55 protein-coding genes (2 of these 55 only partly in view) are annotated in these 57671 nt (G+C 70.0%); 32 read left to right on the top strand and 23 right to left on the bottom strand.

Annotated features, from left to right (window positions below; all coding sequences use genetic code 11):
- The 5 genes in view from BST10_RS01360 to BST10_RS01340 are tightly spaced (at most 11 nt apart) and all read left to right on the top strand, a layout consistent with a single transcriptional unit that may run on beyond the window.
- Positions 1 to 151, top strand: the 3' end of a protein-coding gene (locus BST10_RS01360; RefSeq protein ID WP_083035961.1) for an acyl-CoA dehydrogenase. 1019 nt of this gene lie to the left of the window's left edge; only the last 151 of its 1170 coding nucleotides appear in the window; its start codon lies beyond the left edge, outside the window; the stop codon is at positions 149 to 151.
- A gap of 9 nt (positions 152 to 160) precedes the next feature.
- Positions 161 to 742 carry a maleylpyruvate isomerase family mycothiol-dependent enzyme gene (locus BST10_RS01355; RefSeq protein WP_083035958.1) on the top strand — a complete coding sequence of 194 codons (582 nt, stop codon included), beginning with the start codon at positions 161 to 163 and terminating at the stop codon, positions 740 to 742.
- A gap of 9 nt (positions 743 to 751) precedes the next feature.
- Positions 752 to 1879 (top strand): aminotransferase class V-fold PLP-dependent enzyme, encoded by a 1128-nt coding sequence (locus tag BST10_RS01350; protein WP_083035956.1) that lies wholly within the window; start codon positions 752 to 754, stop codon positions 1877 to 1879.
- Positions 1880 to 1890: 11 nt separating this feature from the next.
- Entirely contained in the window at positions 1891 to 3993 is a 2103-nt protein-coding gene (pta, locus tag BST10_RS01345; RefSeq protein WP_083035954.1) for a phosphate acetyltransferase, read from the top strand.
- A 5-nt stretch (positions 3994 to 3998) separates the two neighbouring features.
- Complete coding sequence (locus BST10_RS01340; protein WP_165757166.1) at positions 3999 to 5135, top strand: acetate kinase; 1137 nt, start codon at positions 3999 to 4001, stop codon at positions 5133 to 5135.
- A 28-nt stretch (positions 5136 to 5163) separates the two neighbouring features.
- On the opposite strand, the gene BST10_RS01335 is transcribed toward BST10_RS01340, so the two are convergent.
- Positions 5164 to 6357 carry a CoA transferase gene (locus BST10_RS01335; RefSeq protein WP_083035949.1) on the bottom strand — a complete coding sequence of 398 codons (1194 nt, stop codon included), beginning with the start codon at positions 6355 to 6357 and terminating at the stop codon, positions 5164 to 5166.
- A 156-nt stretch (positions 6358 to 6513) separates the two neighbouring features.
- On the opposite strand from BST10_RS01335, the gene pstS reads away from it, so the two are divergent.
- From pstS to BST10_RS01320, 3 genes are all read left to right on the top strand, one after another.
- Positions 6514 to 7632 carry a phosphate ABC transporter substrate-binding protein PstS gene (pstS, locus tag BST10_RS01330; RefSeq protein ID WP_235673629.1) on the top strand — a complete coding sequence of 373 codons (1119 nt, stop codon included), beginning with the start codon at positions 6514 to 6516 and terminating at the stop codon, positions 7630 to 7632.
- Positions 7633 to 7727: 95 nt separating this feature from the next.
- On the top strand, positions 7728 to 9722 hold the full coding sequence (locus BST10_RS01325; protein WP_083036133.1) for a serine/threonine-protein kinase PknD: 1995 nt from the start codon (positions 7728 to 7730) through the stop codon (positions 9720 to 9722).
- Between the two features lie 182 nt (positions 9723 to 9904).
- Positions 9905 to 10516, top strand: a complete 612-nt coding sequence (locus BST10_RS01320; protein WP_109559364.1) for a cation efflux transmembrane domain-containing protein — start codon at positions 9905 to 9907, stop codon at positions 10514 to 10516.
- Between the two features lie 65 nt (positions 10517 to 10581).
- Here the strand turns inward: BST10_RS01320 and ctpC are convergent, their stop codons facing one another.
- From ctpC to BST10_RS01300, 4 genes are all read right to left on the bottom strand, one after another.
- Entirely contained in the window at positions 10582 to 12732 is a 2151-nt protein-coding gene (ctpC, locus tag BST10_RS01315; RefSeq protein ID WP_109559363.1) for a manganese-exporting P-type ATPase CtpC, read from the bottom strand.
- 64 nt (positions 12733 to 12796) lie between these two features.
- Positions 12797 to 13078 carry a DUF1490 family protein gene (locus BST10_RS01310; protein WP_083035940.1) on the bottom strand — a complete coding sequence of 94 codons (282 nt, stop codon included), beginning with the start codon at positions 13076 to 13078 and terminating at the stop codon, positions 12797 to 12799.
- A gap of 99 nt (positions 13079 to 13177) precedes the next feature.
- Positions 13178 to 13903, bottom strand: a complete 726-nt coding sequence (locus BST10_RS01305; RefSeq protein WP_264079619.1) for a TIGR03089 family protein — start codon at positions 13901 to 13903, stop codon at positions 13178 to 13180.
- A gap of 10 nt (positions 13904 to 13913) precedes the next feature.
- Entirely contained in the window at positions 13914 to 15383 is a 1470-nt protein-coding gene (locus tag BST10_RS01300; protein ID WP_205277413.1) for an LCP family protein, read from the bottom strand.
- Positions 15384 to 15451: 68 nt separating this feature from the next.
- Here BST10_RS01300 and rfbD point away from each other — a divergent pair, with 68 nt between their 5' ends.
- From rfbD to manB, 3 genes are read left to right on the top strand one after another with little or no spacing between them, the layout of a single operon-like run.
- Positions 15452 to 16321: a dTDP-4-dehydrorhamnose reductase gene (gene rfbD, locus BST10_RS01295; protein ID WP_083035937.1), complete on the top strand. Its 870-nt coding sequence runs from the start codon at positions 15452 to 15454 to the stop codon at positions 16319 to 16321.
- Between the two features lie 10 nt (positions 16322 to 16331).
- The gene (locus tag BST10_RS01290) at positions 16332 to 17216 is read left to right on the top strand and encodes a glycosyltransferase family 2 protein (RefSeq protein WP_083035934.1); all 885 of its coding nucleotides are present in this window, start codon (positions 16332 to 16334) and stop codon (positions 17214 to 17216) included.
- Positions 17213 to 18289 carry a mannose-1-phosphate guanylyltransferase gene (gene manB / locus BST10_RS01285; RefSeq protein WP_083035932.1) on the top strand — a complete coding sequence of 359 codons (1077 nt, stop codon included), beginning with the start codon at positions 17213 to 17215 and terminating at the stop codon, positions 18287 to 18289. Before BST10_RS01290 ends, manB begins: the two co-directional genes overlap by 4 nt.
- A 69-nt stretch (positions 18290 to 18358) precedes the next feature.
- Here the strand turns inward: manB and BST10_RS01280 are convergent, their stop codons facing one another.
- Genes BST10_RS01280 through cofD form a run of 3 tightly spaced genes read right to left on the bottom strand, consistent with a single transcriptional unit; the run spans position 18359 to position 21242 of the window.
- Positions 18359 to 18907: an NUDIX domain-containing protein gene (locus tag BST10_RS01280; protein WP_083035930.1), complete on the bottom strand. Its 549-nt coding sequence runs from the start codon at positions 18905 to 18907 to the stop codon at positions 18359 to 18361.
- Positions 18904 to 20253 (bottom strand): coenzyme F420-0:L-glutamate ligase, encoded by a 1350-nt coding sequence (locus BST10_RS01275; RefSeq protein ID WP_083035927.1) that lies wholly within the window; start codon positions 20251 to 20253, stop codon positions 18904 to 18906. Before BST10_RS01275 ends, BST10_RS01280 begins: the two co-directional genes overlap by 4 nt.
- Positions 20250 to 21242, bottom strand: a complete 993-nt coding sequence (gene cofD, locus BST10_RS01270; protein WP_083035924.1) for a 2-phospho-L-lactate transferase — start codon at positions 21240 to 21242, stop codon at positions 20250 to 20252. The genes BST10_RS01275 and cofD overlap by 4 nt, the downstream gene beginning before the upstream one ends.
- A gap of 372 nt (positions 21243 to 21614) precedes the next feature.
- Between cofD and BST10_RS01260 the strand changes: the two genes are divergently transcribed.
- A complete protein-coding gene (locus BST10_RS01260; protein ID WP_041318462.1) occupies positions 21615 to 21974 on the top strand; it encodes a WhiB family transcriptional regulator in 360 nt (119 codons plus the stop codon).
- A gap of 26 nt (positions 21975 to 22000) precedes the next feature.
- Here BST10_RS01260 and BST10_RS01255 read toward each other — a convergent pair whose 3' ends face one another.
- The gene (locus tag BST10_RS01255; protein ID WP_013829937.1) at positions 22001 to 22456 is read right to left on the bottom strand and encodes a metallopeptidase family protein; all 456 of its coding nucleotides are present in this window, start codon (positions 22454 to 22456) and stop codon (positions 22001 to 22003) included.
- A gap of 91 nt (positions 22457 to 22547) precedes the next feature.
- Between BST10_RS01255 and BST10_RS01250 the strand changes: the two genes are divergently transcribed.
- The 6 genes from BST10_RS01250 to BST10_RS01225 are packed head-to-tail and all read left to right on the top strand — an operon-like array spanning position 22548 to position 28902.
- On the top strand, positions 22548 to 22988 hold the full coding sequence (locus tag BST10_RS01250; protein WP_081465668.1) for a DUF3499 domain-containing protein: 441 nt from the start codon (positions 22548 to 22550) through the stop codon (positions 22986 to 22988).
- Positions 22989 to 23046: 58 nt separating this feature from the next.
- Positions 23047 to 24459, top strand: a complete 1413-nt coding sequence (locus BST10_RS01245; RefSeq protein WP_083035921.1) for a phosphomannomutase/phosphoglucomutase — start codon at positions 23047 to 23049, stop codon at positions 24457 to 24459.
- The gene (locus BST10_RS01240; protein WP_083035918.1) at positions 24456 to 25595 is read left to right on the top strand and encodes a TobH protein; all 1140 of its coding nucleotides are present in this window, start codon (positions 24456 to 24458) and stop codon (positions 25593 to 25595) included. The genes BST10_RS01245 and BST10_RS01240 overlap by 4 nt, the downstream gene beginning before the upstream one ends.
- Before the next feature lie 8 nt (positions 25596 to 25603).
- Positions 25604 to 26872, top strand: coding sequence for a mannose-6-phosphate isomerase, class I (gene manA / locus BST10_RS01235; protein WP_083035916.1), 1269 nt, complete (start codon positions 25604 to 25606; stop codon positions 26870 to 26872).
- Positions 26873 to 27814, top strand: coding sequence for a cation diffusion facilitator family transporter (locus tag BST10_RS01230; protein ID WP_083035913.1), 942 nt, complete (start codon positions 26873 to 26875; stop codon positions 27812 to 27814).
- A gap of 5 nt (positions 27815 to 27819) precedes the next feature.
- The gene (locus BST10_RS01225) at positions 27820 to 28902 is read left to right on the top strand and encodes a type I-U CRISPR-associated protein Cas7 (RefSeq protein WP_083035911.1); all 1083 of its coding nucleotides are present in this window, start codon (positions 27820 to 27822) and stop codon (positions 28900 to 28902) included.
- On the opposite strand, the gene BST10_RS01220 is transcribed toward BST10_RS01225, so the two are convergent.
- Entirely contained in the window at positions 28886 to 29467 is a 582-nt protein-coding gene (locus BST10_RS01220; protein WP_083035909.1) for a TetR/AcrR family transcriptional regulator, read from the bottom strand. The two genes, BST10_RS01225 and BST10_RS01220, sit on opposite strands and share 17 nt — an antisense overlap.
- A 52-nt stretch (positions 29468 to 29519) precedes the next feature.
- Between BST10_RS01220 and BST10_RS01215 the strand changes: the two genes are divergently transcribed.
- The gene (locus BST10_RS01215) at positions 29520 to 30173 is read left to right on the top strand and encodes a class I SAM-dependent methyltransferase (protein WP_083035907.1); all 654 of its coding nucleotides are present in this window, start codon (positions 29520 to 29522) and stop codon (positions 30171 to 30173) included.
- Here the strand turns inward: BST10_RS01215 and BST10_RS01210 are convergent.
- The 6 genes from BST10_RS01210 to BST10_RS01185 all read right to left on the bottom strand — a co-directional run bounded on the left by BST10_RS01210 (position 30170) and on the right by BST10_RS01185 (position 36194).
- The gene (locus BST10_RS01210; RefSeq protein WP_083035905.1) at positions 30170 to 31246 is read right to left on the bottom strand and encodes an MMP endo-(1,4)-3-O-methyl-alpha-D-mannosidase; all 1077 of its coding nucleotides are present in this window, start codon (positions 31244 to 31246) and stop codon (positions 30170 to 30172) included. The genes BST10_RS01215 and BST10_RS01210 overlap by 4 nt on opposite strands.
- Entirely contained in the window at positions 31233 to 31979 is a 747-nt protein-coding gene (locus tag BST10_RS01205) for a class I SAM-dependent methyltransferase (RefSeq protein WP_083035903.1), read from the bottom strand. The genes BST10_RS01210 and BST10_RS01205 overlap by 14 nt, the downstream gene beginning before the upstream one ends.
- Positions 31973 to 33214: an MMP alpha-(1->4)-mannosyltransferase gene (locus BST10_RS01200; protein ID WP_083036126.1), complete on the bottom strand. Its 1242-nt coding sequence runs from the start codon at positions 33212 to 33214 to the stop codon at positions 31973 to 31975. Before BST10_RS01200 ends, BST10_RS01205 begins: the two co-directional genes overlap by 7 nt.
- Before the next feature lie 90 nt (positions 33215 to 33304).
- A complete protein-coding gene (locus BST10_RS01195) occupies positions 33305 to 33700 on the bottom strand; it encodes a PaaI family thioesterase (RefSeq protein WP_013829923.1) in 396 nt (131 codons plus the stop codon).
- An 8-nt stretch (positions 33701 to 33708) separates the two neighbouring features.
- Positions 33709 to 34623: an alpha/beta fold hydrolase gene (locus BST10_RS01190; RefSeq protein ID WP_083035901.1), complete on the bottom strand. Its 915-nt coding sequence runs from the start codon at positions 34621 to 34623 to the stop codon at positions 33709 to 33711.
- 32 nt (positions 34624 to 34655) lie between these two features.
- Entirely contained in the window at positions 34656 to 36194 is a 1539-nt protein-coding gene (locus BST10_RS01185) for an adenylate/guanylate cyclase domain-containing protein (protein ID WP_083035899.1), read from the bottom strand.
- A 228-nt stretch (positions 36195 to 36422) separates the two neighbouring features.
- Between BST10_RS01185 and BST10_RS01180 the strand changes: the two genes are divergently transcribed.
- From BST10_RS01180 to lpqB, 8 genes are all read left to right on the top strand, one after another.
- Positions 36423 to 37601, top strand: coding sequence for an alkane 1-monooxygenase (locus BST10_RS01180; RefSeq protein WP_081465667.1), 1179 nt, complete (start codon positions 36423 to 36425; stop codon positions 37599 to 37601).
- Positions 37601 to 37768, top strand: coding sequence for a rubredoxin (locus BST10_RS01175; protein WP_041318448.1), 168 nt, complete (start codon positions 37601 to 37603; stop codon positions 37766 to 37768). The genes BST10_RS01180 and BST10_RS01175 overlap by 1 nt, the downstream gene beginning before the upstream one ends.
- A 20-nt stretch (positions 37769 to 37788) precedes the next feature.
- Positions 37789 to 38391 carry a TetR family transcriptional regulator AlkX gene (gene alkX, locus BST10_RS01170; protein ID WP_013829918.1) on the top strand — a complete coding sequence of 201 codons (603 nt, stop codon included), beginning with the start codon at positions 37789 to 37791 and terminating at the stop codon, positions 38389 to 38391.
- 87 nt (positions 38392 to 38478) lie between these two features.
- On the top strand, positions 38479 to 39939 hold the full coding sequence (gene ahcY, locus BST10_RS01165; RefSeq protein ID WP_085975723.1) for an adenosylhomocysteinase: 1461 nt from the start codon (positions 38479 to 38481) through the stop codon (positions 39937 to 39939).
- 84 nt (positions 39940 to 40023) lie between these two features.
- Positions 40024 to 40653 (top strand): dTMP kinase, encoded by a 630-nt coding sequence (locus tag BST10_RS01160; protein WP_083035897.1) that lies wholly within the window; start codon positions 40024 to 40026, stop codon positions 40651 to 40653.
- Positions 40654 to 40704: 51 nt separating this feature from the next.
- Entirely contained in the window at positions 40705 to 41391 is a 687-nt protein-coding gene (gene mtrA, locus BST10_RS01155) for a two-component system response regulator MtrA (RefSeq protein WP_013829915.1), read from the top strand.
- Positions 41392 to 41469: 78 nt separating this feature from the next.
- On the top strand, positions 41470 to 43119 hold the full coding sequence (mtrB, locus tag BST10_RS01150; protein WP_013829914.1) for an MtrAB system histidine kinase MtrB: 1650 nt from the start codon (positions 41470 to 41472) through the stop codon (positions 43117 to 43119).
- Complete coding sequence (gene lpqB, locus BST10_RS01145; RefSeq protein ID WP_083035895.1) at positions 43119 to 44939, top strand: MtrAB system accessory lipoprotein LpqB; 1821 nt, start codon at positions 43119 to 43121, stop codon at positions 44937 to 44939. The genes mtrB and lpqB overlap by 1 nt, the downstream gene beginning before the upstream one ends.
- Positions 44940 to 44966: 27 nt before the next feature.
- On the opposite strand, the gene BST10_RS01140 is transcribed toward lpqB, so the two are convergent.
- The gene (locus BST10_RS01140) at positions 44967 to 46409 is read right to left on the bottom strand and encodes a WS/DGAT/MGAT family O-acyltransferase (protein WP_083035893.1); all 1443 of its coding nucleotides are present in this window, start codon (positions 46407 to 46409) and stop codon (positions 44967 to 44969) included.
- Positions 46410 to 46507: 98 nt separating this feature from the next.
- Positions 46508 to 47167 carry a chemotaxis protein CheB gene (locus tag BST10_RS01135; RefSeq protein WP_083035891.1) on the bottom strand — a complete coding sequence of 220 codons (660 nt, stop codon included), beginning with the start codon at positions 47165 to 47167 and terminating at the stop codon, positions 46508 to 46510.
- Positions 47168 to 47265: 98 nt separating this feature from the next.
- Here BST10_RS01135 and BST10_RS01130 point away from each other — a divergent pair, with 98 nt between their 5' ends.
- Together BST10_RS01130 and BST10_RS01125 are read left to right on the top strand one after the other, a co-directional pair.
- Complete coding sequence (locus BST10_RS01130; RefSeq protein WP_083035889.1) at positions 47266 to 47985, top strand: Crp/Fnr family transcriptional regulator; 720 nt, start codon at positions 47266 to 47268, stop codon at positions 47983 to 47985.
- Between the two features lie 144 nt (positions 47986 to 48129).
- On the top strand, positions 48130 to 49218 hold the full coding sequence (locus BST10_RS01125; protein ID WP_083035887.1) for an Acg family FMN-binding oxidoreductase: 1089 nt from the start codon (positions 48130 to 48132) through the stop codon (positions 49216 to 49218).
- 15 nt (positions 49219 to 49233) lie between these two features.
- Here the strand turns inward: BST10_RS01125 and BST10_RS01120 are convergent, their stop codons facing one another.
- Positions 49234 to 50943 carry a GAF domain-containing sensor histidine kinase gene (locus BST10_RS01120; RefSeq protein WP_083035885.1) on the bottom strand — a complete coding sequence of 570 codons (1710 nt, stop codon included), beginning with the start codon at positions 50941 to 50943 and terminating at the stop codon, positions 49234 to 49236.
- The gene (gene dosR, locus BST10_RS01115; protein ID WP_013829907.1) at positions 50936 to 51577 is read right to left on the bottom strand and encodes a hypoxia response regulator transcription factor DosR/DevR; all 642 of its coding nucleotides are present in this window, start codon (positions 51575 to 51577) and stop codon (positions 50936 to 50938) included. The genes BST10_RS01120 and dosR overlap by 8 nt, the downstream gene beginning before the upstream one ends.
- 119 nt (positions 51578 to 51696) lie before the next feature.
- Here dosR and BST10_RS01110 point away from each other — a divergent pair, with 119 nt between their 5' ends.
- Complete coding sequence (locus tag BST10_RS01110; RefSeq protein WP_013829906.1) at positions 51697 to 52467, top strand: SDR family NAD(P)-dependent oxidoreductase; 771 nt, start codon at positions 51697 to 51699, stop codon at positions 52465 to 52467.
- Between the two features lie 15 nt (positions 52468 to 52482).
- Here the strand turns inward: BST10_RS01110 and BST10_RS01105 are convergent, their stop codons facing one another.
- Genes BST10_RS01105 through BST10_RS01095 form a run of 3 tightly spaced genes read right to left on the bottom strand, consistent with a single transcriptional unit; the run spans position 52483 to position 56260 of the window.
- Positions 52483 to 53280, bottom strand: a complete 798-nt coding sequence (locus BST10_RS01105; protein WP_013829905.1) for a slipin family protein — start codon at positions 53278 to 53280, stop codon at positions 52483 to 52485.
- Complete coding sequence (locus BST10_RS01100; RefSeq protein WP_013829904.1) at positions 53277 to 53933, bottom strand: hypothetical protein; 657 nt, start codon at positions 53931 to 53933, stop codon at positions 53277 to 53279. Before BST10_RS01100 ends, BST10_RS01105 begins: the two co-directional genes overlap by 4 nt.
- 5 nt (positions 53934 to 53938) lie before the next feature.
- Positions 53939 to 56260, bottom strand: coding sequence for a nitric-oxide reductase large subunit (locus tag BST10_RS01095; protein WP_013829903.1), 2322 nt, complete (start codon positions 56258 to 56260; stop codon positions 53939 to 53941).
- 201 nt (positions 56261 to 56461) lie between these two features.
- Here BST10_RS01095 and BST10_RS01090 point away from each other — a divergent pair, with 201 nt between their 5' ends.
- A complete protein-coding gene (locus BST10_RS01090; RefSeq protein ID WP_083036124.1) occupies positions 56462 to 57103 on the top strand; it encodes a ComF family protein in 642 nt (213 codons plus the stop codon).
- Positions 57104 to 57248: 145 nt separating this feature from the next.
- Positions 57249 to 57671, top strand: the 5' portion of a protein-coding gene (gene hpf, locus BST10_RS01085) for a ribosome hibernation-promoting factor, HPF/YfiA family (RefSeq protein ID WP_083035883.1). 279 nt of this gene lie beyond the right edge of the window; the window shows 423 of its 702 coding nt (coding positions 1–423); the start codon lies at positions 57249 to 57251; its stop codon lies beyond the right edge, outside the window.

Below are 57671 nucleotides of genomic sequence, written 5' to 3'. Positions count from 1 at the left end.
CACCACCGACGCCGTGCAGTTGTTCGGCGGGGCCGGCTACACCACCGACTTCCCCGTCGAGCGGATGATGCGTGACGCCAAGATCACCCAGATCTACGAGGGCACCAACCAGATCCAGCGTGTCGTGATGAGCCGGCACCTGCTGCGTTAAATTGGCTCGATGACATCCCGGTTCGAGACCGCCCGCGCGGCGCGCCAGGCGTTCGTCGACACGGTCGACGGACTCACCGACGCGGAGTTCGACCACGGCACCACCTTGTGCACCGGCTGGTCGCCGCGCGATGTGCTGGCGCACCTGATCGGCACTACCGAGATCGGCCGGTACCTGCGGGCACCGTGGCGGTTGCACAAGATCAACGCCGAGATCGTGGCGGCCGGGCGGCTTCGCGACCGCGACGAGATCATCGCCGCGGGCCGGCGCTGGGCGCAGGTGCCCGACCGGGCGATGGCCGGGCTGCTGCTGGGCGACGTGGCCATGCATCACCAGGACGTGCTGCGCGGGCTGGGGCGTTCTCGGGACATCCCGCCGGCCGAAGAGGCCGCGATCCTCGCCGAGGGCATGAGCCTGACGCTGCAGAAGCTGCAGCCGACGTTGCTGCGGTATCGGGTGGAGCCCACCAACGGGATCGGCCGGCCTCGCGGCCGTGGCATCGTGGTCCGTGGCACCGCCGAGGCGCTGGGGCTGTGGCTGGGCGGTAGAGACATATCCGATGTCGAGATCGGCTCCGTTCGCCCCGCCTAGGAGAGCTTCATGCCAGGACTTCTGCCCGACGTCGACCCGGACGGATTGCTGGAGTATTCGGTCGTCTACACCGACCGGGCGCTCAACCACATGTCGGTGCGTTTCCGTGACGTCATGACCGGCGTCTCGGCCATGCTGCGTGAGGTGTACCGCGCCGATGCGGCAATTCTGGTGCCCGGCAACGGAACCTGCGGCATGGAGGCGGTCGCGCGGCAGTTCGCCAACGGTGCCGACGTGCTCGTGGTGCGCAACGGGTTCTTCAGCTACCGGTGGAGTCAGATCCTGGAGACCACCGGCATCACCGACACCGTCACGGTGCTCACCGCGCGCCCGGCGGGTGACGGCGAACAGGCCCCCTGGGCACCCGCTCCCATCGACGAGGTCGAAGAGGCCATCGCGCGCACCCGGCCGGCGGTGGTGTTCGTCCCGCACGTCGAGACCGCCAGCGGAATCCTGCTGCCCGACGACTACCTGGCGCGCGTCGGAGCGGCGACGACGGCGGTGGGCGGCCTGTTGGTACTGGACTGCATCGCCTCCGGCGCGGTCTGGGTCGACATGACAGCGCTCGGCGTCGACGTGTTGGTCACCGCGCCGCAGAAGGGCTGGAGTGCCGAACCGGGCTGCGCCATGGTCGGCCTGTCCGGCCGGGCGCTGGCGGCCATGGAGCGCACCCGGAGCACCAGCTTCGCGCTGGACCTCAAGAAGTGGCGCGAGATCATGGCGGCCTACGAGAACGGTGGCCACGCGTATCACGCGACCATGCCGACCGGGGTCATCGGCCGGCTGCGCGACGCCATGGCCGAGACCCGCGACCGCGGTTTCGGCGAGGTCGCCGACCAGCAGTTCACCCTGGGGCGCAAGGTGCGTGCGCTGCTGGCCGAACGCGGCTTCCCCAGCGTGGCCGCGCCGGGCTTCGAAGCACCCGGGGTGGTGGTCAGCTACACCACCGATCCCGAGATCCGCTCCGGGAGAAAGTTTCTGGGGCAAGGGCTGCAGACGGCCGCCGGGGTGCCGCTGCAATGCGGCGAACCGGCGACGTTCAGCACCTTCCGGGTGGGGTTGTTCGGTCTGGACAAGCTGGCCGACATCGAGGGGACCGTCGCGCGACTGCGCTCCGCGATCGACCGGATCAGCTGAGCCCGCCCGCCATGACCGAAGCCGATCCGGCCCGCGCATCGAGCATCTACCTGGCCGCCGCCGAGGGCGGCACCGGCAAGGCCGTCATCGCGCTGGGGCTGCTGCACCTGTTGGCCGCCTCGTCGGCGCGGGTCGGGGTGTTCCGCCCGATCGTCCGCTCACTCGACGGGCCCGATGAGCAACTCGAGCTGCTGCTGGCGCACGCCACCGCCAGGATCGACGACCACGGCAGCTGTCGCGGCGTGACCTACCAGCAGGTCTACGCCGACCGGGAAGCCGCGCTGGGCGAGATCGTCACCCGGTTCCACGAGGTCGCGCACCAATGCGACACCGTGTTGGTGGTCGGCAGCGACTACAGCGACGTGGTCAACCCGAGCGAGTTGACGTTCAACGCCCGCGTCGCGGTGAACCTCGGCGCGCCGCTGGTGCTGGCCATCAACGGTCACCACCGCGAGGCGCAAGACATCGCTGAGATCACCGCGCGCTGCCTGGCCGAGGCGGCGGCCGTACATGCGCGCCCGGCCGCGGTGATCGCCAACCGCTGCGACCCCGACCGGTTGACGGAGATCACCGAGGCGATCTCGGGTCAGCCGGCCGCCGTCGACCTCCCGGCGTTCGCCGTTCCGGAGGTGGCGCTGCTGTCCGCGCCGACGATGGCCGAGCTCTGCGCGGCGCTGGATGGCACCGTCTACAGCGGTGACCCGGAGCTGCTGCGCCGGGAGGCGCTGAGCGTCATGGTCGGCGGCATGACCGCCGAGAACATCCTGGAGCGGCTCACCGAGGGCCAGGTGGTGATCGTGCCGGCCGATCGTTCCGACGTGTTGCTGGCACTGGTGAACGCCCATGACGCACAGGGCTTTCCGTCGCTGGCCGGGATCATTCTCAACGGCGGGCTGCTGCCGCACCCGGCCATCGACAAGCTGGTCAAGGGGCTGCGCCCCACGCTGCCGCTGATCGCCACCGGCCACCGCACCTATGACACCGCCGAGCAGGTGTCGCACACCGGGTCCCGGATCACCGTCGATTCGCTGCGCAAGATCGACACCGCGCTGCAGGTGATGGCCGACCACGTCGACGGCGCCGAACTGACCGAACGGATCCGGGTGCCGGCGTCGACGGTGGTGACCCCGCAGATGTTCAGCTACCGGCTGCTGGAGCGGGCCCGGGCCGACCGTCGCCACATCGTGCTGCCGGAGGCCACCGATGACCGGATCCTGTTGGCCGCCGGCCGGTTGCTGTCCCGCGGCATCGTGGACCTGACGCTGCTCGGGGTGGAAGATGTGGTGCGCCGGCGCGGCGCCGAGCTCGGCGTCGACCTGGATACGGCGCAGGTGGTCGACCCGGGCAGCAGCGGGCTGCTGGATTCGTTCGGTGCGGAATACGCCCGGCTGCGCGCCCACAAGGGCATGACCGAGGACCGCGCCCGCGAGATCATGCGCGACATCTCCTATTTCGGCACCATGATGGTGCAACTCGGTATCGCCGACGGCATGGTGTCCGGTGCCGCGCACACCACCGCCCACACCATCCGGCCGGCGTTCGAGATCATCCGGACCGCGCCGGGAGTGTCGACGGTGTCCAGTGTGTTCCTGATGTGCCTGTCGGACCGGGTGCTGGCCTACGGCGACTGTGCGGTGGTGCCCGACCCTACCGTCGAGCAACTCGCCGATATCGCCATCTCGTCGGCGGCCACCGCCGCGGCGTTCGGTATCGAACCCCGGGTGGCGCTGCTGTCGTATTCCACCGGTGAATCCGGGGCCGGTGCAGGTGTCGACAAGGTACGTGCCGCAACGCAACTGGTGCACGAGCGGCGCCCCGATCTGCTCGCCGACGGACCGATCCAGTACGACGCCGCGGTCGATGCGGGGGTGGCGGCCGCCAAACTGCCGGACTCGGCGGTGGCCGGACGGGCCACCGTGCTGGTCTTCCCCGACCTCAACACCGGCAACAACACCTACAAGGCGGTGCAGCGCAGCGCCGGCGCGGTGGCGATCGGGCCGGTGCTGCAAGGCCTGGCGAAACCGGTCAATGACCTGTCGCGTGGTGCGCTGGTCGACGACATCGTCTACACGGTGGCGATCACCGCGATCCAGGCGCAGAAGGTGGCCCGGTGAGCACGGTGTCGGCCGGGCTGGTGCTGGTGCTCAACTCCGGCTCGTCGTCGATCAAGTTCCGGCTGATCGACCCGGTGGCCGGCACCGCGGTGGTGTCGGGGCTGGTGGAGCAGATCGGCGAACCGGACTCGGCGGTCGCCGACCACGCCGCCGGACTGCGGCTGATCCATCAACGGTTGGCCGATTCCGGCGTGGACCTCGGTGAGGTTCGAGCGGTAGGCCACCGGGTGGTCCACGGCGGCACTAGGTTTCACGCACCGACTCTGATCACCGACGCGGTGGTGGCCGAGGTATCGCGGCTCGCCGAGCTGGCGCCGCTGCACAATCCGGCCAATGTGATCGGCATCGAGGTCGCCAGAGCCGACTTCCCGGATGTGCCGCACGTGGCGGTGTTCGACACCGGCTTCTTCCACTCCCTGCCGGCGGCCGCCGCCGCCTATGCGATAGACCGCGAGGTGGCAAGCCAGTACGGCATCCGCCGGTACGGGTTCCACGGCACCTCGCACGAGTACGTCTCCCGTGAGGCCGCGCTGTTGCTGGGCCGCGAGCCCGCGGAGGTGAACACCATCGTGTTGCACCTGGGCAACGGCGCGTCGGCGTCGGCGGTCCGCGGCGGGGTGGCCGTCGAGACCTCGATGGGTCTGACGCCGCTCGAGGGGCTGGTGATGGGAACCCGCTGCGGCGACATCGATCCCGGCGTGCTGTTTCATCTCAACCGCACCGCCGGCCTGGGCGTCGACAAGCTCGATGAGTTGCTCAACCGGCGCTCCGGGCTCAAGGGGCTATCCGGGGTCAACGATTTCCGCGAACTGCTACAACAGGTTTCACACGGGTCGCCGGCCGCGACCCTGGCCTACGACGTCTACATCCACCGGCTGCGCAAGTACGTCGGCGCCTACCTGGCGGTGCTGGGCCGCGTCGACGCGATCGCCTTCACCGCGGGAGTGGGGGAGAACGTTGCCGCGGTGCGCGAGGACGCGCTGGCCGGCCTGGACGGCCTGGGTATCGTCGTCGATCCGCAGCGCAATCGCGGCGGCAACGGCGCGCGGATCATCTCCGCCGAGCACTCGCGCAGCACCGTGCTGGTGGTGCCCACCAACGAGGAGCTGGCGATCGCCCGGGCGGCCTGGCAGTTCGTGTGACCGTCCCGGGCGCTTTCCTGCTGGTGGCTCAGCCTGACGGTTCCTGGCCCAAGAGATCCGCGTTGTGCTGGCCCGGTGCCGGCGGAGCGCCGGTGGCCACCGCCTCGAACGAGCCATAGCGGGCCGGGGTGCGCACCACGGTGACCGCGGCATCGCCGTCGCCGATTCGCAGCGCCAGCCGGTTCTCGGCGAACAGCGCGGTGTCGACGACCTGCTTCCAGGTGTTGGCCAGACACGCCATCAGGCCGTTGCGCTGCAACCGAGCCACCCATTCGGCCGATGTCGCCGAGGCCAGCGTGGTCTCCAGCTCGTCGGTGAGCTCGGCGTAGTTGATCGACCGGGAGCGCTGATCGGCGAACCGCGGATCCTCGACCAGGTCGGGCCGGCCGATGGTGCGGCACAGGATGTCCCAGTGCTTGGGGGTGTAGGCGCTGATGACGACGTGGCCGTCGGCGGTGCGGAAGGCGTCCGACGGCTGGGTGGCGAAGCCGACGCCCTTGCGGCGCTTGGCCGGCTGCCCGGCCGCAGGTCCGGCGGCAGCGGCCGCCGGCCGGTTCAGGTGCACGGTGAGCTGATTGGCCTGCAGGGCCACCGCCACGTCATACATCGCCACTTCCACGACATCGGCGACCCCGTGTCGCTCGCGGTTGAGCAACGCGGCCAGCACCGCCTGGGCCAGCACGTGCCCGCTGGCGTTGTCGACCAGCTGGAACGGGATGATCTGCGGTTTGCCGTCCGGGGTGCGCATTCCCGAGGTCATCCCGGCCTCGGCCGCCACCATCAGGTCGACCCCGGGCCGGTCGCCGTTGGGGCCGTTGCCGCCGTAGGCCGACAACCGCGCGTAGACCAGCTTCGGGTTTCGCGCACGCAATTCGTCGGGCCCCAGCCCCAGCCGTTCCATCACACCGGGCCGGAACGCCTCCAGCACGACGTCGGCGGTGTCGACCAAGGACAGGATCTGCTGTTTGGGACCGTCGGCCCGCAGATCGGCGGTCACCGACTTCTTGCCGCGGTTGTTGGGCAGAAAATAGACGGCCAGCGGCGGACGGCCCGGCAGCACCGAGGTGATCTGCCGGCTGGCCTCGCCGCCCGGCGCCTCCACCTTGATGACCTCGGCGCCCAGGTCGGCCAGTACCTGGCCGGCCAGCGGCCCGGCCACGTTCTGGGTGAAGTCCAGCACCCGGAATCCGTCCAGTGGTTTCGGGCCCGAATCGTCGGTCATCTGCTCAGCCCTCTCCGATGCCGGCCGGACGGCCCGGCGAGCCGCCGTCCGGCGATGATGAGCAACACCATGAACACGATAGGCACAGTGCCCCGGATCCCGGGCGGACGCCGATGCCCGATCCGCTCGATGGGAGTCGGGGTAAGGTTCGGTGCTGTGAAATCCGGCCGATGGTCTGTGTTGCCGACTTTGCTCGTTGTTGGCGCACTTGCCGTTTCGGCGTGCGGCGGCTCCCCTGAGGAGGCGGCCTCGCCGGCCGGGCCGGAGTCGACGGTGGATTGCGGCGGTAAGCAGGACCTGCACGCCGCCGGCTCGGCGGCCCAGCAGAACGCGATCGCACAGTTCGGCTACGCCTACGGCCGGGCCTGCCCGGGGCAGACGCTGAACTACACCGCCAACGGCTCGAGTGCCGGGGTCGACGACTTCCTTGCCGCCGAGACCGACTTCGCCGGCACCGACGTGGCGCTGGATCCGGCCAAAGGGCAGCCGGAACGGGCCGCGGAGCGGTGCGGCTCACCGGCATGGCACCTGCCGACGGTGTTCGGCCCGATCGCGGTCACCTTTCACATCAGCGGAGTCGGCGCGCTGAACCTCGACGGCCCGACCGTGGCGAAGATCTTCAACGGCACGATCGGCACCTGGGACAACCCCGCCATCAAGGCGCTCAATGCGGGCGTGGCGCTGCCGTCGACACCCATCCACGTGGTGTACCGCAGCGATAAGTCCGGGCTCACGGCCAACTTCCAGAGGTATCTCGAGAACGCCTCCGAGGGGGCCTGGTACGCCGCCGACGGCGAGATGTTCAACGGCGGCGTCGGCGAGGGTGCCGCCGGCAACAACGGCACGTCGGCGGCGCTGCAGAACACCGACGGCTCCATCAGCTACAGCGAGTGGTCGTTCGCGGCGGGCAAGCAGTTGCCCATGGCACAGATCATCGCCACGGCCGGCGACCGGCCGGTGTCCATCTCCGCCGAGTCGGTCGGCAAAACGATCGCCGGCGCGAGATTCGCGGCCGGCTCCGGGCACGGCAACGACCTCGTGCTGGACATGTCATCGCTGTACAAGCCGAGCACCCCGGGCGCCTACCCGATCGTGTCGGCGACCTATCAGATCGTCTGCTCGAAATACGCCGACGACGCCACCGCAACGGCGGTCAGGGCGTTCCTGCAGGCCGCGATCGGTCCCGGACAGGACGGCCTGGACCAGTACGGGTCGATCCCGCTGCCGGAAGCCTTCGCAGCCAAGGTGCTGGCCGCGGTGAACGCCGTCTCCTGACCGGTTGCCCAGTCGCCGCCGGTTAGGCTGGTAGCCGGTCTTTCGCCGCGGATTCGCGGCACGGTGGTGCGCAGCGGTCGAAAGGAGTGTCGTCGGTGAACAACACCGAGCCCGGTTCGCGGGCCGGGTCACGGTTCGGCCCCTACCAGCTCGGCGACCTGCTGGGCCACGGCGTCGTGGGTGAGGTCTACCGGGCCGAGGACACCCGCAACGACGAAATGGTGGCGCTGAGGCTGATCTCCGAATCGCTCTCCGGTCACGAGGCGTTCCGCAGTCGGCTGGAAGACGAGGCCGAAGCCGCCGGTCAGTTGACCGAACCGCACGTGGTGTCGATCCGGGCCTACGGCGAGATCGACGATCTGCTGTACCTGGAAACCGACCTGGTCGAAGGCACCGACCTGGCCACCGTGTTGGCCGACGGCGGCGCGTTGAGCCCACCGCGGGCGGTGGCCGTCGTGCGGCAGATCGCCGCGGCGCTGGACGCCGCCCACAACGCCGACGTCGTCCACCGCGATGTCAAACCCGCCAACATCCTGGTCACCGACGACGACCTGGCCTACCTGATGGACTTCGGGGTGGCTGCGGCGATCGCCGACCCCGGGAAGCCCGCCGACCCGGCGACCGGCCCGGTGGCCTATATGGCGCCCGAACGGCTGACCGGCGAGCAGGCCACCCACCTCGCCGATATCTACGCACTGGCCGCCGTGCTGGCCGAGTGCCTGAGCGGCGTGCCCGCATTCACCGCCGACACCGTCGACGCCGCGCTGCAGGAACGCCGGACGGCCGCCGCCCCGCGCCCCAGCAAGCTGCGCCCGGGACGCGTTCCGGCCGCCATCGACGACGTGCTGGCCCGCGGGATGGCCCGCAAACCCGAGGACCGCTACAGCAGCGCCGGTGAGCTGGCCGCCGCCGCCTACCAGGCGCTGACCGAGCCCGAACGCCATCAGGTGAGCAGGATCCTGCGGCGAGGCGAGCCGGCGCTGCACCTGCCCGGCGGCCTGGAACCCGAGACCAGGCCCGACGCCCGCCCCGACACCGCGACCGGCGGCTGGGGCGATACCGCGGCGCAGCCGGCGGCGGCCGGCCCGGGCTGGCCGGCGCCCGGTGAGGAGTCCGGCGCACGGTTGGGCGGACCGTTCCCGGTGTCCCCGCTGCTGCAGACCGACCTGGCCGCCGAGACCCCGCCGATGCCGACCGCGTCTCGTCGCCGGCGGCTGCCGAGCAAACCGGTGCTGGTGGCCGGCGCGGTGCTGGCCGCGGTCGCCGTCGCCGCCGCGGTGGGCCAGCTGGTGAGCCGGCCGTCATCGGCGACACCGGTGGCAGCGCCCCCGCAGGACGTGCTGCCGTTCACCGACCTCGACTATCGGCTCTCGCCCGGCGGGGTGGCGCTGGACGCCGAGGGCAACGTCTATGTCAGCAGCGAGGGCATGCACGGGCGGGTGGTGAAGCTGGCGGCCGGCTCGGACTCCTCGACGGTGCTGCCGTTCAGCGACCAGTACCAGCCGCGGGGCCTGGTGGTCGACGACATCGGCAACGTCTACTTCTCCGACGCCAGCCGGGTCGTCAAGCTGGCCGCCGCCGACGACTCCCACACGGTGCTGCCGTTCGCCGGCCTGGACGATCCCGACGGGGTGGCGGTGGACTCCGACGGCAACGTCTACGTCGCCGACCGCGGCAGCGATCTGGTGCTGCGGCTCGAATCCGGCACGAATACCCAGACCGCGCTGCCCTTCGTCGGTCTCAACAAGCCCGACGGGGTGGCGGTGGACTCGGCCGGCAACGTCTACGTCACCGACACCGGCAACAACCGGGTGCTCAAGCTGGTGGCGGTCTCCAACGAGCAGGTGGTGTTGCCGTTCGTCGGGATCGTCTCGCCGCGGGGTATCGCGGTCGACGACGGCGGCAACGTCTATGTCACCGAGCACAACCGCAACAAGGTCGTGAAGCTGGCGGCCGGGGCGGCCATCCCGGTGGTGTTGCCGTTCACCGGCCTCAACGCCCCGTTGGACGTCGCGGTGGACAAGCACGGCAACGTCTACGTCGCCGACCGCGGCAATGATCGGGTGGTCAAGGTCGACGCCGACCGCTGAGAGCCGTTTCACGCCGGATCCTGCAGGCTGAGCGGCCCGGCGGCGGGCCCGGGCCCGAAATGGGCGGTAGCATTTTTGTCGTGGACAGTCGCGTCGTGGGCCCCGATGCGGCCGTGGATCCGAGCGGCGTGGACGTCGGCCGCCGTCACGATCACCCCGGACATCGCACCGTCATCCGCCCGGTGTTCGACGCGGGCTGGCATCGCGCCGCACGCTGGGCCCGGCGGCTGGCCTGGGTCAGCCTGCTGGTCGTCGGGGTGGAAGGCGTGGTGGGGATCTGGCAGGGCCTGGCGGCCGGCTCGATCGCGCTGACCGGCTGGGCGCTGGGTGCCATTCCCGAGGCGCTGGCCGGGGCCATCGTGATCTGGCGGTTCACCGGCGCCCGCACGCTGTCCGAGACCGCCGAGCGGCGCGCCCAGATCGGGGTGGCGGTGTCGTTCTGGATCAACGCCCCCTACATCGCCGCCGAGTCGGTCCGCCACCTGTTCGGTGACCACCGCGCCGAGAGCAGCCTCATCGGGATCGCGCTCACCTCGGTGGCAGTGCTGGTGATGCCGGTACTGGGCCGCGCGCAGCGACGGCTCGGCACCCGGCTGGGCTCGGCGGCCACCGTCGGGGAAGGCGTACAGAACTATCTGTGCGCGATCCAGGCCGCCGCGGTGCTGGTGGGGTTGACGCTGACCGCGCAGTGGGCGGGCGGATGGTGGCTGGACCCGCTGATCGGGCTGGCGGTGGCGGCGGTGTCGGTCTGGCAGGGCTTCCGGTCCTGGCGCGGCGAGGGTTGCGGCTGCTGAGCAAAGTCCCGACTGTCCTGGAGCTGGTGGTGTTGCTCGACAGGAACAGTCGGGACGGGGACAGATTACGCCTCCGCGGCGCCCGATGCCATCGGTTCGCGATCCAGCTTGTAGCGGATCAGCCGCGAACTGTTGGCGACCACCGCCACCGACGAGGCGTTGTGCAGGATCGCCGCCAGCACCGGTGACAGCGCTCCGCCGGCGCCGATCAGCAGGCCGACGGCGTTGACCGCGATCGACATGCCGTAGTTCTGCCGGATCACCTCGACCGCCCGGCTGCCCAGGTCGCGGACGTCCAGCAACCGCCGCAGGTCGTCGTTGGCCAGCGCGACGTCGGCGGTCTCCACCGCCACGTCGGTGCCGGCCAACCCCATCGCGATGCCGATGTCGGCGGCGACCAGTGCCGGCGCGTCGTTGACGCCGTCACCGATCATGCCGACGACGTAGCCCTCGTCCTGCAGGTCGCGAACCACCTGCAGCTTGTCCTCGGGCAGCACCTCGGCGCGCCATTCGGCGATGCCGAGTTCGGCGGCCACCGCCGCGGCGGTCTCCGGGTGGTCGCCGGTGAGCATCACGACGCGGCGAATACCCTTGGCGCGCAACTGCTCGAGCACCTCGTGCGCCTCCGGGCGTACCTCGTCGCGCAGGCTGATCAACCCGACCAGGGTGCCGTCGACGGCCAGCAGCAACGGGGTCTCGGCCTGGGCGCGCAACTTGGTGACCCAGCCCGCCGCCTTCTTCGAGATGCGGACCTTCTCGGCGCGCAGCAGATTCGGGCTGCCCAGCAGCAGGGTGCGCCCGTCGGCCCAGGTCCGGATGCCCAGCCCCACCAGGACTTCGCACTCCTCGTGCGGCGGGATCACGATGTGCCGCTCCTCAGTGGAGCGGATCACCGCCTCGGCCAGCGGGTGCCGCGAGTGCAGCTCCGAGCTGGCGGCGTAGGCGAGCACCTGCTCGGGCTCCCAATCCTTGTGGATGGCAACGATGTTCGTCACCACAGGGCGGCCCACCGTGAGTGTCCCGGTCTTGTCGAACACGATGGCGTCGACCCGGCCGGCCTGTTCGAGGTGCGAGCCGCCCTTGATCAGGATCCCGCGCCGGGCGCCGTTGCCGATCGCCGCGCTGATCGCCGTCGGTGTGGCCAGCCCGACCGCGCACGGGCAGGCGATCAGCAGCATCGTCATCGCGCGGCGGACGTCGCCGGTCACCAGCAGGGTGAACGCCGACAGGATGAACGAGGCCGGCACGAAACGGCGGGAGAAGTTCTCGCCGACGGTCTGGATCGGGGCGCGGTCGTGCTGGGCCTCCTCGACGCGGCTGATGATCCGGCCGATCACGGTCTGGCTGCCGACCGCGGTGGCGCGCACCACCACCCGGCCGCGCACCACCACCGACCCGGCGTGCACCGCCGTCCCGGCGATCACGCTGACCGGCAGGGTCTCGCCGGTGATCGCCGACTGGTCGACGATGGCCTCGCCGTCGATGACCTCGCCGTCGACCGGGATCGCGACGTGGTCGTGGACGATGACCTCGTCGCCGAGCTGCACCGTGTCGATCGGTACCTGCACCTCGGTGTATTCCGGATTTTCCGGGGGCCCTTGGCCCAAACGCACCCAGGCGGTGTCCTGACTGCCGCGCAACAGATCCGAGATCGCGCGCCGGGTGCGTCGCAGCGTCAGGTCCTGCAGGTACTCGCCGATGTTGAGCAGCCACAGCACGGTGAGTGCCACCACGTTCTCGCGCAGTACCAGGCTGGCGATGGTCGCGGCGGTCACCAGCGCGTCGGTGCCGGCGCGTCCGGATCGGATCGAGCGCAGCGCGCCGCGCAGGAACGGATAGCCCATGAAGACCGTCGCGCCGGTGGCGACCAGTTGGCCGCTCGGCCCGAGCAGCGGTGGCCGGGCGAACACGTAGCGGCGCAGGCCCAGCATCGCCAGCGCGGTGCCGCCGATCACCATGCGCAGCACATCGGTGTTGCGGATATCCGCCGAGCGCGGCGTGCGGGCCGGGATGAGGTCGGCCGCGACGTCGGCCGCGTCGCGGATGGCGGCCAGGATCGCATCGGTGTCGCAGCGCTGGGGGGAATACCAGACCACCACCGAGCCGGTGCGCGGGTAGGCGTGCACGGTGCGCACCCCGTTGACCCGGCCGGCCGTCTCCTCGACTGCCACCGCGCGTCGCGAGTCGCCGCGGACCCAGGGGGTGCGCACCCGCATCCGGCCGGCGGCGTCGGAGACGACGATCAGCTCTGCGCTGTTGGCGGCGCTCACGTCGCCGCGATCAATGGTCGTGGTCGTGTGCGACGGCCACCGCCGGCGGGGTGGCCTCCTCGCCGATGCGTTCGCGTGCCTCGGCCACCACGTCGGCCACCTTCAGCCGTGCCGACTCGGCGACCTCTTCGGCCCGCCGGGTGCCGCGCAGGCTCCACTCGGTGGCGGTCACCGCGGCTTCGTGCAGCGGAGCCTTCTCCAGCGCCTTGCGCACCACCTCGTAGGCGCTAACGCCGACCAGCCCGGTGAACACCGTGGTCGCCGCTTTCGCCAGCAGTCCCTGTACCGCCATGAGTCATCCCCTTCAGATCCTGGTTCTCGCCGGTAAGAGCATCAGCATATAAGCATTTATGCATGAATGCCAGGCCGCCGAACCGAGCCTGCCGCCGGGTCAGCCCAGGGCGCGGGTCACCTTCTCGCTTTCCCGGCGGCGTGCTTGGACGTCCGGGTCCGGATTGCCGACCTGCACCAGCGAGGCGCCCACGGCGAAGACCGCCAGCATGTTGTCGATCAGCCGGGCCGGCGTCTGCCAGTCGTTGGCCGACCACACCCGATCGGCAGCCGTCAAACCGGTTGCGGCCGCGGATTTCTCACACAGCGCCAGCACCTCGTCGGCGGACGATCCGGCCAGCGCCGCGCCGGGAGAGCGCTCGGGGTCGAGGTGGTCGCCATGCACCCGCACCGCCGTCGCGTAGTCGGTGACACCTACCGGCAGATCCGGTGCCGGCCGGCCGAACGGGTCCAGCGACGCCATCACCACCTCGCCGCCGGTGGCGGCCACAGCTGCGTCGGCCTCGTCGAGCCGGTCGGCGGTGCATAGCGCGATGTCGGCGTCCGGTGCTGCGTCGCCGAGCAGTACTTCGGCGCCGATCCACCACACCCCGAACAGCACCGCCGCGGTCTGCCAGTGTGCCGGCAGCAATACCGCCACCCGGGCGCCCGGACCGGCGCCGAGTTCGTCACGCAGCAGGTTGCCGGTCTTGGCGGCCCAGTTCGCCAGCGTCGCCGCCGACAACTCGATGCGTTCGCCGGTGGCGTCGTCGTAGTAGGTGATCCGTGGTCCCACCGGATCGGCGCGCATGATCGGATCAAGGATCGCCGAGCTGAGGTTGGTCACCTCAGCGACGTTAGTTCACGCATTGCGGGTCGCCGGAACCCGCGGTCAGAATCGGTGACGGGGGCGGGATTTCGCTCACGCCGCCGTCTTCGGCGCCGGAGATGCCGGCCACCTCGGCGTAGCCCCCGCCGCCCAGGCCCGAGCCCGGTCCGGTGTAGTCGTCGGCCAGCACGACGCGCACCGCGCCGGCGGGCACCGACTCGTTGGACACCACCGGCAACCCGCCGAGGTCCTTGGCCACCGCCTGCGCGCCGGGATCGTCGGTATTGGCGGCCTGCACCTGGCTGGCGGGCACATGGGCGGCCTCGTTGTTGCCGACCGCGCCGGTGCCGAATCCCTTGGCCCGCAGCACTCCCGAGACCGCGGCGGCCAAGCCGTTGATGTCGGTGTCGTTGTAGACGCTGGCGGTGGTGTGCTCCGGTTCGTATGCCAGCTGCTCGGTCTTGCCCTCGTCCTGATCATGCAGCAGCCCGTCGACCCAGTCGGCCACCTGGCCCGGATCGACCCGCACCACACTCTGCATGCCGTCGTCGCTCCAGCCGGATTCCTCGAGCACCGGGATGGTGGCGAATGCGACCTTGCCGCCGGCCAGATCCTGCAGCTTGGTGATGAAATCCAGCACGTCCCAGCCCTCTGACAGCACCACCGACCGCTGCACCGCCGCCTGCAGCCGCGACAGCGTGGCCGGGCTCGACAGCGTCTTGCCGGAGATGACCTTGTGGGCCAGCGACGCCATCACCGCCTGCTGGCGGCGCACCCGGTCCAAGTCGCCGTGCGGCAGCTCGTGGCGCTGCCGCACGAAGCTCAGCGCCTGGGCGCCGCCGAGCCGCTGCCAGCCGGCCGGGAAATCCGCGCCGGAGAGTTCTTCGTACACCGGCTCCCGCAGGCAGACGTCGACGCCGCCGAGCGCGTCGGTGATCAGCGAGAAGCCCAGCAGACCGATCTCGGCGTAGTGGTCGACGGTGACCCCGGTCAACTCGGCCACGGTCTGGATCAGCGCCTCCCGGCCGGCCTGGGTGCCGCGGGCCTGGGCCTGGACCGGGTCCATCCCGGTTTCGACCAGCGCGTCGGCGGTCTCCAGCCGGGTGGCGCCATAGACGCCGTTGATCTTGGTTTTGTCCAGCCCGGGTGCCGCCACGTAGGAGTCACGGGGGATCGAGATCGCGGTGGCCGACTTCCCGTTGTTGGGGATGCGGACCAGGATGATGGTGTCGGTGTTGGTGGCGTCATCGTCGCCGACCCGCAGCGCCGCCAGCTCCTCGGGCGTCAGCGGGTTGCCGTGGGCGTCGGTGCGGCTGTCCATCCCGACCAGCAGGATGTCGACCGCGCCGTCGGATCCGCCTTGGCCCAGGGCCAGCGACGCGACGTGGAAGATGCCGTCCTCGAAGGAGCGGACCTGGCTCCAGGCCACCCCGGTTCCCAGCACGATGACGACGGCTGCCACGGTCGCGATCACACGAATCACACGTTGCGCAGGCATCACATCAGGCTACTTGTGTCACAGCTGTATCGGCGGTAGCCGCGGTCGGCGTGCCAGACTCTCCGGTCATGGGCGCACTGCAGCGGATCGTGATCACCGGAGCCCGCGGCCAGGTCGGCCGGTTCCTGACCGGGCGCGCCGCCGAGGCGGGCCGAGACGTGCTGGCACTGTCCTCGGCGCAGTGCGACATCACCGATCCCGGCGCCGTCGACGCCGTCGACCTGCGCGCCGGTGACCTGCTGGTCAACTGTGCCGCCTATACCGCCGTCGACGCCGCCGAGACCGACTCTGAGCGCGCCCACGCCGTCAACGCGGCGGGGCCGGGCCACCTGGCCGCCGCCTGCGCCCGGGCGGGCGCGCGGCTGATCCACATCTCCACCGACTACGTCTTCGACGGCGACTTCGGCGGCGCCCCGCCGCGCCCTTACGAGCCGGGGGATCCGACCCGGCCGCTCAGTGTCTACGGCGACACCAAACTGGCCGGCGAGAAAGCGGTGCTGGCGGGGTCGCCGGATGCCCTGGTGGTGCGCACCGCCTGGGTCTACACCGGCGCCGCCGGCGGGTCGGACTTCGTCGCGGTGATGCGGGCCCGCGCCCAGGCCGACGAGACGGTGGAGGTGGTCGACGATCAGGTCGGCTCACCGACCTACGTCGGCGACCTGGCCGATGCGCTGCTGCGGCTGGCCGAGGCGTGGCCGGCCGCGCGGCTGCTGCACGCCGCCAACGCCGGCGCCGCGAGCCGCTACGAACAGGCCCGCGCGGTGTTCACCGCGCTCGGCGCCGACGCCGACCGGGTGCGTCCGGTCAGCAGCACCGCCAATCCCCGCCCGGCGGCCCGGCCGGCCTACTCCGCGTTGTCGGGGGTCGACTCGGGGCGGGCCGGCCTGGCGCCGCTGCGCCCATGGCGCGATGCGTTGGCCGCCGCGGTGGCCAGATAACCTCTACGCCGTGAGTGAGGCCCTGCCGGTGGTGACGGTGACCTATTCGCCGGGATGGCATCTGGACCGCTTCCTGGCGTCCTTGTCGTTGGCAACTGACCGTCCGGTGCAGGTGGTGATGGCCGACAACGGGTCGACCGACGGTGCGCCGCAGGAAGCCGTGCAGCGCTATCCCAACGTGGAACTGCTGGTCACCGGGGCGAATCTGGGCTACGGCGGAGCGGTCAACCGGGCGGTGTCCAAGCTCGCCGGCAACGACGAGTGCGGTGAATTTTTTATCGTGGCCAATCCCGACGTGCAGTGGGGGCCCGGCAGCATCGACGCGCTGCTGGAGGCGGCCGCCCGCTGGCCGGACGCGGCCACGCTGGGTCCGCTGATCCGCGAGCCCGACGGCTCGGTCTACCCCTCGGCGCGGCAGCTGCCGAGCCTCATCCGCGGCGGCATGCACGCTGTCATCGGTCCGCTGTGGCGGAACAACCCATGGTCGCGGGCCTATCGGCAGGAACGCCTGGTGCCCAGCGAACGCCCGGTGGGGTGGCTGTCGGGCGCCTGCCTGCTGGTGCGCCGCGCCGCCTTCGACGCGATCGGCGGCTTCGACGAGCGCTACTTCCTTTACATGGAAGACGTGGACCTGGGAGACCGGGTGGGCCGGGCCGGCTGGCTCAACGTCTACGTCCCGGCCGCCGAAGTGCTGCACCAGAAGGGCCACGCCACCGGCAAGGACCCGGCGGCCAACCTGGCGGCGCACCACCGCAGCACCTACACCTATCTGGCCGACCGGCACACCGGGTGGTGGCGGGCGCCGCTGCGCGCGACCATGCGGGGGGCACTGGCGGTGCGCTCACACCTGGCGGTGCGCAACGCTCGCCGCAAACTGACGAGGGGACACCCGTGACACTCAGCCAAGTCGACGCGGTCGTGCTGGTCGGCGGCAAGGGCACCCGGCTGCGGCCGCTGACGCTGTCGGCGCCCAAGCCGATGCTGCCGACCGCCGGTCTGCCCTTCGTGACGCACCTGCTGTCGCGGATCGCCGCGGCCGGCATCGAGCACGTCATCCTCAGCACCTCCTACAAGCCGGCGGTGTTCTCGCAGGAGTTCGGCGACGGGTCGGCGCTGGGCCTGCAGATCGACTACGTGACCGAGGACGAGCCGCTGGGCACCGGCGGCGGTATCGCCAACGTCGCGCCCAAGCTGCGCCACGACACCGCGATGGTGTTCAACGGTGATGTGCTCTCCGGGGCGGACCTGGCCGAGCTGTACGCCTACCACCGTGAGCGTGAGGCCGAGGCCACGCTGCATCTGGTGCGGGTCGGTGACCCGCGCGCGTTCGGGTGCGTGCCCACCGACGACGGCCGGGTCACCGCGTTCCTGGAGAAGACCGAGGACCCGCCGACCGACCAGATCAACGCCGGCTGCTACGTGTTGTCGCGCAACGTCATCGACCGCATTCCGCGCGGCCGGGCGGTCTCGGTGGAGCGCGAGGTGTTCCCGGCATTGTTGTCCGACGGGGACTTCAGCGTCTGCGGCTACGTCGACACCAGCTACTGGCGCGACATGGGCACCCCCGAGGACTTCGTGCGCGGCTCGGCGGATCTGGTGCGCGGGATCGCGCCGTCACCGGCGCTGGGTGGCCGGCGCGGCGAGTCGCTGGTGCACGACGGCGCCGCGGTCGCGCCGGGCACCGTGCTGATCGGCGGCACGGTCGTCGGGCGCGGGGCCGAGATCGGCCCCGGCGCCCGGCTGGACGGCGCGGTGATCTTCGACGGCGTGAAAGTCGAAGCGGGCAGCGTGATCGAACGCTCGATCATCGGGTTCGGCGCCCGGATCGGGCCGCGCGCACTGATCCGCGACGGGGTGATCGGTGACGGCGCCGACATCGGGGCGCGCTGCGAATTGCTGCGCGGCGCGCGGGTGTGGCCGGGGGTGTCGATCCCGGATTGCGGGATCCGCTACTCCAGCGACATCTGAACCCAGTTCTCCCGCTGACACTGCGCTCAGGGCGCACCCTTCTCGAACTTTTCCGCCATACGCGCAGTGTCAACGGGCGCGGCTATCCGCGACCGCCCGCCCCACCAGATACCGCAGCGCGTCGTCGGCATCCGGCGGCAGCGCGTCGACCGGCCACCAGCGCAGGTCGACCGATTCATCGCTGATGCCGATCTGCGCCCCGGCCGGCGCGTGCGCCACGAACTGCAGGTCCAGATGCCGGGTGGGGAGCCCCAGCGAGCAGGTCACCGGATGCACGTGCACGGCCGCCAGGCGCGGGTCGAGCCGCAGCCCGGCGATGCCGGACTCCTCGGCGGCCTCGCGCATCGCCGCGGCGACGATGTCGGCGTCGGAGTCCTCGCAGTGCCCGCCCAGTTGCACCCAGCGGCCGACCCGCGGGTGCAGCGTCAGCAGCGCGTGTTCACCGGTGTGGTCGAGCACCAGCGCGGAGGCGGTGATGTGGCCGGGCACGCATTCGCGCACGCACGCATCGGGGCGGGCGGCCAGAAATGCCAGCACCGCGTGGCGCAGCGCGTCCTGCGCGAAATCCGGTGCGGTCCAACCGGTCAGCGCGTCGACGGCGGAGGCGTGCGTGCTCACCGACGCACCAGCAGGTCATCGACGGCAGCCGGCGGCCGGGGTTCGGTCGGCTCGACGCCGTATCCGATAGCGATGGCGCCCAACGGTTCCCAGTCCGTCGGCAGATCCAGTTCGGCCCGTACCAGATCCGGTGTGAAGATGGTGGACCCGATCCAGCAACTGCCGACACCGCGCACCGCCAGCGCCACCAGCAGCGCCTGAACCGCGGCACCGACCGCGACGGTGAACATGGTGTGTTCGGCGGCGGTGCGGGTCGCGTCCGGGTAGTGGTGGGCGCCGTCGGGCACCATCACCGGGATGACGACTTCAGGTGCCTCGTAGAGGATCCGGCCGCGCGCGACCCGGGCCTCGACGGCCTCGGGGGATTTGCCGTCGCCGGTCAGGTCGGCGCGCCACTTGTCGGCCATGGCGTCGAGCAGCCGGGTGCGCACCCCCGGGCTCTGCAGCCAGACGAACCGCGTCGGCCGGGTGTGGTGGGGTGCCGGGGCGGTCAGCGCCTCGGCGATGGCGTCGGTGATCGTCTCCGCCGGCACCGGCTCGGCGGAGAACGCGCGCACCGAGCGGCGCAGCAGCTGGGCTTGCCGGCGGCCGGCCTCGATGGCCTCGGCGGTGCCGAGCCAGAACAGGTCCTCGGGTCCGGAGCGCACCAGCGTGGCCGCGGTGGATCCGTCGTCGGGACTGACGATGCCGCGCACCACCGCCACCGGGACATCGGTGAGCTTGCCCTTGACCAGGTCGGCGGCCGCCGCCAGTTCGTCGGCGACGGCCACCTCGGTGACGACCAGCTCGTTGCCGTGCCGGTCGACGGCGCCGGCGTAGCCGTTGAGCACGGTCAGACCGGACGCCCCGATCGCGACGTCGATCTGCCCATGGCGCCAGGCGCGGCCCATCGTGTCGGTGATCAGCACCGCGACGTCGACGCCGAGCTGCTCGGCCAGCCGGGCGCGCAACGTCGCGGCGCTGCCGTCGGGGTCGACCGGCAGCAGCGCGAGTTCGCACGCGCCGACGTTGGAGCCGTCCACGCCGGCGGCGGCCTGCACCAGTCCGAGCCGATTCTCGGTGATCCAGGTGCGGCCCTTGCGGGCCAGTACGCGCACCGCCTCGGCCTCCACCAGTTGGCGGCGCAGCGCATCACGCGCCTCGGGGTCGTGGGGCGCAGGAACGATCCGGCCCTCGCACTTGGACACCACCTTGCTGGTGACGACCACGATGTCGCCGTCGGCCAGCCACGGCGCGGCCTGCGCCAGCGCGCCCGCCAGATCGTCGCCCGGCCGGAACTCGCCCAAGCCGGTGACCGGCAGGATCTCGACCTTCGCGGCACTGCCGTGTTCGCCGGGGCCCGTCACGGTGACACGCCCGCGACATCTAGCCCGACGCGCACCATCTCGGCCGTCGCCGCCGGATCGGTCATCAGCAGCGGCGCGCTGCGCACGGTGATACCGGCCGGCTCGTCGGCGGTCTGCTCGCCCTCGTGCACCAGCCAGTAGTCGAGGATTCCGGTCCCGCTGCGCGACCCGTAGTGCTGACCCACGGCGTGTGAGCTGGACTCCAGGCCGATCACGCTCAGGCAGGTGTCGGCCATGCCGCGCAACGGTTTTCCGGCGATGATCGGCGAGTAGCCGACGACCGGCGCCGGGGTGGACCGCAGCGCTGCCCGGACGCCGGGAATGGCCAGGATGGCGCCGATGCTCACCACCGGATTCGACGGCGCCAGCAGCACGATGTCGGCGTCGGCGATGGCTGAGAGGGCTTGCGGTGTCGCGCTGGCCTTCTCGGCGCCCACGAAGCCGAACCCGTGCGTGGGCACTTCGGCGCGGTAGCGCACCCACCACTCCTGGAAGTGGATCGCACGCTGGGTGTCGTCGGCGGGATCGGTGATCACGACATGGGTTTCACAGCTGTCGTCGGTGACCGGCAGCAGCCTCGCGCCGGGCTGCCAGCGGTCGCACAGCGCCGCGGTCACCTCCGTCAGCGGGTAGCCGCCGCGCAGCGCCTGGGTGCGCACCAGATGGGTGGCGAGGTCGCGGTCGCCGAGACCGAACCAGTCCGGTTGCATCCCGTAGCGGGCCAACTCCTCCATCGCGTGCCAGGTCTCGTCGCGGTGCCCCCAGCCGCGCTCGGGGTCCACCCCGCCGCCCAGGGTGTACATGCAGGTGTCCAGGTCCGGGCAGATGCGCACCCCGTGCATCCAGGCGTCGTCGCCGACGTTGACGACCGCGGTCAGCTCGTGTGCCGCAGCGTCGGCCTCGCCGAACCGGCCCAGGCTCAGCAATTTCTGCACGCCGAGCAGGAACTTCGCGCCGCCGACTCCGCCGACGAGAACCGTGACCTTCACAGCGCACGACAGTACCGTTGGCGTGGACGCGACCGGTGTGGCGGACCGCCACAGTGGCCGCTCAGCCGGCCCCGGTAAGACACGCCGAAGCAGGGGTGTGGGCTAGATGACACGGACTCGCCGGTCTCGGACACGTCCGAAATCGGTCACGAGATGGTAAGGAATTTCGCCATTCGGCTTGACCGGACCAGTCATCCCGTGTCTAATCACATCAGTGTCATTTCCCGGTTGGCCAGCCGATTCCGGTGTCGCAGACCGAGATTCGATCACATGTTCGAATTGGGATGGAGAGCATCGCAATACGGGCGACACATCAGAATCGCGCAACCAGGTGAGGAGCGGAGCATGTCCTATGAGCACCTTTGGGGCGTAATGGGAGCGACACCGCATGCCAATACCGGATTCACGGCACCAGCAGAGGCCGAACCGGCGCCCAGCCGGCCACACCTGAGCCTGGTTCCCGAGCTCGACGACTACGACGAATTCGACCCGTTCGACCCGGCCTCGGCCACCAACGAGCAGTGGCAGGACCGCGCGCTGTGCGCGCAGACCGACCCGGAGGCCTTCTTCCCGGAGAAGGGCGGGTCCACCCGCGAGGCCAAGAAGATCTGCCAGCGGTGCTCGGTGCGCAGCGAGTGCCTGGAATACGCGCTGGCGCACGATGAGCGCTTCGGCATCTGGGGCGGCCTGTCCGAGCGTGAGCGCCGTCGCCTCAAGCGCGGCATCATCTGAAGCGCGTCGAACACCGCTGTCGGCCGCTAGTCCTCGATCGTCGGATCGATGACCGTGGGCTCGACATCCAAGTAGGTGGCGACCTGAGCCACCAGGATTTCGTGCAATAAATCCCCGAGTTCCACGCTGTCATTCGCGCGTTGTTCGATCGGCTTGCGGAACAACAATATTCGTGCTCGTGTCGGGTTACCCCGGACATCCACCCCGGCAGGTATCAAGCGAGCCAGCGGAATCGGCCCGTCGGCGACCACCTCCGGGGGCCACTGCACACTGTCGGGATCCTTGGCGGCGATCCGGGGAATCTCGTCGACCGCGACGTCGAGCGCCGCCAGCCGTTGTTTCCAGCGTTGCTCGATGGGCTCGTAGGCCTCCAGCACCGCCATGTCGAACCGTTCGGCCCGGGTGCGCCAGCCGGGCACGGTCGGCGGCAGCAGCGGCCCGCGGGGTTCGCGGCCGCGCCATGGGCGACGCGTGGCGATCACGGAAGAAGATGGTAACGGTTGCGCATAGGGTCTTCGCCCGTTGCGCGTGTCCGGCGCCCCGGGGCTGCGCCGCCACGATAGCCTCGACCGCGTGAAGGTTCCCCGCCGCTGCTGTCGGCCAGGGTGTCCGCACTATGCGGTGGCGACGTTGACGTTCGTCTACTCGGACTCCACCGCCGTGGTGGGCCCGCTGGCGACCGCCGCCGAGCCGCATTCGTGGGATTTGTGTTTCAGCCACGCCGGCCGGATCACCGCCCCGCGCGGCTGGGAACTGGTCCGTCACCCCGGCCCGTGGGTGTCCCCCGAGGAGGACGACCTGATCGCGCTCGCCGAAGCGGTGCGCGAGGGCCAGTCCGGCCAAGCCGCGCCGGCCAACGGGTGGTATCCGCAGGCCGGGCCGGCGGATACCGGCTCCCGGGGCGCTTCCTCGGGCACCCCCGGCGGCGGCGTACTGGCGCCGCCCGGCCCGCCGGGCAAGAGCAACGGCAGGCGTCGCGGCCACCTGCGCGTGTTGCCGGACCCTTCGGACTGATCGGACGTTCCGGGCTAGGCTTGAGCGTCAAGAGTCCACTTCGTCAGGAGCCCTGTCCATGTCTCGGCCCGCTGCGGCTGTCCACCGTGTGATCAAGGCGTACGACGTACGTGGTCTGGTCGGTTCGGAGATCGATGAATCCCTGGTCGCCGAGGTCGGCGCCGCGTTCGCCCGGCTGATGGCCGACGAGGGCGCCCGGCAGGTGGTGATCGGCCACGACATGCGGGACAGTTCGCCCCCGCTGTCGGCGGCGTTCGCCGAGGGGGTGATCGCCCAGGGCCTCGACGTGATCCGGATCGGGCTGGCCTCCACCGATCAGCTCTACTTCGCCTCCGGGTCGTTGGACTGTCCGGGGGCGATGTTCACCGCCAGCCATAATCCGGCCGCCTACAACGGCATCAAGCTGTGCCGGGCGGGCGCCAAGCCGGTCGGCGCCGACTCCGGCCTGGACCGGATCCGCGATGAGCTGATCGCCGGGGTGGCGCCCGATGCCGGCCGGGCCGGATCCCGCGGGGCGGTCTCCGACCGCGACGTACTGGCCGACTACGCGGCGTTCCTGCACTCCTTGGTCGACATCTCCGGTGGGCGCCCGCTGCGGGTGGCCGTGGACGCCGGCAACGGCATGGCCGGACACACCGCTCCGGCGGTGTTCGGCTCGCTGCCGGCGATCACGTTGCTGCCGCTGTATTTCGAGCTCGACGGGAACTTCCCCAACCACGAGGCCAATCCGCTGGACCCGGCCAACCTGGTCGATCTGCAGGCGTTCGTCCGCGACAGCGGCGCCGATATCGGGCTGGCCTTCGACGGCGACGCCGACCGGTGCTTCGTGGTCGATGAGCGCGGCGAGCCGGTTTCGCCGTCGGCGGTGACCGGCCTGGTCGCCGCCCGGGAACTGGCCCGCGAACCCGGAGCGACGGTGATCCACAACCTGATCACCTCCCGCGCGGTGGCCGAACTGGTGGCCGAGCGCGGCGGCACGCCGTTGCGGTCACGGGTCGGACACTCCTATATCAAGGCGGTGATGGCCGAGACCGGCGCCATCTTCGGCGGGGAACACTCGGCGCACTACTACTTCCGGGACTTCTGGGGGGCCGACTCGGGGATGCTCGCAGCGCTGCATGTGCTGGCCGCGCTCGGCGAGCAGCAGCGGCCGCTGTCGGAGCTGACCGCCGACTACCAGCGTTATGCGGCCTCCGGCGAGATCAACTACACCCTGGCCGACGGCGTCGACGCGCAAGCCTATGCGGACGCCGTGGTCGCGTCGTTCGGCGAGCAGGCATCCGTCGACCATCTCGACGGGGTGACCGTCGACCTGGGCGGAGGCAGCTGGTTCAACCTGCGCAGCTCCAACACCGAACCGCTGCTGCGGCTCAACGTGGAGGCCCCCGATTCCGCCGCGGTCGATGCGGTGGTGGCCCGGGTCACCGAACAGGTCGAGGCCGTCACCGCCGCCGAGAAGTCACGGTCGTGAACGCGTTCCCCGGATCCTTCTCGTCCACCGTCGACCTCGACGACGCCGAGGCGTTGCTGGCCGCTGACCGCGACGGGGCGCTGTGGGCCGCGTCGATGGCCGGGGCGCAGGTGCGCGCCACCGCCGCCGCGGTCGCCGAGGGCGCCTTGGACACCGTGCGAGGTGACATCCGGGACTTTCCGGCGCGCACCCTGATCTGGGTGGCGACCCGCGGCGCGGCGGCGACGGCGGGGAGCCTGCTGGCCGCGGCCCGGGGGGATTCGGCTCGCGAACCGCTGGTGCTGGCCGCCGAGGCCCCGGCCTGGATGGGCTCGCTGGACGTGCTGGTGGTCGCCGGCGACGATCCGGGAGATCCCGCGCTGGTCGCCGCGGCCGCCGCCGGGGTGCGCCGCGGCGCGCGGGTCGTGGTGGCCGCGCCCTACCAGGGCCCGTTGCGCGATGCCACCGCCGGCCGTGTCGCGGTGCTCGAGCCGAGGGTCGGGGTCCCCGACGAGTTCGGGCTGCCTCGCTACCTGGCCGCCGGGCTTGCCGTGCTCGAGGCCGTGGAGCCGGGGAATCCCGCCGCGCAGATCGACCTGGGCGTGCTGGCCGACGAACTGGATGCCGAGGCGCTGCGCAACAGCGCCGGGCGCGAGCTGTTCACCAACCCGGCGAAGATCCTGGCCGACCGGATCGTCGGCCGCGACGTCGCCCTGGCCGGTGACTGCGCGGCATCGCTGGCACTGGCCCGGCACGGTTCGGCGATGATGCTGCGGATCGGGCGGACCGCGGTGGCGGCGACCGGGCTGGCCGACGCGGTGAGCGCGCTGCGCGCCCGGGCCGCGGACGGCGCCGGCGGATCCGCTGATATTTTTCATGACGAGCAGATCGACGGGCCGGCTGCAGAGCGGCTGCGAGTGCTGGCCTTGGCACTGTCGGCCGAGCGGACGGTGGTGGCGGCCCGGATCAGCGGGCTGCGCGATGTCGACCTGATCGGCGCCGGGGACGTGCCGCTGACACCGTCGGCAGCCGAGGAGACGTCGGGTCCGGCGGCCGTGCCGGCACCGGCCGGACCGGGCCGGGCCGAGCAACAGCTTGCAGTACTGGCTGTGCGGTTGGAGATGGCCGCCGCCTACGTGCGACTTTTACGAGGTTGACGGGAACAGTGGAACCACTACGCGGCGCGATACGGACCTACGCCTGGGGATCGCGGACCGCCATCGCTGAGTTCACCGGGCGGCCGGTCCCGGCGGCGCACCCGGAGGCCGAGCTGTGGCTGGGCGCCCACCCCGGCGACCCGGCCTGGCTGGAGACCGCCACCGGCGAGGTGTCGCTGCTGGAGGTCTTGAACGCCGACTGGGAGGGCCAACTCGGGCCGGTGGCCCACGCCCGCTTCGGTGACCGGCTGCCGTTCCTGGTCAAGGTGCTCGCCGCCGACGAGCCATTGTCGCTGCAGGCCCACCCCAGCGCCATGCAGGCGATCGAGGGCTACGAGCGGGAGGAGCGGCTCGGGGTTCCGGTGTCCTCGCCGATCCGCAACTACCGCGACACCAGCCACAAACCCGAACTGCTGGTGGCGTTGCAGCCGTTCGAGGCGCTGGCCGGCTTCCGTCCCGCGGCGCGCACCGTCGAGTTGCTGCGGGCGCTGGCGGTATCGGACCTCGATCCGTTCATCGACCTGCTCGGCGGCCAGGCCGGCGGCGATCGCCCCGCCCTCGATCCCGCCGATGCCCAGTCCGACGCCGACGGGCTGCGGGCGCTGTTCACCACCTGGATCACCGCGCCCCAACCCGATCTCGACGTCCTGGTTCCCGCGGTACTCGAGGGTGCCATCCAATACCTGCATTCGGAGGCCGGCGAATTCGCAGCCGAGGCCAAGACCGTGCTCGAACTCGGTGAGCGCTATCCGGGCGACGCCGGCGTGCTGGCGGCGCTGCTGCTCAATCGGATCAGCCTGGCGGCCGGCGAGGCCATCTTCCTGCCGGCCGGCAACCTACACACCTATCTGCACGGGGTCGGGCTGGAGGTGATGGCCAACTCGGACAACGTGCTGCGGGGCGGCCTGACGCCCAAGCACGTCGACGTGCCCGAGTTGCTGCGGGTGCTGGACTTCACCCCGACCACCGAGGAGGCGCTGCGGCCGACGATCCACTCCGACGGGCCCGAGGTGGTCTACCAGACCCCGGCCGAGGAGTTCGCGGTGTCCCGGTTGACGCTGGACGGCGCCCACCTCGGTCATGAGCTGGACGCTCCGGCCCACCATGACGGCCCGCAGATCCTGCTGTGCACCGAGGGCTCGGTCACCGTGCACGCCAAGTCGGGGAGCCTGATCCTGCGCCGCGGCGAGTCGGCCTGGGTGCCCAGCGACGACGGGCCGATCCGACTGCTGGCCCAGCAACAGGCCGTGCTGTTCCGGTCGACGATAGGTCTGTGAGTGTCCACCTCCGGTAGCACCAGGGCGATCCTGGCGGCGCTGTTGGCCAACGCCGGGATCGCGGTCGCGAAGTTCACCGGGTACGTGATCACCGGCAGCGCCGCCATGCTCGCCGAGGCGGTGCACTCGGTGGCAGACACCTCCAACCAGGCGCTGCTGCTGTTCGGGCAGCGGGCCGCCGCCAAGGCTCCCGATGAGTTGCATCCGTTCGGATACGGCCGCAGCCGCTACTTCTGGTCGTTCGTGGTGGCACTGGTGCTGTTCAGCCTGGGCTCGATGTTCGCGTTGTACGAGGGCTACAAGAAGGTTCACCACCCGGTCGAGTTGAGTTCGCCCGTGGTGGCGATCGTGATCCTGGTGGTGGCGATCGGGATGGAGACATTCAGTTTTCGCACCGCGGTGGTGGAGTCGCGCCCGTTCAAGGGTGAGGGCAGCTGGCTGCGGTTCCTGCACACCTCACGCACCCCGGAGCTTCCGGTGGTGCTACTGGAGGACACCGCAGCGTTGATCGGCCTGGTGCTGGCGTTGATGGGTGTGGGCCTGAGTGTGGTCACCGGCAATCCGGTGTGGGACGGCGTGGCAACCCTGGGCATCGGCGTGCTGCTGGGCGTCGTTGCGGTGTTCTTGATGGTCGAGATGCACAGTCTGCTGATCGGTGAGGGCGCCACGGTCGCCGAGGACCGGGCCATCCGCGCGGCGCTGGAGCAGACCCGTAACGTCACCCGGCTGATCCACATCCGCACCCTGTATCTCGGGCCCGACGAGATGCTGGTGGGCGCTAAGATCGCGCTGCTTCCGCAGCTGGATCTAGCCGCCGTCGCCGCCACCATCGACGATGCCGAAGCCAACGTCCGCAGGGCGGTACCGGCAGCCCGGGTGATCTACCTCGAACCCGACCTGGACCGCACCGCTGTGCCAGACTCGCGGCAGCAGAAAGGTTGATCGCTTTGTCCAGCTTCTCCTACCGGCAGCTCACCGCCGCCTGTCAGGCCGGCGGTGCCAGCACGCTGAGGGTGTACACCGAACTGGCCCCCGCCGGCGGGCCGCATGTCGCGATCAGCCCGGCCCACCGCGCCGGACGCGGCCCGGCGGCCATCGCCCACGAGACCCGGCTGATCGACGGCAATCCGACCGCGTCGGTGATCATCGACGACAACCAGAGCCAGATCCAGCGGGTGGAAGCCGCGATCCTGCAGGGCATCCGCGATCAGCATCCGGTCCTGAGCCGGGTGCCGCGGCTGGAGGTGTCCTACGAAGGCGGCCGGACGGTTTACACCGATCTGGAGCTGCCGCAACGGATTTTCGACGGCCACTTCCTGACCGGCTCGGTCGGCGGCAAGCCGGCGATCGCCCACCCGGCCTACCGGGCCGCACGCGAGAGCACTCCCGAGAATGCCCGTGCCGTGGCCGAGTTGAGCCCGGGCAGCCTGGTTTTCGGTGCGATCGACGCCGCCCGCGGCACCGGCCAGAGCCGCTTCCGCGGCGTGTTGTCCGGCGAGATCATCGGGGTGCTCGTCGACGGTGCGCCGACGGATTCGCGCGCCGCGGCCGAGTCCGGTGTCTGCTGCGGCCGCATCATTCGCACCCAGGTGCTGAGCTTCGCCGCGCTGCGGCAACTGCGCTTCGACTGCGGGATCGCCGGGGATGAGGCCGGCCGCGCGCTGCTGGCCGCCTACGCGCTGGCGGGGCTGACCCGCGCCAACTCCGAGCTGAGCATCCGGGCCAACTGCGACCTGGTCGAGACCGGCCCGACGACGCTGAAACTCGACGCCCGCGACGGCGAATTCGTCGAGTTGGCGGCGCTGTCGATCGAGCAGGCCGACGAACTGCTGGAGCGCGCGCTGGTGGCGGCCTACCGGGAGGCCGACATCACCTGGCGCGGCCAGGTGTTGGCTGTCAGCGGGAATTCCGGCGCCTACGCCGCGGCCCAGAACGGCGGAGTGGCGCAGCAGGAACCGGTCGCGCACGAGCCGCGCCGGTTCCGGCTGCCGCACTTCATCGCCGAGCGGCGACTCAGCTCGCGGCGCTGAGCAGCAGCCGCGCCGACTTCTCCAACCGGTCGGCGATCTGCTGGTAGGAGCCGTACCCCATCCCGGCTCGCACCAGCGCCCCGGAGTAGAGCAGCTCCAGTGAATCGACCAGGTCCGGTTCGCCGCCGGGGCCCACCGCGGCGGCCAGTCGGTCATGGATCTCGGTACCGATCCGGCGGCGCAGATGCTCGACGTCGGGGTCGCTGCCGAGCAGCGCAGCGGTGACCGCGCCGGCCAACTCGGCCTCGTCGGCGACCAGCAGCGCGATGTGGCGCAGCACGGTGACGACTCGGACCGTGCGGTCGGGGGAGTCGACCGTCGGGGCCGGTGCCAGGGCCAGCCGGCGCCAGAAGATCTCGGCGACCAGGTGCTCTTTCGACGAGAAGTATGTGTAGGCGGTCGCGGCGCCGATCCCGGCCTCGGCGGCCACCATGCGAATCGTCAGGCCGGAGAAACCCTCCCGGCCCAGCACCGTGACCGCGGCGCGGCTCAGCCGCTCCACGGTGTCAGCCTGTTTGGCCGTCAGCCGACGACGCGTCGACTCCCGAGCCACCGGACTGGACACATGTCTGGACGCTACTACAACAGCGCAGCGGAGGCTAGCGTAGTTTGCCTGCATGGCATCTGATGAGACCCAGCGACTGTTCGACCTGGCCGACCGGGTGACCGGCTTCATGCCCGAGGACGAGGGCCGGGCGCTTCACCAGGCCGCGGTCGATGCGCTCGACGGCGGCGTGGCGGTCGAGATCGGAACCTACTGCGGCAAATCCACCGTGCTGCTCGGCGCTGCGGCGCACGAGCGCGACAGTGTGCTCTACACCGTCGACCACCATCACGGATCCGAGGAGCACCAACCGGGCTGGGCGTACCACGACGTCACCATGGTCGACCCGCACAGCGGCCGGTTCGACACGCTGCCGGCGTTCCGGCGCACCCTCGATCAGGCCGGCCTCGACGACACCGTGGTGGCGGTGGTGGGCAAGTCCAGCGTGGTGGCCCGGGGCTGGCGCACCCCGCTGCAGTTGCTGTTCATCGACGGCGGCCACAGCGAGGCGGCCGCGCAGCAGGACTTCGACGGCTGGGCGCGCTGGGTCGACCGGGGCGGCGTGCTGGTGATCCACGACGTGTTCCCGGATCCGGCCGACGGCGGTCAGGCGCCCTACCAGATCTATTGCCGGGCAATCGATAGCCGGCAGTTCGAGCAGGTGTCGGAGTCGGGGTCGCTTCGAGTGCTGCGGCGCACGTCCGGGGTTGCCGGCGACGACGTCTAGCGCGGCAGTTCGGCGCAGGCGCAGTCGTAGTCGCCTTCCAGCCCGCGGGGCAGGTCGGCGCCGCGGAAGATCCCGGCGCCGGCAGTGGTGTCCGACAGCGCATCGGCGGCCAGGATGACGGCGGCCCCGGTCCAGGTGGTGCGCTCCACCGGCCAGCGTTTCCCGTCGGAGAAAACCAAGCCGGTCCAATAGGATCCGTCCGCCTCGCGCAGATGCTGCATCGCTGCGAGCTGGTTGCGGGCCGCATCGGCCCGGCCCATCGCGTCCAATGCCAGCACCAGCTCGCAGGTTTCGGCGCCGGTCACCCACGGCCGATCGTCGACGCAACGGATACCCAGGCCGTCGACGACGAAGGCGTCCCACCGCGCGGCGATCCGCTCATCGGCCGCCGGGCCGCGCAGTGCACCGGTGAGCACCGGGTAGTACCAGTCCATCGCGTGATGCGGCTTCTCGGTGAACGCGCCGGGGTGGGCGGTGATCGCGTGCCCGAGCCGTCCCAGCGCCACCTCCCACTCCGGTTGCGGCGCACCGAGATAGTCGGCGAGGGCGAGCGCGCATCGGATGCTGTGGTAGATGCTGGCGCATCCGGTCAGCAACGCCTCGGGGACCGGACCGGCCGGAGACGCCGCCCAGCAGATCTCCCCGGAGCCCCGCTGCAGCCCCAGCACGAAGTCGATCGCAGCTGCCACCGTCGGCCACATGGCTACGGCGAACGGCCGATCTCCGGTGATCAGCACGTGGTGCCAGACCCCGGTGGCGATATAGGCGCAGAAGTTACTGTCACTGTTGGCGTCCTCGATCTCACCGGCCCGCAACTGAATCGGCCACGACCCGTCGGCACGCTGGGAGTCCCGCGACCAGTCGAACGCCGCGCGGGCGGGCTCGATCAGTCCGGCCGCGGTGAGCGCCATAGCGCATTCGACGTGATCCCACGGGTCGGTGTGCCCAGTGGCCGACCACGGAATCGCCCCCGACGATTCCTGCACCGCAGCGATCGAGGCCGCGGTCTGACGGCACTGCTGCGGGGTGAGCACACCGGGAACGCCCGGCGCGCCGGCCTCAGCGGAGCGCATGGGTTCTCGCCGAGGTGGTGAAGTCGGCCTTGGTGAAATACATGGCGACGCTCTTGCCGACCACCGGATTGAGCACCGCCTCGGCGACTCGGGTGGCCGACGGCCGCGACATCATGTCCCAGACCAGCAGCTTATGGTAGGCCGACACCAGCGGATGATCCGGATTATTGACCCCCACAGCACATTTGAGCCACCAGAACGGTGCGTGCAGCCCGTGGGCGTGATGCGATCCGGTGAATCGCAGCCCGGCGCCGGTGATCTTGTTGCGCAACGCGGACGCCCGGTAGATCCGGATGTGACCGCCCTCGTTGCTGTGGTACTCGTCGGAGAGCAGCCAGCAGATCTGCTCGGGCAGCCAGCGGGGCACGCTCACCGCCAGCGTGCCGCCGTCGGCGAGCACCCGGATCAGCTCGGCGATCGCGGCACCGTCCGCCGGGACGTGCTCGAGGATCTCCGAGGCGATCACGACATCGAACGCGCCGTCGGGGTAGGGCAGCGCCAGGGCGTCGCCGACCACCGCGCGGGCCGACGCGCCCGCCGGAGCCTCCCCGGCCTCGGCCATCGCAGCGAACATGGTTGCGACACCGTCGATCTCGTCGGCGTCCTGGTCGAACGCGATGACGTCGGCACCGCGGCGGTAGGCCTCGAACGCGTGCCGTCCGGCGCCGCAGCCCACGTCGATCACCGTCGTCCCGGCTCCGATCCCCAGCCGGTCGAAGTCCACGGTCAACACGGTGCCGCGCTCCGCTGGATCGCGTCGCGGTAGACGGCGACGGTCGCCGCGGCGACGGCCGGCCAGCTGTAGACATCCAGGGCGCGGCGGCGGCCCGCCGCGCCGAGCCTCCGGCGTCGGTCGGGGTCGTCGAGCAGCACGCCCAGCGCCCGCGTCAGCGCCGCCGCGTCGCCGGGCGGCACCAAGTGCGCGCAGACCCCGTCGTCGCCGAGCACCTCGGGCAGCGCGCCAGCCCGGCTGGCCACCACGGGGGTGCCGCTGGCCATCGCCTCCACCGCCGGCAGCGAGAACCCCTCGTAGAGCGAGGGGATGCAGACCAGTTCGGCAGAAGCCAGCACCGCCGCCAGTTCGGCGTCGGTCAGGCCGCTGGAGACCGTCACGATGTCGGCGATCCCGAGTTCGGCGATGAGCTTCTCGGTCACCCCGCCCCGTTCCAGCTTCGCCACCAGCTGCAGCTCCACGTCACGCTCGGTGCGCAGTTCGGCCACCGCCGCCAGCAGATGTGCCACCCCCTTGAGCGGCACGTCGGCGCTGGCGATCGCCACGATGCGCCCGGCGACCCGCGGCCCTACGCGGGGCCGGAAGACCTCGGTGTCCACCCCCAGCGGGACCACCTTGAGCCGAGCCGGGTCCACCTCGAAGTCGGCGGCGATGTCGGCGGCCGAGGTGCTCGAGACGGTCAGCAGCTCGGGGAGCCGGCGAGCCACTCGCTTCTGCATCTCGGCGAACCCGTACCAGCGGTGCACCGCCGGTTTGCGCCACCACGGCGCGGCGGCCAGGTCCAGCCGCCGGTCGCGGGTGATCGGATGGTGCACGGTGGCCACCACCGGCAGCCCGGTCGCCGCGATCCGCAGCAGGCCCGTGCCGAGGCACTGGTTGTCGTGGACGACGTCGAAGTCGTCGCGGCGGGCGGCGAGCAGCCGGGCGGCGCGCAAGCTGAAGGTGCGCGGCTCCGGGAACCCGGCGGTCCACATGGTGGTCAGCTCCAGCAGGTCGATGCGGTTGCGGATCTCGCTGGGCCGCGGCACCCGGAAGGGGTCCGGTTCGCGATACAGGTCCAGGCTCGGTACCTCGCGCAGCTGCACCGCCGGGTCGAGCCGCTCGGGGTAGGGCTGCCCGGAGAACACCTCGACGCGGTGGCCGAGCTCGGCGAGCCCCCGGCTGAGGTGTCGTACGTAGACGCCCTGGCCGCCGCAGTGCTCCTTGCTGCGATAAGACAGCAGCGCGATCCGCAGACGCTCGACATCATCGGCTGGCTGTCTGGACATGTGTCCAGATATTAGGTTGCTTAGCTAAGTGACGCAATCAGGGCGCCGCGCCGCAGGTCAGGCCGGCGGGTCGATGGCGGCGAAGTTCACCGTCGCGGTGGCTGCGAGCTGGTCGTCGTTGCCGCGGTAGATGTCGACCTGGACCACCACCGAGCGCCGGCCGGTGCGCAGGATGGCCGCGACGGCACGGGCGGGCCCGATCTTGATCGGCCGCAGATACCGGATGAACAGATCCGTGGTGGCGATCGCGTTGCCGAACGCGGTGCTACGGGCGGCGAGCTGCCCGGCCGCCACGTCGGCCATGGTGGCGATCAAGCCGCCCTGCAGCCCGCCGGCGGTGTTGACCACCCGCTCATCGACCGGCATCTCCATGGTCAGGGTGTCATCGGGCGACGGCACCTCCTGCAGGCCGAGCTGGTCGAACAACTCCCTGATCGATTGAGGTGCGGTCATGGCGTGAGTCAGCGCGCCTCGGCGTCGTCCCAGACCTGCGACATGGTGCGCAGAATCTCCTCCGCGCGCCCCAGTCCGGCCAGATGACTCTCACCGGGCAGCGGGTAGAGCTGCGCGTCGGGCAACAGCGAGACCGCGTGCTCGCCGTGGGCGAACGGGACGATGTGGTCGGCATCTCCGTGCCACCAGTGCACCGGCACCTTCACCTCGTCGAGCCGGAAACCCCAGTACCGGGCGAACAACACGGCGTCGGCGATGGGCGCGGCAAGCTGCTTGCGGGAGCCGTTGAGCAGGTCGTCGAGGAACATCGCCTTGAACTCCGGCCGGGCCAGCAACCGGCGGTCGCCCTCCGGGGAGATCAGCGCATAGAGCTCCAGCGCCGGTTCGGCGACCGGCCGGATCATCCGGATCAAGCCGGTGGCCAGGATGCCGATCGGGCGCCCGGCGCGCTGCAGCACCGGCTCGGCGATCCGGGCCAGCGTCATCAGGCCACTGTCGATGGCATCGGGGCCCACGGCCGGGGCGACACCGCCCAGAATCCCGGCGGCCACCACCCGCTCGGGCATCGCCGCGGCGCACGCCAGGGTGTACGGGCCGCCGCCGGACAGTCCGATGACCGCCATCTTGTCGATGCCGAGCGTGTCGGCCACGCTGCGCAGATCCTCGGCGAACTGCGACACCGTCTCGTACTGATACGGCGTTGAGGAGCCGATACCGGGCCGGTCCACCCCGATCAGCCGGATGCCGGCCTCCTTGGCGACGACCCGCGCCTCGACCGGGATCTGCCGCCGGGCGCCGGGGGTGCCGTGCAGCCAGAACATCGCCCGGCCGTGCGGGGCACCGAACTCGGCGAAGCCGAGCTGACGGTCTTCACCGACGGCTATCTTGCCCTCGATCTGAGGTCGGGCGATCGCGTAAACCATGCCCAGAGTGTGACATGACGGTGGGAGCTGGGTCACATCCCGGTGGCCGGCACCAGGATCGGTTCGCCGGTCGGCATGGACATCACGGTGGGTTCGGAGCGGCCGCGCAGCACCGCCGTCTCGTGCGTCGCCCAGCGCGCCCGTTCGTCGTCGTCGGCGCGTTCCAGTGCCGTCTGGGAACACAGCGCGCGGGCGGCCACGGTCTTGGCGCGATCGGCCAGCCGCGCGGCCTCGTTGACGGCGTCACCGACCACGGTGTACTCGTAGCGGTTCTCGCTGCCGATGTTGCCGGCGAACACCGGCCCGGCCGAGACGCCGATCCCGAAGTCCACCAACGGCAGCCGCCGCAGCTGGGTGAGCAGGGTCCGCGCGGTGGCCAGCGCCGCTGCGGCCGCACCGTCGGAGGCGACCGGGGCGCCGAACACCGCCAGCGCCGCATCGCCCTGGAACTTGTTGATCGAGCCGCGCCGCGCGTCGACGGCGGCCACCACGATACGGAAGAAGTCGTTGAGCACCGCGGCGACCTCATCGGGCGGGTGAGTGGCCGCCAGTTCGGTCGAGCCCATCAGGTCGATGAACAGGATCGCCGCGTCCTGCACCTGGCCCGACAACGCGAGATCCCGCTCCACTGCCAGCCGGGCCACCTCCGGGCCGACGTGCCGGCCGAAGAGGTCCCGCAGCCGGTCGCGTTCGCGCAGGCCGGCAACCATGCGATTGAACCCGGTTTGCAACCGGCCGATCTCGGAGTGCTCGTAGACGCCGACGGCGACGTCCCGCTCGCCGTGCTGGACCCGGGCCATCGCGCGCACCACCTCGCCGACCGGATCGGAGATCGAGCGGGCCACCAGGATCATGGCGCGCATGCCGAGCAGCACCGCCACCAGGCACAGCACCAGCACCGGGATCTCCACCGAGGCGTCGCGGTCGATGACCCAGCCCATCCGTCGGCAGACGATGAGGATGATGATCGCCGCGGCGGGCAGCGCGCTGGTGATGAACCACATGGTGACCAGCCGCGGCAGCACGCCGGGGGCGTTCTCGCGGATCTCGGTCTCGCGCCAGGCGGCGGCCACGATTGGCCGAAACGTGCGATGGGTGAACAGCATGCTGGTGCTCACCGTTGCGGTTCCGCCGAAGACGACGACCAGGCTCTGCAGCAGGATCATCCCGGCGTCGCTCGAGCGCACGGTGGCCAGGCCGATCGCTCCGCCGATCACCCAGGTGCCGAACACGACCGCCGACTGCCGGCGCACGATGTGCACGGCCGCGCGGCGCTGCGCGGCGTCGGGCTGTTGTCCGGCGGTGTACCAGCGCAGCGTGGGGGCGATGCTGACGGTGCCCGCGATGGCCACGCTGAGCGTGCTGAGCGCGACGAGCACCACGGTCAGGACCACGTAATCCGAGCGCCAGATACCGGTGCCGCTGTGGGTCTCACCGCTCAGCGACATCACCACAGCGATCGCTTCGGTACTGGTGAGCAATTGCGCGAACGCCAGCCCGGCGGCGTAGTGGGCGCCGAGTCGCAGCGCTGTGGGCGGCCGCGAATCCGCCCCCGGCCCTGCAGTGATCATCGCGGTCGTGCCCGTCCGTGAGTGGGTTGTGCATTCAAAGTTATACGGCTGCGCGGATGCCGTTGCACCAAATGTTCGTGTACAAATCAGCATCAAATGTCTAGACACCGGACGAACTGCGAGGTAATGTCCATCCGCAACGGTGGTTGAACTCACAAGGAGGGCAGGAATTTGAGCACCGAGGCGGCAGCGGAGGTCTGGCGGGACAAGAAGCGCTACCTGTGGCTGATGGGCCTGATCGCCCCGACGCTGCTGTTCACCATGCTGCCGATGATCTGGGTGATGAACCGGCTCGGCTGGCACGTCGCCGCCCAGCTGCCGTTCTGGATCGGGCCGATCCTGGTCTACATCCTGTTGCCGGCGCTGGATCTGCGGTTCGGCGCCGACGGTCAGAATCCGCCGGACGAGCTGATGGCGCAGCTGGAGAGCGACCGGTACTACCGCTACTGCACCTACGCCTACATCCCGTGCCAGTACGCCAGCGTCGTCATGGGCGCCTACCTGTTTACCGCAACCGATCTGAGCTGGTTGGGAGTCGAGGGGTCTCTCAGCTGGTTCGCCAAGATCGGGCTGGCGTTGTCGGTGGGAACCCTGGGCGGCGTCGGCATCAACACCGCGCACGAGCTGGGTCACAAGAAGGATCGGCTGGAGCGGTGGCTGGCGAAGATCACCCTGGCGCAGGTCTGCTACGGCCACTTCTACATCGAGCACAACCGCGGCCACCACGTGCGGGTGGCCACTCCGGAAGACCCCGCGTCGGGCCGGTTCGGCGAGACGTTCTGGGAGTTCTTGCCGCGCAGCGTGTTCGGTGGGTTGCGCTCGGCCTGGCAGCTGGAGGCCGCGCGGCTGCGCCGACTCGACAAGAATCCGGCGGACCCGAGAACCTGGCTGTCCAACGACGTGGTCAACGCCTGGCTGATGTCGGTGGTGCTGTGGGGTGTGCTGATCGCGGTGTTCGGCCCGGCGCTGATCCCGTTCGTGATCATCCAGGCCGGCTACGGCTTCTCGCTGCTGGAGTCGGTGAACTACATCGAGCACTACGGCCTGCTGCGCCAGACCCGCGCCAACGGTCGCTACGAGCGCTGCACACCCGAACACAGCTGGAATTCCGACCACTTGGTGACCAACCTGTTCCTCTACCACCTGCAGCGGCACAGTGACCACCACGCCAACCCGACGCGGCGCTATCAGACGCTGCGCAGCATGGACGAGGCGCCGAACCTGCCCAGTGGGTACGCCTCGCTCATCGGGCTGACCTACCTCCCGCCGTTGTGGCGAGCCCTGATGGACCACCGGGTGTTGGCCCACTACGACGGCGACATCACCCGGGTCAACATCGAGCCGCGCCGGCGGGCGAAGATCCTGGCCCGCTACGGTGCGCCCCTGGACGAAGGGGCGGCCGCGTGATGGCGAGCTACCGCTGCCCGGGCTGCGACTACGTCTACGACGAGGCGCTCGGCGCGCCCCGCGAGGGCTTTCCGGCCGGCACCCCGTGGGCGCAGGTGCCCGACGACTGGTGCTGCCCGGACTGCGCGGTACGCGAGAAGGTGGACTTCGAGCAGGTCCACGCGTGACACCCGCTAATCTCGCGGTGGTGAAACGCGTCCCGTACGCCGAGGCATCCCGGGCGCTGCTGCGCGACTCGGTCCTCGATGCGATGCGGGAGCTGTTGACCAGCCGGGACTGGTCGTCGATCACACTCGCCGCGGTAGCGGAGGCGGCCGGGGTCAGCCGGCAGACCATCTACAACGAATTCGGTTCCCGTCAGGGCTTGGCGCAGGGCTACGCGATCAGGCTGGCCGACCGGCTCGTCGACGCTGTCGAGCGCGCCATCTACGACAACGTCGGCGACGTCCACGCTGCGTTTCTGGAGGGATTCCGGTCCTTCTTCTCCTCCTCGGCCGCCGACCCGCTGGTGATCTCGCTGCTGACCGGTGCCGCCAAGCCGGACCTGCTGCAGATCATCACCACCGACAGCGGCCCGATCATCACCCGCTGCTCGGCACGGCTCACCTCGTCGTTCATGCACAGCTGGGTCAAGGCCAGCGAGGAGGACGCCGGAATCCTGGCCCGGGCGATCGTCCGGCTGGCCATGAGCTATGTCTCGATGCCGCCGGAGGCCGACCACGATGTGGCCGCTGACCTGGCCCGATTGTTCACCCCGGCAGCCGAGACCTATGGGGTCCTAGACATCTGACTGACGTCGATTGACCCGCTCGAGCAGACTCGGCTTCCCGCCGGTAGCTTGTAGCGGAGCTGATTTCACCGAACCTACGGGGGCGCACTGATGAGTTTGACCGCAGACAGCCGTAACGGCATCGACTACAAGGTCGCCGACCTGTCGCTGGCCGACTACGGCCGCAAGGAGATCCGGCTGGCCGAGCACGAGATGCCCGGCCTTATGGCGCTGCGCAACGAGTACCACGGCGTCAACCCGCTCAAGGGCGCTCGCATCACCGGCTCGCTGCACATGACCATCCAGACCGCCGTGCTCATCGAGACGTTGGTGGACCTCGGTGCTGAAGTGCGATGGGCGTCGTGCAACATCTTCTCCACCCAGGACCACGCCGCCGCCGCGGTCGTCGTCGGCCCGCACGGCACCGTCGAGGAGCCCAAGGGCACCCCGGTGTTCGCCTGGAAGGGCGAGAGCCTCGAGGAGTACTGGTGGTGCGCTGAGCAGGCCCTGACCTGGGAGGGCGAACCGGCCAACATGATCCTCGACGACGGCGGCGACGCCACCATGATGGTGCTGCGCGGCGCCCAGTACGAGAAGGCCGGCGTGGTGCCGCCCGCCGAGGACGGCGACTCGCACGAGTGGAAGGTCTTCCTGGGCACGCTGCGCGACCGCTTCGAGACCGACAAAACCAAGTGGACCAAGATCGCCGAGTCGGTCCAAGGCGTCACCGAGGAGACCACCACCGGCGTGCTGCGGCTGTACCAGCTGGCCGCCGCCGGCGAGCTGGCGTTCCCGGCGATCAACGTCAACGACTCGGTCACCAAGAGCAAGTTCGACAACAAGTACGGCTGCCGGCACTCGCTGATCGACGGCATCAACCGGGGCACCGACGCGCTGATCGGCGGCAAGAAGGCACTGGTCTGCGGCTTCGGTGACGTCGGCAAGGGCAGTGCGGAGTCCCTCAAGGGCCAGGGCGCCCGGGTGACCGTCACCGAGATCGACCCGATCAACGCGCTGCAGGCGCTGATGGAGGGCTACGACGTGGCGACCGTCGAGCAGGCCATCGGTGAGGCCGACATCGTCATCACCACCACCGGCAACAAGGACATCATCACCCTCGAGCACATGAAGGCGATGAAGAACCAGGCCATCCTGGGCAACATCGGCCACTTCGACAACGAGATCGACATGGCCGCGCTGGAGACCTCCGGCGCCGTCCGCGACAACGTCAAGCCGCAGGTCGACGTGTGGACCTTCCCCGACACCGGCCGCTCGATCATCGTGCTGAGCGAGGGCCGGCTGCTCAACTTGGGCAACGCCACCGGCCACCCGTCGTTCGTGATGAGCAACAGCTTCTCCAACCAGGTGATCGCCCAGATCGAGCTGTGGACCAAGGGCGACGAGTACGACAACGAGGTCTACCGGCTGCCCAAGCACCTCGATGAGAAGGTGGCCCGCATCCACGTCGAGGCACTCGGTGGCACGCTGACCAAGCTGACCAAGGACCAGGCCGAGTACATCGGCGTCGACGTCGAAGGCCCCTACAAGCCGGACCACTACCGGTACTGACCCTCTCCGCCGACCAGACGTGAAAGCCCCCATTTCCGCAAGAATTTGGGGGCTTTCGCGTCTGGTCGCGAGGGGTTTCCCGCCGTGCTGATCGCGATCGAGGGGGTCGACGGCGCCGGCAAGAACACCCTCACCAACGGGCTGCGCGCGGCGTTCGAGGCCGCCGGGAAGTCGGTGGCCAGCCTGGCCTTCCCGCGCTACGGCGTCTCGGTGACCGCCGATGTCGCCGCCGAGGCGCTGCGCGGCCGGCACGGCGACCTGGCGGACTCGGTGTATGCGATGGCAATGCTGTTCGCGCTGGACCGGGCCGGGGCCAAAGACCAGATCGCCGGACTGTGCCGCGAACATGATGTGGTGATCCTGGACCGGTATGTGGCCTCCAGTGCGGCCTACAGCGCCGCCCGGCTGCGTCAGGACGCCGACGGGGAGGTGGTGGCCTGGGTGCGCGAGCTGGAGTTCGAGCGGCTCGGGCTGCCCGCGCCGGACTGGCAGGTGCTGCTCGACGTCCCCGCCGAGCTCGCCGCCCAGCGTGCCCGCGACCGCGAGACGCGCGACGCCGCCCGGGCCCGCGACAGCTACGAACGTGACGACGGTCTGCAGCGCCGCACCGGCGAGGTGTACCGCGGGTTGGCCCGCGCCGGCTTCGGCGGCCCCTGGCAGTTGGCCGGTCCGACGGTCGCCCCGGCCGAGCTGGCCGGCGTTCTGTGCGGTTAACCTGCGAAACGCGGGTGTGGTAGCAGGGTTTTATCTCGATCTGGTGACACCATGTACGCCATGAGGCAAAGGATTCTCGTCGTCGATGACGACGCTTCGCTGGCCGAGATGCTCACCATCGTGCTGCGCGGGGAGGGTTTCGACACCGCGGTCGTCGGCGACGGCACCCAGGCGCTCACCGCGGTGCACGAGCTGCGCCCCGATCTGGTGCTGCTGGACCTGATGCTGCCCGGCATGAACGGCATCGACGTGTGCCGGGTGCTGCGCAAGGACTCCGGCGTGCCGATCGTGATGCTCACCGCCAAGACCGACACCGTCGATGTGGTGCTCGGGCTGGAATCGGGCGCCGACGACTACATCATGAAGCCGTTCAAGCCCAAGGAGCTGGTGGCCCGGGTGCGCGCGCGGCTGCGCCGTAACGACGACGAGCCGGCCGAGATGCTCTCGATCGCCGACATCGACATCGACGTGCCGGCACACAAGGTCAGCCGCGGCGGTGAGCAGATCTCCCTGACGCCGCTGGAATTCGACCTACTGGTGGCGCTGGCACGCAAACCCCGCCAGGTGTTTACTCGTGAGGTGCTCCTCGAACAGGTCTGGGGATACCGGCACCCAGCCGACACCCGGCTGGTGAACGTGCACGTCCAGCGCCTGCGGGCCAAAGTAGAGCAAGACCCGGAGAATCCGACCGTGGTGCTGACCGTTCGAGGAGTGGGTTACAAGGCCGGACCTCCGTGATCCCCCCCGGGGTGCGGCGCACGTGATCTCCGCGTCTTCGACGATGCCGAGCGCCAGCGAGGCTGAGGAGAAGCGCCAATGATCTTCAGCTCCAGACGGCGCCCCCGGCGGTCGGGTCCGCTGCTGCTCGGCGTGAACACGCTGCGCCGCGCGGTGCAGATCGCCTGGCGCCGTTCGCTGCAGCTGCGGGTGGTGGTGCTGACGATGGGGTTGTCGGCTGCGGTCATCCTGGCACTCGGCTTCGTGCTGACCAGTCAGATCACCGACCGGGTGCTCGACGTCAAGGTCCGGGCGGCCACCGAACAGATCGAGCGGGCCCGCATCACGGCTGGCGGCATCGTCGGCGGTGAGGAGGCCCGGTCGCTGACCTCGAGCCTGCAACTGGCCCGCAACACGCTGATGAGCAAGACCGACCCGGCCTCCGGCAGCGGAACCGCCGGCGCGTTCGACGCGGTGCTGGTGGTGCTCGGCGAGGGCCCGCGTGCGGCGACCAGCGCCGGGCCGGTGGATCAGGTGCCGGCCGCACTGCGCGAATTCGTCAAGGCCGGTCAGGTCAGCTACCAGTACGCCACCGTGCACGTGGAGGGGTTCTCCGGCCCGGCGCTGGTGATCGGGACACCGACCACCTCGCGGATCACCAACCTGGAGCTCTACCTGATCTACCCGCTGGGCAGCGAGCGCAACACCATCTCGATGGTGCGCGGCACCATCGCCACCGGCGGCCTGGTGTTGCTGGTGCTGCTGGCGGGAATCGCGTTGCTGGTGTCGCGCCAGGTGGTGCTGCCGGTGCGATCGGCCTCGCGGATCGCCGAACGGTTCGCCGAGGGGCACCTGTCCGAACGGATGCCGGTGCGCGGCGAAGACGACATGGCCCGGCTGGCGGTGTCGTTCAACGACATGGCCGAGAGCCTGTCGCGCCAGATCACCCAGCTCGAGGAGTTCGGCAACCTGCAGCGCCGGTTCACCTCCGACGTCAGCCACGAGCTGCGGACCCCGCTGACCACGGTGCGGATGGCGGCCGACCTGATCCACGATCACAGCGAAGACCTGGAGCCCTCGCTGCGGCGGTCCACCGAGCTGCTGGTCAGCGAGCTCGACCGGTTCGAGTCGCTGCTCAATGACCTGCTGGAGATCTCCCGGCACGACGCCGGTGTGGCCGAACTGTCGGTGGAGTCGGTGGACCTGCGCTCGACGGTCAACAGCGCGCTGGACAACGTCGGTCATCTGGCCGCCGAGGCCGGCGTCGAACTCCGGGTGAACGTGCCGGGCGATCCGGTGATCGCCGAGGTCGATCCGCGACGGGTGGAACGGATTCTGCGCAATCTGATCGCCAACGCCATCGACCACGCCGAGCACAAGCCGGTGGTGATCCGGATGGGCGCCGACGCGGACACCGTCGCGGTCACCGTGCGCGATCACGGGGTCGGATTGCGGCCGGGGGAGGAGAAGCTGGTGTTCAGCCGGTTCTGGCGCGCCGACCCGTCGCGGGTACGCCGCTCCGGGGGCACCGGGCTGGGATTGGCGATCAGTGTCGAGGACGCCCGGCTGCACCAGGGCCGGCTGGAGGCCTGGGGCGAACCCGGCAAGGGCGCTTGCTTCCGGCTCACGCTGCCGCTGGTCCGCGGCCACAAGGTCACCACCAGCCCGCTGCCGATGAAACCGGTGAGCGCCGCCGAGCGCCGGGAGCGCCGGCAGCGGGCGCGTGAACATGCCGAGCGGAGCGGGTGATGCGCCGGGTTCATGCGGCGGTCCCAGCTTCGCCTCTCCTCCGTCGAGCCTCGCTGAACCGCCGGGGGACTCCGGTGGCGTTGCTGGTCGCCCTGATGAACGCGGTGCTCGTGTTGGCGGGCTGCGCCGGGGTGCCCAGCAACTCCGCGCCGCAGGCGATCGGCACGGTGCAGGCGCCACCGCCGTCCGTGCTGCCCAAACCCACCCCGGGGATGGACCCTGACGTGCTGCTGCGCGAATTCCTCAAGGCGACAGCCGATCCGGCCAACCGGCACCGCGCCGCGCGGCAGTTCCTCACCCAGTCGGCGTCGGACGCCTGGGACGACGCCGGCAGCGCGCTGCTGATCGACAACGTGGTGTTCGTCGAAACCCGCAGCGCCGACCGGGTCGCGGTCACCATGCGAGCCGACATGCTGGGTTCGCTGTCGGACATGGGGGTTTTCGAGACCGCCGAGGGGGCACTGCCCTCCCCGGAGCCGATCGAGCTGCTCAAGACCTCCGATGGCTGGCGCATCGACCGGCTGCCCAACGGAGTCTTTTTGGACTGGCAGCAGTTTCAGGCCACCTACAAGCGCAACACGCTGTATTTCGTGGATCCCACCGGCAAGACGGTGGTTCCCGACCCCCGTTACGTGGCGGTGTCCGACCCGGACCAGTTGGCGACGGAGTTGGTGTCCAAACTGATCGCCGGCCCCCGTCCGGAGATGGCCGGGGTGCGCAACCTGCTGGCGGCGCCGTTGCGGTTGCGCGGGCCGGTGACCCGCGCCGACGGTGGCAAGAGCGGGGTGGGCCGGGGCTACGGCGGCGCGAAGATCGACCTGGACAGCCTCTCGACCACCGACCCCAACAGCAGGCAACTGCTTGCTGCCCAACTGATCTGGACGCTGGCCCGGGCGGACATCAAGGGGCCGTATGTGATCAACGCCGACGGCGCGGCGCTCGACGACCGGTTCCCCGACGGCTGGACGACCTCCGATGTGGCCACCACCGACCCGGGCGCCTCCGACGGTGCCGGCGCCGGGATCCACGCCCTGGTGGACGGTTCGCTGCTGGTCCTCGACGGCCAGCAGGCCAACCGGGTGCCCGGGGCGTTCGGCCGCGAACCCGACCAGCAGGCGGCCGCGTTGTCCCGCAACGGGCGTCAGGTGGCGTCGGTGGTGGTGCATCCCGGCGACCCGGAGGCCACGCTGTGGATCGGCGACCTCGGCGGTGAGGCGGTGCAGGCGGCCGAGGGGCACACCCTGTCGCGGCCCAGCTGGGCGCTGGACGAAGCGGTGTGGGTGGTGGTCGACGGCAACTATGTGGTGCGGGCGATCCAGGAGGTGGCCTCGGGCCGCCCGGCCCGGATCCCGGTGGACTCCGGGGCGATCAATGCGCGGTTCCCCGGCCCGATCAGCGAGCTGCAGCTGTCCCGCGACGGCACCCGGGCCGCCATGGTGATCGAGGGGCAGGTGATCCTGGCCGGTGTCGAGCAGACCGCGGCCGGCCAGTTCGTGCTGAACTATCCGCGCCGGCTGGGCTTCGGGCTCGGCTCCTCGGTGGTGTCACTGAGCTGGCGCACCGGCGACGACATCGTGGTGAGCCGGTCCGATCCCAAGCACCCGGTGTCCTACGTCAACATCGACGGGGTGAACTCCGATGCGCCCAGCGGCAATCTGCAGCTGCCGGTGTCGACGATCGTCGCCGACCCATCCACGGTCTATGTGGCCGATCCGCGCGGGGTGCTGGCGCTGTCGTCGTCGCGGGCACAGGACGACCAGAGCTGGTCGCCGCTGGGCCCGTTCATGGTCGGTGGCGCGCTGCCGGTGTTGCCGGGCTGATCGCGTCGGTACGCTGCGGCGGATCGCTCACCCGGTGACGACCAGCGCCGGCTGCCGGTGTTCGCTACGTTCCCGCCTGGCGTTGTGCCGCTTGGCGGCGGCAACCAGGCGGGCCACCGCCGTCTCGATGCTGCGGGTGAATTCGTCGACGTCGGGCATGGTGTCGTAGTCGGCCAGCACCCCGAAGAACAGGCTCTCGGCGTAGCTCAGCATCGCCACCCCGGATCGCAACTGCAGCGCGATCGGCGGCACCGGAAGCACCTCGAGCACGGTGCGGCCCATGATGTGCAGCGTCCGCGACGGGCCCGGCACATTGGTCGCGAGTGTGGTCACACCGCGCTGGGGCAGCCGCGTCAACAGCCGCACCGCCCATGCGGTCAACGGGAACGGAATGTGGTTGGCCACCGAGACGAACGCACTGCCGGCCTGATGCTGCCCGGTGCGCTTGGTTCGGCTCAGCCGCGCGTGCACCAGCTTCAGCCGCCGCACCGGGTTGTCCTCCTCCACCGGCAGGCAGGGCAGCATCACCGACACCCGGTTGTCGGTCGCGCCGACGGCGTCGCCGCCGCGCGTGGACACCGGCACCAGGGTGCGCAGCGTTTCGGGCAGCGGGCGTTCGCCGCGGCGGTTCAGCATGCCGCGGTAGGCCTCGGTCAAGCCGGCCAGCGCGACATCGTTGAGGGTCACGCCGAACGCCTGACAGATCTGGCTGACGTCGGCGAGCGATACCTTCGCCGAGCTGTACCGGCGCATGGCGCTCATCGGCCCGTTCAACGCGGTGGGGGTGCCGGAGCGTAGCAGCCCGGCCGATAGTTCGACGGTGCCGCGGGCCGCCCGCAGGGCCGCGGCACTGATCGCCGTCGACACGTTCCACAGCTCGGCGGCCCAGGCCGCAGGGCTGCTGGTCACGACGGGAAGACCGAAATGCCTTTGGCCCGACTGTGTTTCGTGCGAGCTGGGAAGGTGGCCGGCGAAACTCGCCACCCGGTCGTCGAGGTCGCCGCTTTCGTCGCAGAGCCCGGTGAACAGGTGCGAGGTCGCGATCCCGTCGCCGACGCAATGGTGAACTTTGACCAGCATGGCCCACCGCTCGTCGGTCAGGCCCTCGATCACCCAGATGTGCCATAGCGGCCGGTCCCGGTCCAGCCGGCGCGCCATCTGGTCGGCGACGAACCCGAACAGTTCGGCGTCGCCGCCCGGCCCCGGCAGCGCAACTCGCCGCAGGTGATGTGCCATGTCGAAGTCGGGGTCGGCCACCCACTGGGGTGGCGCCAGGTCGAACGGGTGCAGCTGCAGTTTCTGGCCGAACCGCCGGCAGCCGCTGATCCGCGCCCCCAACGTGGCAACCAGCGACGGGTAATCCGGCGGCGGTCCTGCCAGGATGACCAGCCCGCCGATCGCCAGGCTGATGTGACGGTCGGAGTCTTCGGCTTCCAGAAAACCCGCGTCCAGTGTGGTCAGTTGCTCCATGATGCGGACCTCCTGCCCTGCGTCCGCTCTTTATGATCCGCCCGCATGAGTCGGCGTCGGCAGGGCCAGAAGTCCCGAGTAGCGCCTGCAGGGCGTGATCACCGGGCGTCGGCGTGCAGGCTCGCCCAGGGCGGCAACGGGACGGCGAGCAGCGCGGCGCCGCCCGGGGCGGTGGTCAGCGCCAACACCGCGGCGGCCAGCCGGTCCAGCGGCAGGACGAAATCGGCACAGCCGGTCGCCAGCGCGTGCGCCGGCATGCCGGATGCCTCGGCGGTCGACGGATCCTGGACGAGCACCCGGCCGCCATTGCGTTTGACCGCCCGGCACCCGTTGGAGCCATCGGCCAACCGTCCCGTCAGGATCACTGCGATCGTCGGCGTCTGGGCGGCCGAACTGGCCAAGACCGCATCCCCGACCCCCATTTCGCCAGGGGCGTCGCGCACCGTCCAGACGCCGCGCGGATCGATGGTCGCTGTGGTGCGCGCCGGTATGACGGTGACGCCGGGTTGATCCGCAGGGGCTCCGGTCTCGGCGGTTCGGACGCGCAAGCAGGTGTTATCGGCCAGGACCCGAGCCAGGATGTCGCCGCTGCCTCGGGTGGCCCGACGGTGCTGAGCGACCACGACGGGGACCGGATAATCCGCCGGGAGACGGCAGAGCACCTCATTGAGCGCTTTCATACCGCCCAGCGATGCCACCAGGACCACCCGCCCGAAGGCAGCTGGTGCCGCCGCGCCGTTGTGTCTGGTCGCGAACATAGCCGCCAGGGTAATCCTCATGTCGGCCAGCTGACATGAAACGCCGGCGACCGGGGTAGCCCCGGGGCATCGGATAATCCGTATGAGGGACCGACGAGATGAGTGACGACCCTTTTCGGCGCAACGCGATTCTGGGACAACTGCCGGAGGCCGAATATGCCCGGATGCGTTCCGTCTTGCAGCTGGAACAGGCGGAGATGAAGCAGACGGCCTACGAGCCGAGCGTGCCGATCAGCCGGTTGTATTTTCCGCTCTCGGCGGTCTACTCGCTGGTTGGGTCAGTCGACGGCCGGCTCGCCGTGGAAGTGGCCACTATCGGCCACGAGGGGTTCGTGGGTTTGCCGGTGTATCTCGGCGCGGCAACCAGCCCGCAGACGGCGTTCTGCCAAGTCCCCGGGGACACCGCCGCCATCGACGCCGAGGATTTCCGCCGCGCGATGGCCCGAGACGGGGGCTTGCATGCCCTGCTCGGCCGTTACACCCAGACCACCATGGTGCAGATCTCCCAAAACGTCATCTGCAACCGCAGCCATCCCGCCGAACAGCGGATGGCCCGCTGGCTGCTCACCACCCACGACCGTGTCGGGCGCGACGAATTCCCGCTCACGCAGGAGTTCCTCGCCCAGATGCTCGGCGTGCATCGACCGACCGTCTCCGAAACCGCCCAACGCATTCAGGCCGGCAACATGATCCGCTACCGCCGCGGCGTCATCACCATCACCGACCGGCAGCTGCTCGAACAACTGGCCTGCGACTGCTACCGCATCGTCAAAGCCGAATTCGATGCGATCATCAACTACCGCGGCGAAGGTCGCTGACGCTGGTGGCCCAAAGTCCTTCGTAGCCAGGGCCTTCCTGCCCTGTCGCAGACCACCCGGCCAGGGGCATCGTGGAGGCGTCGCGGGCTCGGAGACGGCGCCGATTCGGCTCAGGCCCATGACAGCAGAAAGGGGGCCCGGACCGTGGATGAACAGCCTGCCGGCTACCCGGCCACCGCGGCCGTTCGGGAGACCGTTCGCACTGCGCTGCAGCTGGCGGCCCGCGCACCGTCGGTGCACAACTCCCAGCCGTGGCGCTGGAAGGTGCAGCTGGTGACACAGCAGCCTCGACTGGAGCTGTTCGCCAACCCCGATCTGCACCTGCGCAGCGTGGATCCCGACGGCCGCGGTCTGATCCTGAGTTGCGGTGCGGCGCTGCATCATTGCGTGGTCGCACTGGCTGCATTGGGTTGGCGCTGCAGGGTTCACCGGCTGCCCGATCCGGCTCGCCCTGACCTGCTGGCGACGCTCGAGCTGTTCGGGCCCGAACCCGGGCGGCTCCCCGAACAGGTCCCCGATCAGGTGAATGTGGCGTTGGCCGCGGCGATACCCCGGCGGCGCACCGATCGCCGCCACTTCAGCGGATGGCCGGTGGCGGCGGCCGATATCGCGTTGATGGGCGCCCGAGCCGCCCGCGCCGGGGTGATGTTGCGCCGAATCGACGCACTCGACCGGCTGAATACCGTAGTGGCCCAAGCGGTTTTCGCCCACCGGGCCGACTACGACTACCTCGCCGAGCTGACGAGGTGGAGTGGTCGATACGGGTCGGTGGCCGGCATCCCGGCACGCAGTGTTCCGACGCCGAGTACCGGCGCGCCGATTCCGGGGCGGCTGTTCGCCGACCCGCTGCTGGCCCAGCCGCCCGGAGCCGACCCGGCCGAGGACCGCGCGGTGATGCTGGCGTTGGGCACCGAGCACGACGACCGGCTGGCGCAACTGCGTGCCGGTGAGGCCACCAGCGTGGTGTTGTTGACCGCGACGGCGCTGGGGTTGGCCAGCTGCCCGGTCACCGAGCCGCTCGAGATCGCCGAAACCCGCGCCGCGGTGCGCCGCGACGTCTTCGGCACCAGCGGCTATCCGCAGATGCTGCTGCGGGTGGGCTGGGCCCCGATCAACGCCGACCCGCTGCCGGCGACCCCGCGGCGCTTCCTCGACGACACCGTCGAATGGCTGACCGCCGGTGATCGGCGGGCCGGCTCTGCCGAAACCGGGAACTTCGCGGTGTGTGTCTGACGGTGGTGCCGAAGGCTATATCGTCAGCGGCGCGGACCAGCGCACCACCGTGCCACCGCCGGGCGCCGATTCGATGCCGAACGTCCCGCCCGCCTGCTCGGCGCGCCGTCGCAGGTTGGCCAGACCGCTGGGGGTGACCACCTCCGGCATCCCGCGGCCGTTGTCGGCCACCTCGATGGCCAGGTCGTCTTCGACCTTGATCTGCACCGTTAACTCGGTGGCGCGCGAGTGCCGGACCGCATTGCTGACAGCCTCGGAGACCACCGCCTCGGCGTGATCGGCCAGCACCGGTTCGACCACCGACAGCGGGCCGATGAACGCAACGGTGGTGTGCAGGCCCGAACCGGAGAACTGGGCGACGGCGTTGTCGAGGCGTTGCCGCAGCCGGGTCACCGTCGCTGAGGTGCCGTGCAGGTCGAAGATGGTGGTGCGGATCTCGCCGATGATCTCCTGCATGTCGTCGACCGCGTCGGTCAGCCGGCGCCGGACGACGGCGTCGCGGGCCCGCGGAATGGTGCCCTGCAGCGACAACCCGACCGCGAACAGTCGCTGGATGACGTGGTCGTGCAGGTCGCGGGCGATCCGGTCCCGGTCGGTGAGCACGTCGAGTTCGTGCATCCGGCGCTGCGAGGTGGCCAGCTGCCAGGCCAACGCGGCCTGGTCGGCGAACGCGGCCATCATGTCGAGCTGTTCGACGCTGAACGGAATGGTGGTGCCGTGGCGCATCACCACCACCACGCCGGCCACCGCGTCGGCGGCGCGCAACGGCAGGATCAGTGCCGGACCGGTCGCATCGATCCCGGGCAGCGCAAGCCGGGCCACCTGGCGTGGCTTGCGCTGGGAGAACGCCTCGCCGACCGAGCTGCCGGCGACCGGGATGGTGTCGCCGTCGAGGGGAGCCATTGCCGCGCCGATGGTTTCGACCACCAGAAGCTCGTTGACCTCGGCTTCAAGGGTGTCGTCGTCGATCGGGATGGCGACCAGCGCCGACTCCGATCCGGTGAGCTTGCCGGCTTCCTCGGCGATCAACCGGAACACGGTGCTCGGATCGGTTCCGGACAGCAGTTCGGTCGCGATGTCGCGGGTGGACTCGATCCAGGACTGTCGCGCCTTGGCCTGGGCGTACAACCGGGCGTTGGCGATGGCGATCCCGGCCGCGGCGGCCAGTGCCTGCACCAGCACCTCGTCATCCTCGCTGAACGGCAGCCCGTTGGCCTTCTCGGTGAGATACAGATTGCCGAAGACCTCGTCACGCACGCCGACCGGCACCCCGAGGAACGTGCGCATGGTCGGGTGCCCGGACGGAAATCCCACCGATGACGGATGTTTGGTCAGATCATCGAGCCGCAGCGGTTTGGGGTCCTCGATCAACAGGCCCACCACGCCCAGCCCCTCGGGCAGCCGTCCGATCCGTGCGAACGTGTCGTCGTCGATGCCCTCATGGACGAACTCCAGCATCCGGCGGTCATTGTCGTGCACTTCCAGCGCACCGTATTTGGCATCGACCAGGTTGGTGGCGGTCTGCACGATGGAGCGCAGCGTGGCGTCGAGCTCCAACCCGGAGGTGACCACCAGCATCGCGGCCAGCAGACCGTCGAGGCGATCGCGTCCCTCTACGATCTGTTCCACCCGGTCCTGGACACCGACCAGCAGCTCACGCAACCGCAGCTGAGATAACGTGTCGCGCAGCGGGTCCGGGCCGTCCGCGGGTCCGTCGTCAGTCATTCCGGGAGCGCTCGAGTTTGGTGGCGAACACCGCGGCCTGGGTCCGCCGTTCCATCCCCAGCTTGGCCAGCAGCCGCGACACGTAGTTCTTGACGGTCTTCTCGGCCAAGAACATCCGGTCGGCGATCTGCTTGTTGGTCAGGCCCTCGGCGAGCAGGCTCAGCAGCGTGCGCTCCTGTTCCGAGAGCCCGGACAGCGGATCGGGCTTGGCGGTGGCGCCACGCAGTTTGGCCATCAGCGCCGCCGCGGCGCGGTTGTCCAGCAGCGAGCGTCCGGCGCCGACGTCTTTGACGGCACGGGCCAACTCCATGCCCTTGATGTCCTTGACGATGTAGCCGCTGGCGCCGGCCAGGATGGCGTCGAGCATGGCCTCGTCGGAGGTGAACGAGGTCAGGATCAGGCACCGCAGCTCCGGCATGCGCGACAGCAGGTCTCGGCAGAGCTCGATGCCGTTGCCGTCGGGCAGCCGGACGTCGAGCACCGCCACGTCGGGGCGCAGCGCCGGGATGCGCGCCAGCGCTTCGGCGACCGAACCGGCCTCGCCGACCACGTCGAGCTCGGGATCGGCGCCGAGCAGGTCGATCAGGCCGCGGCGCACCACCTCGTGGTCGTCGACCAGAAAGACTGTGACCACAACGCGTCCTCTCCGCTCAGGCACTGACCACGGTAGCGGCGCAACCCACGGATTCACAGGGTACAAAGCCCCGATACCGCCCGGAAGTAATATCGGCATTCCCCGACAAGGAGGTCGCAGTGGACCGGTCCGCCCTCAACGCGTTGTTCGACCTGACCGGCCGCACCGCCATCGTGACGGGAGGTACCCGCGGCATCGGGTTGTCGGTGGCGCACGGCCTGGCCGCCGCCGGCGCGAAGGTCGTCGTCGCCAGCCGCAAGAGCGATGCGTGCCAGCGCGCCGCGCAGCAACTGTGCCAGGCCGGCGCCGAGGCGATCGGGGTGCCAACGCATCTCGGCGACGTCGAGGCGATCCAGCAGCTGGTCGACACCGCGGCCGAGCGGTTCGGCGGCGTCGACATCGTCATCAACAATGCGGCCAATGCGCTCGCCCAGCCGTTGGGCGAGATCACTCCCGAGGCGTTGGTCAAGTCGTTCACGGTGAATCTCCAGGGGCCGGTGCTGCTGGTTCAAGCGGCGCTACCGCACCTTCGCGCCAGCGGCCGGGGCGCGATCCTGAACATGGTGTCGGCCGGAGCCTTCGTCTATTCGCCGGCGACGTCGATGTACTCGGCGGCGAAGGCGGCATTGGTCTCCTTCACCCGGTCCATGGCCGCCGAGTTCGCCTCATCGCGGATCCGCGTCAATGCGCTCGCCCCCGGACCGGTCGATACCGACATGGTGCGCAACAACCCGCCGGAGTTCATCGAATCGCTGCGGGCTGCCACGCTGCAGCAGCGCATCGCCGACCCTGCTGAAATGGTCGGCCCGGCGTTGCTTCTGGTATCGGACGCCGGCAGCTTCATCACCGGGCAGACCCTCCACGCCGACGGGGGGATGGTGGCCCGCTAACCGCCGCTAACCGACTCAGTCGGCTGTGCTGTCCCGTCCGGTAGCACGCAGCGCCTGGCTCGCGCCGCCCAGGAACGGCGTGATGATGTCCACCGGCAGCGGGAACACCACCGTCGAGTTCTGGTCGGCGCCGAGCTCCAAAAGAGTTTGCAGATAGCGCAGTTGCAGCGACGCCGGATTACGCGACAGCGTCTCGGCGGCCTGGCTCAGCTCCTCGGAGGCCTGCAGTTCGCCGCGGGCGTTGATGACCTTCGCCCGGCGTTCCCGCTCGGCCTCCGCCTCGCGGGCCATCGCCCGCTGCATCGATTCGGGGATCTCCACGTCCTTGATCTCCACCACCCGGACCTGCACGCCCCACGGCTCGGTCTGCTTGTCGATGATGGTGCGCAGGTCGGCGTTGAGGTCGTCACGGTGGGCCAGCAGGGTGTCCAGGTCGGCCCGGCCCAACAGCGAGCGCAGCGTGGTCTGGGCGATCTGGGAGGTGGCCACCGCATAGTTCTCGACCGCCAGGATCGCTTTGAGCGGATCGACCACCTGGAACATCACCACCGCGTTCACCCGGGCGGGAACGTTGTCGCGGGTGATCACCTCCTGCGGGGGGATGGTGAGCGTCACGACCCGCTCGTCGACGCGGATCATCTTGTCCACCACGGGAATCAGAAACCGCAAACCGGGTTGGTAGAGCGGCCGGGCATGGCCCACCCGGAAGACGACACCCCGCTCGTATTGCGGCAGCACCCGAATGGAGAAGTAGGCCAGCACGGCCAGCGCCGCGATCACGAGCACCACCACGGTGATGAGCCCTTCACTCACTTGCGTGCTGCCTTCCTGGTCCTGGTCGTCGAAGAACTGTCCGAGAAACCGCCCCACCGGGTGGAGTACCGGTCGATGGCCGCTTCGACCTGCTCGACCTGCGCTTGCCCGCCGGCCCGGTCCAGTCTCTCAGCGGGGGCGTTCGACGGAGTGTTCCACAGATGGCGCACCAGTGGGGCACCACCGGCCAGCACGATCAGGATCGTCGCACCCAGCACCAGTACGTCGCCGGGCCGGTGGTTGGCGATCAGCGTCGCCAGCGGCATGACCACCCCGAATCCCGCTACCGCACAGGCGATGCCCCGATGGAACCGGCCCGCCTCCGAATGCGGCCACGGGTCCACCGGCCGGGTGATCTCCCGGCCGTGGTTCGACGTGGTGCAGGTGTCCTTGACCGGGCAGGCGTTGCAGATCGACGGCGTCGCCCGATAGCGCATCACCCGGTTGTCGGGGTCGAACGACGACGGCCAGAGCCACTGGTCCTCCGGGCACTTCCAGGCGTCGTGATCGTCGTGGTAGGCGAACTTGCCGGTGCGCCACTGGGCAGCGCGGTCGGAGGTCCGCCTGGCCATGGCGTCGAAGCCCCACGCGAAGACGAGCAGGAGCAGGGCGTAGCCGGACATCAGCCACACCCACGCTCCCGGCATCGTCATCGTCGTCAGCTCTCCGTTTCGGAAGCTTCAGCATCCGCGCCGACGGTCACCGTGGCGTAGAGCGGGTGCTCCGGCAACTCGTCGACCGTCTCACCGGAACGGAAGTTGCGCAACGCGATCCAGGCGATCCAGCAGAACGGCAGCACGCCGCCGACGATGACGATCAGGTCACCGGGCAGCCGCATCCACTCCAACAGGGCGTTGCCCGGCTGGGTGATGTAGCCCAGCGACCGCGCCTCGAAGTAGCCGGCGTTGACCGAGTGGAACAGCTGCAGCACACCCAGCGGCAGCAGCGTGACGAACACCATCCAGGCCAGTCCGATGTTCATGCTCCAGAACGAGAGCCGGGCCAGCTTGTTGGGCCACTTGTCCGCCGGGATCACATAGCGGAAGGCGAACATCGCCAGCGCCACCGCGAGCATGCCGTAGACCCCGAACATCGCCGCGTGCGCATGGTTGGCGGTCAGCGCAGTGCCGATCTCGTAGTAGGACACCACCGGGAGGTTGATCAGGAAGCCGAAGATGCCCGCCCCCAGGAAGTTCCAGAACCCGACCGCGACCAGGAACATCACCGCCCAGCGAGCCGGGAAGTTGTGCTCGCCGCCGGCCTCCTGGCGAGCGCCCAGCTGCAGGAACGCCCACGCCTCCACGGTCAGGAAGGTCAGCGGGATGACCTCGGCGGCCGAGAAGAACGCGCCCAGCGCCATGTGCTCCACCGGGGTGCCGGAGAAGTACAGGTGGTGCATGGTGCCGATCACACCGCCGGCGGAGTACAAGATGATGTCGAGGAAGATCACCAGCAGCGCGACGCGCTCGCGCACCACCCCGAGCTGCACGAACAGATACGCCACCATCGCCGTGGTGAACAGCTCCAGGAAGTCCTCCACCCACAGGTGCACCATCCAGAACCGCCAGAAGTCGGCGACCGAGAAGTGTGTTTCGCTGCCGGCGAGCAGGCTGACCGCGTAGAACGCCGGGATGGTCAGGCCGGTGAAGAAGAACACCCAGGGCAGATTGAGCTTCGAGGTGGACGCCAGCTTGGCGCGCATGCCGCGCCAGATGATGAAGATCCACAAGAACAGGCCGATGATCAGCAGCACCTGGAACACCCGCGGCAGGTCCAGGAACTCCCACTGCTGGGAGAGGGCGGTGCCGGGCTCGATCATCCCGAAGATCGACAGCGCCTCGAATGCCATGGATCCGAAGACCACGATCGCTAGCGCACCGAGCAGCCCGTAGACCAGCCACGACTGCTTGGTGGGTTCGCGGCGGGTGATGAACGGCACCAGGAAGATCCCGCCGGCCAGGAACGCCGCCGCGGTCCAGAACAGCGACAACTGCAGGTGCCAGGTGCGGGCCAGGTTGTAGGGCAGCAGCTTGGCCAGGTCGATGCCGTAGAACTCCGCCAGGTCCGCGCGGTAGTGCTCGACGGCGCCGCCCAGCAGCGTTTGGATCAAGAACAGCACCGCGACCACGGCGAAGATCCAGATCGCGGCGCGCTGCGAGCGGGTCAGCGGTACCTCGCCCGGCTGGCGGAACTTGAGCTTGGTCGTCTCGGCGCCGTGCCAGCCGATGTTCTGGCTCCACCGGCCGTAGATGGTGAACATGATCCCGATCCCGCCGAGCAGCGCGATCAGCGACAGCACTGACCACACCACGACCGATCCGGTGGGGCCGTTGTCGACGCGGGGCTCCGAGGGCCAGTTGTTGGTGTAGCTGTAGCTGTGGCCGGGCCGCTCGGCCGCCGCCGCCCAGGCGGTCCAGGCGAAGAAAGCGGTCAGGTCGCGGATCTCGCCCGGGTCGGTGATCATGTCCGGCAGCAGGCCGTATTTGGTGGTGGACTCACCGAAGTACTCGGCGTAGTGGCGCGCGATGTCGTCGAACGCGCGGGCCTGTTTGTCGGTGAAGACCAGCGTGGAAGTGTCGGCGTTGTAGCGGTTGGTCCGGAACTCCGCGACCACTTCCTGGTGCGGGTTGACCACGCCCTGTGCTTCGAACTGGCCGGCCACGTTGTCGGTGGCCAACCGCAGGTATTCGGCGGTGTAATCCGGGCCGAGGTAGGCGCCGTGGCCGAGGATCGAGCCGTACTGCATCAGTCCGCGGGCCTGGAACAGCGTCTGGCCGCGGGTGATGTCGTCGCCGGTGAACAGCTGCTCGCCGGTCTCGGTGATGACCTTGTCCGGCATCGGCATCGATGCGGTGTAGGTGCGGTACGCCAGGATTCCCATCACCAGGAATCCGAAGATCATCACCAGGGCCACGCCCTGGGCCCAGCCTTTGCCCACCAATGCTTCGGCGCGGCCGGAGTCGCTGGTCGGCGTGCCCATCTGTGTCGCTTCGGAGGTCATGGACGGGGACGCTAACAGCATCGAGTTGGAAAATTCGTGAATCTGTTAGGGACCTCACGGAATTGGGGTCCGGCGTCAGCATTGTTGCTGACCAAGGCCCCTTGACTCCGAAATCCGACATCACGTAGTAGGGCCTCGGCGCAGGCCCGGTTGTCGGTGGGCGATGGCAGTTTCACCGTTGTGCTCGACCTCGTGCTGCCCCGGCAGTGTGGTGGCTGCGGCGCCCCGGCGACCCGATGGTGTCCCGGTTGCGCGGCGCAGCTGGCCATCGGGCCGGACGAGCCGCGGCTGGTGAGTCCGCGGCTGGACCCGCAGGTGCCGGTGTTCGCGCTGGGCCGCTATGCCGGAGCCCGCCGGGCGGCGATCGTCGCGCTGAAGGAGCACGGGCGCACCGACCTGATCACACCGTTGGCATCGACGCTGGCCGAGGCGCTGCACCGACTGCTGTGCTGGCGGATGGTCGACCTGCCGCTGACGCTGATTCCCGCACCCACCCGGCGCAGCGCCGCCCGCCGCCGCGGCGGTGACCCGATCGGGCGGGTGGCGGCCGCGGCCACGGCGCGACAACCCGGCATGACGGTGGTGCCAGCGCTGCGGATGCGGGCGCTGACCCGCGACTCGGTCGGGCTGGGCAGTGGCGCCCGGGAACGCAACATCGCCGGCCGAGTGCTGCTGAACCGCCGTCGGCTGTCCACCGCCGGCGGTGACGTCGTGATCGTCGACGACGTCGTCACCACCGGCGCCACCCTGGCCGAGTCGGTGCGGGTGCTGCGCGCCGGCGGCGTTCGGGTGATCGCCGCGCTGGTGATCGCGGCCGCCTGATGCCGCTGCGGCAACCAACCGGCAACGGGTCAGTCAAACCGGTGGCACGTATCCGGCGGCATGGCTACGGTCGTCATCAAGGGGTTCGCTGGACCGTAGAGGCGCAGCAGTACGTGGTCGAGACGACGAGAAAAGAGTGTCGAGCATGGCAAGTCAATTCGTGGAAACCAGCCGTACGCAGGTCGACGTCGATGACAGCCCGGAGCAGTCGACCGGCGCGGAGATCGTGGTCAAGGGCCGCAACGTGGAGATACCGGACCACTTCCGGGTCTATGTCGCGCAGAAACTGGCCCGGCTGGAGCGGCTGGACCGCTCCATCCGACTGTTCGACGTTGAGCTCAAACACGCCAACAACCGCCGGCAGCGAAAGTCCTGCCAGCAGATCGACATCACCGCGCACGGTCGCGGGCCGGTGATCCGTGGCGAGGCCCGCGCCGACAGCTTCTACGCCGCGTTCGAGGCCGCGATCGACCGACTGGAGGGCCGGCTTCGCCGCCACAAGGACCGCCGCAACGTCTCCTATGGCGACAAGACGCCGTTGTCGGTGGCCGAGGCGACCGGGGCGACG

The organism is Mycolicibacter algericus DSM 45454, from assembly GCF_002086455.1.
Lineage (GTDB): Bacteria > Actinomycetota > Actinomycetes > Mycobacteriales > Mycobacteriaceae > Mycobacterium > Mycobacterium algericum.
This window is presented reverse-complemented; position numbering and strand designations above follow the sequence as displayed.

Bases quoted from the DNA above. Each gene is read 5' to 3' on its own strand.
- BST10_RS01355 (WP_083035958.1), top strand. From the start codon at position 161: ATGACATCCCGGTTCGAGACCGCCCGCGCGGCGCGCCAGGCGTTCGTC.
- BST10_RS01350 (WP_083035956.1), top strand. From the start codon at position 752: ATGCCAGGACTTCTGCCCGACGTCGACCCGGACGGATTGCTGGAGTAT.
- pta (WP_083035954.1), top strand. From the start codon at position 1,891: ATGACCGAAGCCGATCCGGCCCGCGCATCGAGCATCTACCTGGCCGCC.
- BST10_RS01335 (WP_083035949.1), bottom strand. From the start codon at position 6,357: ATGACCGACGATTCGGGCCCGAAACCACTGGACGGATTCCGGGTGCTG.
- ctpC (WP_109559363.1), bottom strand. From the start codon at position 12,732: ATGCGGGTGCGCACCCCCTGGGTCCGCGGCGACTCGCGACGCGCGGTG.
- BST10_RS01310 (WP_083035940.1), bottom strand. From the start codon at position 13,078: ATGGCGGTACAGGGACTGCTGGCGAAAGCGGCGACCACGGTGTTCACC.
- BST10_RS01300 (WP_205277413.1), bottom strand. From the start codon at position 15,383: ATGCCTGCGCAACGTGTGATTCGTGTGATCGCGACCGTGGCAGCCGTC.
- rfbD (WP_083035937.1), top strand. From the start codon at position 15,452: ATGGGCGCACTGCAGCGGATCGTGATCACCGGAGCCCGCGGCCAGGTC.
- BST10_RS01260 (WP_041318462.1), top strand. From the start codon at position 21,615: ATGGGAGCGACACCGCATGCCAATACCGGATTCACGGCACCAGCAGAG.
- BST10_RS01245 (WP_083035921.1), top strand. From the start codon at position 23,047: ATGTCTCGGCCCGCTGCGGCTGTCCACCGTGTGATCAAGGCGTACGAC.
- BST10_RS01215 (WP_083035907.1), top strand. From the start codon at position 29,520: ATGGCATCTGATGAGACCCAGCGACTGTTCGACCTGGCCGACCGGGTG.
- BST10_RS01210 (WP_083035905.1), bottom strand. From the start codon at position 31,246: ATGCGCTCCGCTGAGGCCGGCGCGCCGGGCGTTCCCGGTGTGCTCACC.
- BST10_RS01195 (WP_013829923.1), bottom strand. From the start codon at position 33,700: ATGACCGCACCTCAATCGATCAGGGAGTTGTTCGACCAGCTCGGCCTG.
- BST10_RS01190 (WP_083035901.1), bottom strand. From the start codon at position 34,623: ATGGTTTACGCGATCGCCCGACCTCAGATCGAGGGCAAGATAGCCGTC.
- BST10_RS01185 (WP_083035899.1), bottom strand. From the start codon at position 36,194: ATGATCACTGCAGGGCCGGGGGCGGATTCGCGGCCGCCCACAGCGCTG.
- BST10_RS01180 (WP_081465667.1), top strand. From the start codon at position 36,423: ATGGGCCTGATCGCCCCGACGCTGCTGTTCACCATGCTGCCGATGATC.
- BST10_RS01175 (WP_041318448.1), top strand. From the start codon at position 37,601: ATGGCGAGCTACCGCTGCCCGGGCTGCGACTACGTCTACGACGAGGCG.
- mtrA (WP_013829915.1), top strand. From the start codon at position 40,705: ATGTACGCCATGAGGCAAAGGATTCTCGTCGTCGATGACGACGCTTCG.
- mtrB (WP_013829914.1), top strand. From the start codon at position 41,470: ATGATCTTCAGCTCCAGACGGCGCCCCCGGCGGTCGGGTCCGCTGCTG.
- lpqB (WP_083035895.1), top strand. From the start codon at position 43,119: ATGCGCCGGGTTCATGCGGCGGTCCCAGCTTCGCCTCTCCTCCGTCGA.
- BST10_RS01140 (WP_083035893.1), bottom strand. From the start codon at position 46,409: ATGGAGCAACTGACCACACTGGACGCGGGTTTTCTGGAAGCCGAAGAC.
- BST10_RS01135 (WP_083035891.1), bottom strand. From the start codon at position 47,167: ATGTTCGCGACCAGACACAACGGCGCGGCGGCACCAGCTGCCTTCGGG.
- BST10_RS01130 (WP_083035889.1), top strand. From the start codon at position 47,266: ATGAGTGACGACCCTTTTCGGCGCAACGCGATTCTGGGACAACTGCCG.
- BST10_RS01120 (WP_083035885.1), bottom strand. From the start codon at position 50,943: ATGACTGACGACGGACCCGCGGACGGCCCGGACCCGCTGCGCGACACG.
- BST10_RS01100 (WP_013829904.1), bottom strand. From the start codon at position 53,933: ATGACGATGCCGGGAGCGTGGGTGTGGCTGATGTCCGGCTACGCCCTG.
- BST10_RS01095 (WP_013829903.1), bottom strand. From the start codon at position 56,260: ATGGGCACGCCGACCAGCGACTCCGGCCGCGCCGAAGCATTGGTGGGC.